Annotated in this window: 57 protein-coding genes (2 of these 57 only partly in view); 32 read left to right on the top strand and 25 right to left on the bottom strand. The window is 42.5% G+C overall.

Going from position 1 to position 57,671, the window contains the following annotated elements; genetic code table 11:
* The 4 genes in view from hisH to hisIE are tightly spaced (each overlapping or abutting the next) and all read left to right on the top strand, a layout consistent with a single transcriptional unit that may run on beyond the window.
* Positions 1–407: the 3' portion of an imidazole glycerol phosphate synthase subunit HisH gene (hisH, locus tag ACY8DT_RS07025; RefSeq protein WP_462422200.1), read on the top strand. 172 nt of this gene lie to the left of the window's left edge; only the last 407 of its 579 coding nucleotides appear in the window; its start codon lies beyond the left edge, outside the window; its stop codon occupies positions 405–407.
* Positions 404–1,105 (top strand): 1-(5-phosphoribosyl)-5-[(5-phosphoribosylamino)methylideneamino]imidazole-4-carboxamide isomerase, encoded by a 702-nt coding sequence (hisA, locus tag ACY8DT_RS07030; protein WP_462422201.1) that lies wholly within the window; start codon positions 404–406, stop codon positions 1,103–1,105. Before hisH ends, hisA begins: the two co-directional genes overlap by 4 nt.
* On the top strand, positions 1,102–1,866 hold the full coding sequence (hisF, locus tag ACY8DT_RS07035) for an imidazole glycerol phosphate synthase subunit HisF (RefSeq protein ID WP_462419623.1): 765 nt from the start codon (positions 1,102–1,104) through the stop codon (positions 1,864–1,866). Before hisA ends, hisF begins: the two co-directional genes overlap by 4 nt.
* A complete protein-coding gene (gene hisIE, locus ACY8DT_RS07040; RefSeq protein ID WP_462419624.1) occupies positions 1,863–2,486 on the top strand; it encodes a bifunctional phosphoribosyl-AMP cyclohydrolase/phosphoribosyl-ATP diphosphatase HisIE in 624 nt (207 codons plus the stop codon). The genes hisF and hisIE overlap by 4 nt, the downstream gene beginning before the upstream one ends.
* A gap of 56 nt (positions 2,487–2,542) precedes the next feature.
* Here hisIE and ACY8DT_RS07045 read toward each other — a convergent pair whose 3' ends face one another.
* Positions 2,543–3,895, bottom strand: a complete 1,353-nt coding sequence (locus tag ACY8DT_RS07045) for an alanine/glycine:cation symporter family protein (protein ID WP_462419625.1) — start codon at positions 3,893–3,895, stop codon at positions 2,543–2,545.
* A gap of 358 nt (positions 3,896–4,253) precedes the next feature.
* Between ACY8DT_RS07045 and ACY8DT_RS07050 the strand changes: the two genes are divergently transcribed.
* From ACY8DT_RS07050 to ACY8DT_RS07080, 7 genes are all read left to right on the top strand, one after another.
* Positions 4,254–5,372: a muconate/chloromuconate family cycloisomerase gene (locus tag ACY8DT_RS07050; RefSeq protein WP_462419626.1), complete on the top strand. Its 1,119-nt coding sequence runs from the start codon at positions 4,254–4,256 to the stop codon at positions 5,370–5,372.
* Positions 5,373–5,429: 57 nt separating this feature from the next.
* Positions 5,430–6,224, top strand: a complete 795-nt coding sequence (locus ACY8DT_RS07055; RefSeq protein WP_462419627.1) for a dioxygenase family protein — start codon at positions 5,430–5,432, stop codon at positions 6,222–6,224.
* A 65-nt stretch (positions 6,225–6,289) separates the two neighbouring features.
* The gene (locus ACY8DT_RS07060) at positions 6,290–6,757 is read left to right on the top strand and encodes a DUF3237 domain-containing protein (RefSeq protein ID WP_462419628.1); all 468 of its coding nucleotides are present in this window, start codon (positions 6,290–6,292) and stop codon (positions 6,755–6,757) included.
* A gap of 11 nt (positions 6,758–6,768) precedes the next feature.
* Entirely contained in the window at positions 6,769–7,602 is an 834-nt protein-coding gene (locus ACY8DT_RS07065) for an alpha/beta fold hydrolase (RefSeq protein ID WP_462419629.1), read from the top strand.
* Between the two features lie 6 nt (positions 7,603–7,608).
* Complete coding sequence (locus ACY8DT_RS07070; protein ID WP_462419630.1) at positions 7,609–8,295, top strand: CoA transferase subunit A; 687 nt, start codon at positions 7,609–7,611, stop codon at positions 8,293–8,295.
* Positions 8,292–8,939 carry a 3-oxoacid CoA-transferase subunit B gene (locus tag ACY8DT_RS07075; protein ID WP_462419631.1) on the top strand — a complete coding sequence of 216 codons (648 nt, stop codon included), beginning with the start codon at positions 8,292–8,294 and terminating at the stop codon, positions 8,937–8,939. The genes ACY8DT_RS07070 and ACY8DT_RS07075 overlap by 4 nt, the downstream gene beginning before the upstream one ends.
* Positions 8,939–10,141 carry an acetyl-CoA C-acyltransferase gene (locus tag ACY8DT_RS07080; protein WP_462419632.1) on the top strand — a complete coding sequence of 401 codons (1,203 nt, stop codon included), beginning with the start codon at positions 8,939–8,941 and terminating at the stop codon, positions 10,139–10,141. Before ACY8DT_RS07075 ends, ACY8DT_RS07080 begins: the two co-directional genes overlap by 1 nt.
* A gap of 43 nt (positions 10,142–10,184) precedes the next feature.
* Here the strand turns inward: ACY8DT_RS07080 and ACY8DT_RS07085 are convergent, their stop codons facing one another.
* From ACY8DT_RS07085 to ACY8DT_RS07140, 12 genes are all read right to left on the bottom strand, one after another.
* Positions 10,185–10,964 (bottom strand): IclR family transcriptional regulator domain-containing protein, encoded by a 780-nt coding sequence (locus tag ACY8DT_RS07085; RefSeq protein ID WP_462419633.1) that lies wholly within the window; start codon positions 10,962–10,964, stop codon positions 10,185–10,187.
* An 84-nt stretch (positions 10,965–11,048) separates the two neighbouring features.
* Positions 11,049–12,476, bottom strand: a complete 1,428-nt coding sequence (locus tag ACY8DT_RS07090; protein ID WP_462419634.1) for an SLC13 family permease — start codon at positions 12,474–12,476, stop codon at positions 11,049–11,051.
* A 74-nt stretch (positions 12,477–12,550) separates the two neighbouring features.
* Positions 12,551–14,608, bottom strand: coding sequence for a TRAP transporter permease (locus ACY8DT_RS07095; protein WP_462419635.1), 2,058 nt, complete (start codon positions 14,606–14,608; stop codon positions 12,551–12,553).
* 80 nt (positions 14,609–14,688) lie between these two features.
* Positions 14,689–15,768 (bottom strand): TAXI family TRAP transporter solute-binding subunit, encoded by a 1,080-nt coding sequence (locus ACY8DT_RS07100; protein ID WP_462419636.1) that lies wholly within the window; start codon positions 15,766–15,768, stop codon positions 14,689–14,691.
* Between the two features lie 28 nt (positions 15,769–15,796).
* Positions 15,797–16,993 (bottom strand): acyl-CoA dehydrogenase family protein, encoded by a 1,197-nt coding sequence (locus ACY8DT_RS07105; protein ID WP_462419637.1) that lies wholly within the window; start codon positions 16,991–16,993, stop codon positions 15,797–15,799.
* Positions 16,994–17,016: 23 nt separating this feature from the next.
* Positions 17,017–17,571, bottom strand: a complete 555-nt coding sequence (locus ACY8DT_RS07110; RefSeq protein WP_462419638.1) for a Fe-S-containing hydro-lyase — start codon at positions 17,569–17,571, stop codon at positions 17,017–17,019.
* A gap of 10 nt (positions 17,572–17,581) precedes the next feature.
* Positions 17,582–18,424: a fumarate hydratase gene (locus tag ACY8DT_RS07115; protein ID WP_462419639.1), complete on the bottom strand. Its 843-nt coding sequence runs from the start codon at positions 18,422–18,424 to the stop codon at positions 17,582–17,584.
* A gap of 18 nt (positions 18,425–18,442) precedes the next feature.
* Positions 18,443–18,964, bottom strand: coding sequence for a MaoC family dehydratase (locus ACY8DT_RS07120; RefSeq protein ID WP_462419640.1), 522 nt, complete (start codon positions 18,962–18,964; stop codon positions 18,443–18,445).
* Positions 18,965–18,983: 19 nt separating this feature from the next.
* Positions 18,984–20,132 (bottom strand): CaiB/BaiF CoA transferase family protein, encoded by a 1,149-nt coding sequence (locus ACY8DT_RS07125; protein WP_462419641.1) that lies wholly within the window; start codon positions 20,130–20,132, stop codon positions 18,984–18,986.
* A 24-nt stretch (positions 20,133–20,156) separates the two neighbouring features.
* Positions 20,157–20,999: an HpcH/HpaI aldolase/citrate lyase family protein gene (locus tag ACY8DT_RS07130; protein WP_462419642.1), complete on the bottom strand. Its 843-nt coding sequence runs from the start codon at positions 20,997–20,999 to the stop codon at positions 20,157–20,159.
* Between the two features lie 117 nt (positions 21,000–21,116).
* On the bottom strand, positions 21,117–21,770 hold the full coding sequence (locus tag ACY8DT_RS07135) for a GntR family transcriptional regulator (RefSeq protein WP_462419643.1): 654 nt from the start codon (positions 21,768–21,770) through the stop codon (positions 21,117–21,119).
* A 42-nt stretch (positions 21,771–21,812) separates the two neighbouring features.
* Positions 21,813–23,165 (bottom strand): MmgE/PrpD family protein, encoded by a 1,353-nt coding sequence (locus ACY8DT_RS07140; protein ID WP_462419644.1) that lies wholly within the window; start codon positions 23,163–23,165, stop codon positions 21,813–21,815.
* Between the two features lie 177 nt (positions 23,166–23,342).
* Here ACY8DT_RS07140 and ACY8DT_RS07145 point away from each other — a divergent pair, with 177 nt between their 5' ends.
* Together ACY8DT_RS07145 and ACY8DT_RS07150 are read left to right on the top strand one after the other, a co-directional pair.
* Entirely contained in the window at positions 23,343–23,819 is a 477-nt protein-coding gene (locus tag ACY8DT_RS07145; protein WP_462419645.1) for a nucleoside deaminase, read from the top strand.
* Positions 23,816–24,736 carry a DMT family transporter gene (locus ACY8DT_RS07150; RefSeq protein WP_462419646.1) on the top strand — a complete coding sequence of 307 codons (921 nt, stop codon included), beginning with the start codon at positions 23,816–23,818 and terminating at the stop codon, positions 24,734–24,736. Before ACY8DT_RS07145 ends, ACY8DT_RS07150 begins: the two co-directional genes overlap by 4 nt.
* Before the next feature lie 17 nt (positions 24,737–24,753).
* Here the strand turns inward: ACY8DT_RS07150 and ACY8DT_RS07155 are convergent, their stop codons facing one another.
* Positions 24,754–25,431 carry an RluA family pseudouridine synthase gene (locus ACY8DT_RS07155; RefSeq protein WP_462419647.1) on the bottom strand — a complete coding sequence of 226 codons (678 nt, stop codon included), beginning with the start codon at positions 25,429–25,431 and terminating at the stop codon, positions 24,754–24,756.
* A gap of 89 nt (positions 25,432–25,520) precedes the next feature.
* Positions 25,521–26,198 (bottom strand): pseudouridine synthase, encoded by a 678-nt coding sequence (locus tag ACY8DT_RS07160; RefSeq protein ID WP_462419648.1) that lies wholly within the window; start codon positions 26,196–26,198, stop codon positions 25,521–25,523.
* A 119-nt stretch (positions 26,199–26,317) separates the two neighbouring features.
* Here ACY8DT_RS07160 and ACY8DT_RS07165 point away from each other — a divergent pair, with 119 nt between their 5' ends.
* The 8 genes from ACY8DT_RS07165 (at position 26,318) to ACY8DT_RS07200 (ending at position 33,640) form a co-directional block, all read left to right on the top strand.
* Positions 26,318–27,229, top strand: coding sequence for an arsenic resistance protein (locus ACY8DT_RS07165; RefSeq protein WP_462419649.1), 912 nt, complete (start codon positions 26,318–26,320; stop codon positions 27,227–27,229).
* Positions 27,230–27,355: 126 nt separating this feature from the next.
* Positions 27,356–28,075 (top strand): 5-oxoprolinase subunit PxpB, encoded by a 720-nt coding sequence (gene pxpB, locus ACY8DT_RS07170; RefSeq protein WP_462419650.1) that lies wholly within the window; start codon positions 27,356–27,358, stop codon positions 28,073–28,075.
* Positions 28,075–29,061 (top strand): 5-oxoprolinase subunit C family protein, encoded by a 987-nt coding sequence (locus ACY8DT_RS07175; RefSeq protein WP_462419651.1) that lies wholly within the window; start codon positions 28,075–28,077, stop codon positions 29,059–29,061. The genes pxpB and ACY8DT_RS07175 overlap by 1 nt, the downstream gene beginning before the upstream one ends.
* A gap of 2 nt (positions 29,062–29,063) precedes the next feature.
* Positions 29,064–29,492: an acetyl-CoA carboxylase biotin carboxyl carrier protein gene (locus tag ACY8DT_RS07180; protein ID WP_462419652.1), complete on the top strand. Its 429-nt coding sequence runs from the start codon at positions 29,064–29,066 to the stop codon at positions 29,490–29,492.
* A gap of 1 nt (position 29,493) precedes the next feature.
* Positions 29,494–30,843 (top strand): acetyl-CoA carboxylase biotin carboxylase subunit, encoded by a 1,350-nt coding sequence (gene accC, locus ACY8DT_RS07185; RefSeq protein ID WP_462419653.1) that lies wholly within the window; start codon positions 29,494–29,496, stop codon positions 30,841–30,843.
* Between the two features lie 10 nt (positions 30,844–30,853).
* Entirely contained in the window at positions 30,854–31,612 is a 759-nt protein-coding gene (locus tag ACY8DT_RS07190) for a LamB/YcsF family protein (RefSeq protein ID WP_462419654.1), read from the top strand.
* Between the two features lie 27 nt (positions 31,613–31,639).
* On the top strand, positions 31,640–32,854 hold the full coding sequence (locus ACY8DT_RS07195) for an NRAMP family divalent metal transporter (RefSeq protein WP_462419655.1): 1,215 nt from the start codon (positions 31,640–31,642) through the stop codon (positions 32,852–32,854).
* An 18-nt stretch (positions 32,855–32,872) separates the two neighbouring features.
* Positions 32,873–33,640, top strand: a complete 768-nt coding sequence (locus tag ACY8DT_RS07200; protein ID WP_462419656.1) for a putative hydro-lyase — start codon at positions 32,873–32,875, stop codon at positions 33,638–33,640.
* Positions 33,641–33,807: 167 nt separating this feature from the next.
* Here ACY8DT_RS07200 and ACY8DT_RS07205 read toward each other — a convergent pair whose 3' ends face one another.
* Positions 33,808–34,929, bottom strand: a complete 1,122-nt coding sequence (locus ACY8DT_RS07205) for a tyramine oxidase subunit B (protein WP_462419657.1) — start codon at positions 34,927–34,929, stop codon at positions 33,808–33,810.
* Between the two features lie 172 nt (positions 34,930–35,101).
* Between ACY8DT_RS07205 and ACY8DT_RS07210 the strand changes: the two genes are divergently transcribed.
* Positions 35,102–35,959 (top strand): MurR/RpiR family transcriptional regulator, encoded by an 858-nt coding sequence (locus tag ACY8DT_RS07210; RefSeq protein WP_462419658.1) that lies wholly within the window; start codon positions 35,102–35,104, stop codon positions 35,957–35,959.
* Positions 35,960–35,996: 37 nt separating this feature from the next.
* Here ACY8DT_RS07210 and ACY8DT_RS07215 read toward each other — a convergent pair whose 3' ends face one another.
* Both ACY8DT_RS07215 and ACY8DT_RS07220 read right to left on the bottom strand, forming a co-directional pair.
* Entirely contained in the window at positions 35,997–37,010 is a 1,014-nt protein-coding gene (locus tag ACY8DT_RS07215; protein WP_462419659.1) for a YeiH family protein, read from the bottom strand.
* A 74-nt stretch (positions 37,011–37,084) separates the two neighbouring features.
* The gene (locus tag ACY8DT_RS07220; protein ID WP_462419660.1) at positions 37,085–37,315 is read right to left on the bottom strand and encodes a hexameric tyrosine-coordinated heme protein; all 231 of its coding nucleotides are present in this window, start codon (positions 37,313–37,315) and stop codon (positions 37,085–37,087) included.
* A gap of 224 nt (positions 37,316–37,539) precedes the next feature.
* Here ACY8DT_RS07220 and ACY8DT_RS07225 point away from each other — a divergent pair, with 224 nt between their 5' ends.
* Together ACY8DT_RS07225 and glnA are read left to right on the top strand one after the other, a co-directional pair.
* Positions 37,540–38,907 (top strand): MBL fold metallo-hydrolase, encoded by a 1,368-nt coding sequence (locus ACY8DT_RS07225; protein ID WP_462419661.1) that lies wholly within the window; start codon positions 37,540–37,542, stop codon positions 38,905–38,907.
* A 140-nt stretch (positions 38,908–39,047) separates the two neighbouring features.
* Positions 39,048–40,382, top strand: coding sequence for a type I glutamate--ammonia ligase (gene glnA / locus ACY8DT_RS07230; protein WP_462419662.1), 1,335 nt, complete (start codon positions 39,048–39,050; stop codon positions 40,380–40,382).
* 51 nt (positions 40,383–40,433) lie between these two features.
* Here glnA and ACY8DT_RS07235 read toward each other — a convergent pair whose 3' ends face one another.
* The 4 genes from ACY8DT_RS07235 to ACY8DT_RS07250 are packed head-to-tail and all read right to left on the bottom strand — an operon-like array spanning position 40,434 to position 45,794.
* A complete protein-coding gene (locus ACY8DT_RS07235; RefSeq protein WP_462419663.1) occupies positions 40,434–41,864 on the bottom strand; it encodes a sodium:solute symporter family protein in 1,431 nt (476 codons plus the stop codon).
* A 19-nt stretch (positions 41,865–41,883) separates the two neighbouring features.
* Positions 41,884–42,030, bottom strand: a complete 147-nt coding sequence (locus tag ACY8DT_RS07240; RefSeq protein ID WP_462419664.1) for a hypothetical protein — start codon at positions 42,028–42,030, stop codon at positions 41,884–41,886.
* A 25-nt stretch (positions 42,031–42,055) separates the two neighbouring features.
* A complete protein-coding gene (locus ACY8DT_RS07245) occupies positions 42,056–43,726 on the bottom strand; it encodes a hydantoinase B/oxoprolinase family protein (RefSeq protein ID WP_462419665.1) in 1,671 nt (556 codons plus the stop codon).
* On the bottom strand, positions 43,719–45,794 hold the full coding sequence (locus ACY8DT_RS07250; protein ID WP_462419666.1) for a hydantoinase/oxoprolinase family protein: 2,076 nt from the start codon (positions 45,792–45,794) through the stop codon (positions 43,719–43,721). Before ACY8DT_RS07250 ends, ACY8DT_RS07245 begins: the two co-directional genes overlap by 8 nt.
* A gap of 197 nt (positions 45,795–45,991) precedes the next feature.
* Between ACY8DT_RS07250 and ACY8DT_RS07255 the strand changes: the two genes are divergently transcribed.
* Positions 45,992–47,338, top strand: a complete 1,347-nt coding sequence (locus tag ACY8DT_RS07255; protein WP_462419667.1) for a M20/M25/M40 family metallo-hydrolase — start codon at positions 45,992–45,994, stop codon at positions 47,336–47,338.
* A gap of 38 nt (positions 47,339–47,376) precedes the next feature.
* Here the strand turns inward: ACY8DT_RS07255 and ACY8DT_RS07260 are convergent, their stop codons facing one another.
* A complete protein-coding gene (locus ACY8DT_RS07260; RefSeq protein ID WP_462419668.1) occupies positions 47,377–48,045 on the bottom strand; it encodes a type 1 glutamine amidotransferase domain-containing protein in 669 nt (222 codons plus the stop codon).
* Between the two features lie 183 nt (positions 48,046–48,228).
* Here ACY8DT_RS07260 and ACY8DT_RS07265 point away from each other — a divergent pair, with 183 nt between their 5' ends.
* The 4 genes from ACY8DT_RS07265 to arsC all read left to right on the top strand — a co-directional run bounded on the left by ACY8DT_RS07265 (position 48,229) and on the right by arsC (position 52,427).
* Positions 48,229–50,295: a heavy metal translocating P-type ATPase gene (locus tag ACY8DT_RS07265; RefSeq protein ID WP_462419669.1), complete on the top strand. Its 2,067-nt coding sequence runs from the start codon at positions 48,229–48,231 to the stop codon at positions 50,293–50,295.
* Between the two features lie 108 nt (positions 50,296–50,403).
* On the top strand, positions 50,404–50,721 hold the full coding sequence (locus ACY8DT_RS07270; RefSeq protein WP_462419670.1) for an ArsR/SmtB family transcription factor: 318 nt from the start codon (positions 50,404–50,406) through the stop codon (positions 50,719–50,721).
* Positions 50,721–52,010: an arsenite efflux transporter membrane subunit ArsB gene (gene arsB / locus ACY8DT_RS07275; protein ID WP_462419671.1), complete on the top strand. Its 1,290-nt coding sequence runs from the start codon at positions 50,721–50,723 to the stop codon at positions 52,008–52,010. The genes ACY8DT_RS07270 and arsB overlap by 1 nt, the downstream gene beginning before the upstream one ends.
* A gap of 15 nt (positions 52,011–52,025) precedes the next feature.
* Positions 52,026–52,427 carry an arsenate reductase (thioredoxin) gene (gene arsC, locus ACY8DT_RS07280; protein ID WP_462419672.1) on the top strand — a complete coding sequence of 134 codons (402 nt, stop codon included), beginning with the start codon at positions 52,026–52,028 and terminating at the stop codon, positions 52,425–52,427.
* A 28-nt stretch (positions 52,428–52,455) separates the two neighbouring features.
* Here the strand turns inward: arsC and ACY8DT_RS07285 are convergent, their stop codons facing one another.
* Complete coding sequence (locus ACY8DT_RS07285; protein WP_462419673.1) at positions 52,456–54,237, bottom strand: SLC13 family permease; 1,782 nt, start codon at positions 54,235–54,237, stop codon at positions 52,456–52,458.
* Between the two features lie 301 nt (positions 54,238–54,538).
* Here ACY8DT_RS07285 and ACY8DT_RS07290 point away from each other — a divergent pair, with 301 nt between their 5' ends.
* The gene (locus tag ACY8DT_RS07290) at positions 54,539–55,258 is read left to right on the top strand and encodes a type 1 glutamine amidotransferase (protein ID WP_462419674.1); all 720 of its coding nucleotides are present in this window, start codon (positions 54,539–54,541) and stop codon (positions 55,256–55,258) included.
* Between the two features lie 46 nt (positions 55,259–55,304).
* Here the strand turns inward: ACY8DT_RS07290 and ACY8DT_RS07295 are convergent, their stop codons facing one another.
* Positions 55,305–55,958 (bottom strand): SDR family oxidoreductase, encoded by a 654-nt coding sequence (locus ACY8DT_RS07295; RefSeq protein WP_462419675.1) that lies wholly within the window; start codon positions 55,956–55,958, stop codon positions 55,305–55,307.
* A 166-nt stretch (positions 55,959–56,124) separates the two neighbouring features.
* On the opposite strand from ACY8DT_RS07295, the gene ACY8DT_RS07300 reads away from it, so the two are divergent.
* A complete protein-coding gene (locus ACY8DT_RS07300; protein ID WP_462419676.1) occupies positions 56,125–57,171 on the top strand; it encodes an FUSC family protein in 1,047 nt (348 codons plus the stop codon).
* 92 nt (positions 57,172–57,263) lie between these two features.
* Positions 57,264–57,671: the 5' portion of a pyridoxal phosphate-dependent decarboxylase family protein gene (locus tag ACY8DT_RS07305; protein ID WP_462422239.1), read on the top strand. It continues 1,008 nt past the right edge of the window; the window shows 408 of its 1,416 coding nt (coding positions 1–408); its start codon is at positions 57,264–57,266; its stop codon lies off the right edge, out of view.

The following is a 57,671-nucleotide window of genomic DNA, read 5'->3' on the forward strand; positions in this document are numbered from 1 at the left end:
CTTTAGGTATAAAAGAAGACTTGATCGAACTTGCTGAAAATAAACGGATTATCGGCATCTGCCTAGGTATGCAGCTTTTGTTCGATTACAGCACAGAAGGCGACGCCCCTGGGCTGGGTCTTATCAAAGGCACAGTGAGCAGGATAGACACTAAATATCCTGTGCCCCACCTCGGGTGGAATACATTGAACAGCGAGTATGGAGCGCTTGATCAAAAAGATGTGTATTTTATTCACAGCTTTATGGTCACCGGGTCCCCAAATATCATTGCAACAGCTGACTACGGCGTGGACGTCCCTGCTGTTGCACAAAATAAAAATATTATCGGCATCCAGTTTCATCCCGAGAAATCGGGTGACGCCGGAATGGCAATACTGAGTAAAGCAATCGAAGGAGGATTTCAATGAATATCATACCGGCTGTAGATATTATAGATGGTCAAAATGTTCGTCTGACACAAGGCGATTATGATAAAAAAACATCGATGAAACGAACGCCTGAAGAAGCGGTGAAGTTCTATTCGACTTTTGAACAGGTTGCAAGAATCCATATTGTGGATTTGATGGGTGCATTAAAACAAGATGCACTGGAAACGACAATTATTACCAAATTGAAGTCTCTGACTGACCGTCCCCTTCAGATTGGCGGGGGTTTACGAACTTTGGAAACGATAGAGACTTATGACAAGATCGGTATCGATTATTTCATTCTGGGCACGAGGGCGATCATGGATGTCGAGTGGTTGGAAGAAGTGGTCGAACGCTATCCAAACAGAGTGTTTGTGGGTGTGGATGCAAGACAGGATGATATATATGTCAATGGCTGGATAGAAAACAGCAATATTACGATTGATGATTACCTTGCTCAAGTTGAAGGCTTGAAACTTGCGGGCATCATCTATACAGACATCAATAAGGATGGAATGAATCAAGGGCCGAATTTTGAAAATACGAAGCGTATCAATGACCTGACAAAACATACGGTCATCGCAAGCGGCGGTGTCAGAAGCAAAGAAGACTTGGAAAAGCTTGAGTCCATGGGCATTGAAAATGCAATCGTCGGAAAAGCGAGTCATAACGACGAATTTTGGGAGGGCATAAAATGATTAAAAAAAGAATCATCCCCTGCCTAGATGTCAAAGACGGACGCGTAGTCAAAGGTGTAAACTTTGTCGGTCTGAGAGATGTCGGAAACCCGGTAGAGCTTGCCAAACGATATAATGCCGAAAATGCAGATGAACTGGTATTTCTTGATATATCGAAAACGCAGGATGGTCATGAGCTGATGCTTGACGTCATACGTGAGACGGCAAAAGGACTGTTCATTCCACTCACTATCGGCGGCGGCATCAAGAGTGTGGATGATATCAGACAACTGCTGAATGCAGGTGCGGATAAAGTCAGTATTAATTCGGCAGCGATTAAAAATCCCGAACTGATCAAAGAAGCGGCAGATACTTTCGGCAGCCAGTGCGTCTGTGTAGCGATTGATGTCAAATATGACAGTGAGCGGAAAGATTACTACGTTCATACACACGGCGGCAGTAAAAGTACAGACATCAAAGCGTTCGACTGGGTAAAAAAGGTTGCTGGACTCGGCGCGGGAGAACTGCTGATTACAAGCATTGATCATGACGGTGTCAAAGAAGGCTTTGATATAGAATTCTTAAAAGAAGCCGTCAAACTTGTAGATATACCGATCATTGCGAGCGGCGGTGCCGGTAATATCGAACATTTCGTGGAACTGTTCGATGAAACAGATATCTCTGCCGGTCTTGCAGCATCGATATTCCACAATCAGGAAGTGGAAATTAAAGACTTGAAAGAAACACTGGACAAAGAAGGATTTGAGGTGAGACTTTCATGACACCTGATTTTGATAAAGGTAACGGACTGCTGTCAGTCATCCTGCAGGATCATCGGACAAAACAGGTATTGATGAACGGTTTCATGAACGAGGAAGCCTATCAGAAAACCATTGAAGATAACGTCGTATGGTTCTACTCAAGAAGCAAAGAACGATTGTGGAAAAAAGGAGAATCCAGCGGTCACATTCAGAGAGTTAAAGAAATGACTCTGGACTGCGATCAGGACGCACTGCTGATCCAGGTGGAGCCCCACGGGCCGACATGCCATCTGGGCACACAAAGCTGTTTTGGCGATGATTACTTCAGTCTGCAGAGTCTTGAGAAAATCGTTGAAAGTAAAATAGAAAACCCGGAAGAAGGTTCATATACCAAATATCTTACGGATGAAGGCATGGATAAGATACTGAAAAAATGCGGTGAGGAAATGACAGAGATTGTCATCGCTGCAAAAAATGAAGATAAAAAAGAAGTCATTGATGAAACAAGCGATCTGTTCTATCACCTGCTTGTGATGATGCAGCAGCAAGGAGTATCTTTAAAAGAAGTTGAAAAGAACCTGGAAGAACGCCACGGTGAAACACTGACCTATAAAGTGCGGGACGATATAGAAGAATGGTAATGGAAAATGAAAAAGCAGCCTGCAAAATTTTACAGGCTGCTTTTTCATTTATAAATTTAACTTATTCCCTGTTCTTTCTCTTTCTTTCTTATATCTATGAAGATCTTGGTCTCAGCAACTACGACACCGGATAACAATATCAGTCCGATCAAGTTCGGCACGGCCATCAATGCGTTAAAGATGTCTCCCAAGTTCCAAACCGTCTCAAGTGACATTGTTGCTCCAGGCACGATTGCAAGTACAAAAATCACTCTGTATAACATCGTAAACTTAGAACCGACCAAGTAAGTGAAACATTTCTCTCCGAAGTAACCCCAGCCTAAAATTGTTGAGAAGATGAATGTCAGCAGTGTTATTGCTACAACATAGTTACCTAGACCCGGCAGCATCATTTCAAATGACTGTGCTGTCAGTGCAGCACCTTCGGTACCTGACCCGTACATATCCGCCATTACTAAAGTGATACCTGTAATCGAACAGACAATGATAGTATCGATAAATACTTGAGTCATTGAAATCAGAGCCTGACGTGCAGGTACATCCGTTCTCGCAGCAGCTGCAGCGATACCGCCTGTACCAAGTCCTGCTTCGTTTGAGAATAAACCACGGGCGACCCCCATACGGATTACCGTACCAAGAGCACCACCGGCAACTGCATTTCCTGTAAAGGCATCAGTAAATATCAAGCCGATAGCTGAAGGAACAAGATCGAAATTTAAAACCAAAATTGCAATACCGGCAATCAAGTAGAACACAACCATAAATGGTACGAGAACACCGGCAGTACGGCCGATACTCTTGACGCCTCCCAATAATACGGCGCCAACCAGAACAGCCATAATTACACCAGTCACCCATGTAGGGACGCTGAATACATCAAGCGCAACACCTGATGCTGCGTTGGCCTGAATCATATTTCCAATACCAAAAATTGCTGCGAAAACTGCAAATATGGCAAACAGTACACCTAACCATTTTTGACCGAGCCCGTGTTCCAAGTAATACATCGGTCCACCGGACATTTCTCCTTTAGAGTTTTTCTGACGGTATTTAACCCCGAGAATACCTTCTGAATACTTGGTAGCCATACCGACCAGCGCGGTCATCCACATCCAGAATACTGCGCCGGGACCACCAATTACGACAGCTGTAGCCACACCGACGACGTTTCCGGTACCGACAGTGGCTGCAAGAGCCGTCATCAATGCTTGGAAATGTGAAATGTCCCCTTCACTTTTGTCGTCTTGTTTACTAAAAGCTTTCTTCAAAGAATAAGGCAGCATTCGAAAAGAGAAAAATGAAATTCTAATCGTTAAAAATACCCCTGTGCCCACTAAAAATATAATCAACGGCAGTCCCCAGACAAAACCGCTGAGCTGGGCTGTAATATCAGCAAACCATTCACCCATTGTTAAACATCCCCTTTATTATGTATTCTCAACAAACATATATTGTTTCTCAAAAAATGTCAATATTGTGAATAAGGAGATATATTCTTTTAAAGTGTATTTATTTCACGCCATGCAATTAAATTACATATATTATGTAATGTTTATTTCATGTGCATTGATTTAGAGTGTGAATCAGCATGTTATATATGAAATTACTGACAAAAATTTCATTTTCGAGATACATCAAATAATATTGTAATTTTCTAATTTAAAATTTTCAAATTATTTATTGACAACGCTTTCACCTACCCATATAATGAATCTGTGTTCGAATAACATATTTAAGTACTATTTTCGTACAAATGGAGGTGTGAAAATGGATAATATTTTTATCGACAGTGTAGATACTTACATTTGCGATCTGCCTGTAAAACGGCCCCATCAGCTTGCGATGACAACCATTACTACGCAGGCAATTGTAATCGCAATCATTAAAGATAAGTCCGGAAGAACCGGTGTTTCTGAAGTTGCGACCATCGGTGGTGCCTCATACGGTGACAGTACTGTAGAAGCAATCAAAGCCAATGTTGATAAGTATATCGTTCCGCATCTGATAGATCAGGACCCGATGAAGTTCAATAGGATAATGACTACAGTTGCCAAACACGTCAGAGGCAATTACTTTGCCAAAGCTGTCATAGAAACGGCTTTGATTGATCTAGCTGCAAAACAACGTGAAATTCCAGCTTACGAACTGTTCGGCGGAAAAATCCACGATTCCCTTCCATTGGCATGGACGCTTGCGAGTGGAGATACCGGGAAAGATATTGAAGAAGCAAAAGAGATGCTGGACACCAAAAGACATAATATTTTCAAGTTGAAAATTGGACATGGTGATCCTGAAGCCAATGTCAATCATGTAGGAGAAATCATCAAAGCTGTTGGTAACCAGTCCAGAATAACTGTGGACATCAACCAGGCGTGGGATGAATACACTGCATCCAAGCAAATCAGAGCTTTGGAAGAAATGGGCGTATCCATGATAGAACAGCCGCTTCCAACATGGAACTACGAAGGCATGAAGAGATTGACCGAGAAGTTCGACGTCTCAATCTTGGCTGATGAATCGACCACGTCACTGCATGATACATACCGCATCATCAAAGAAAGAGCAGGAGATGCTGTCGCACTGAAGCCTGCAAAGCATGGCGGTATTATGGAAACGAAAAAAATTGCAGGTATTGCTGAAGCTGCAGGTTTCGGAATATACGGCGGGACGATGATCGAGTCCACAGTAGGTAATGCCATCGCAGCGAGTGTCTATTCGACGATACCAGAATTTAAATTCGGAACAGAAATATTCGGTCCGCTGCTTTACCAGGATAAATTGACTCTGGAAGATATCAAAGTTGAAAACTTCGAGATTCAGATATCCGACGAAATCGGGTTTGGAAACACTTTGGATTACGACAAACTTAAGCACTATATGAGATAAACAAACCGTTTTGTGGTTGTTATATAAAATATAATTATATTAATAGGAGTGTTAATTATGACAGTAAACAATCAGCTGCCAACGACTAAAAACGAACGTGTTGAAGAGGTGTTTGATATATTCATCAAACACATGCAGGAGTTTTTCGATGAAGCGAAACTGAACCATGAAGAATATACGAACTTTGTAAACTGGGCAGACCGTTTAGGTAAATCGGGCGAACTTCCATTATATGCAGACGTATTCCTGGAAACGCACGTATTACAGTCGATGTATACCGTATTACCGGGTACTCAGCCTTCCCTGCTTGGACCGTACTATGTTGAAAATGCACCATTTGTAGAGCCGGACGAGAACGGTGTTGTCGAGTTGCCGCAGCGTGAAGATGAAGAAGGAGACCTATTCTACTTCAGTGGCACAGTTAAAAACGTTGACGGCGAAGTACTTAAAAATGCAGAAGTTGATTTCTGGCAGAATGATTCATCAGCCAAATATTCAAACTTTGATTCAGATGCACCTGACTTCAACTTACGCGGACGTTTCGTAACAGATGATGAAGGTAAGTTTACAGTGAAAACATTCCTGCCGCTGCCATACTCGATTCCGGATCAGGGCCCTACGGGTGAGTTCCTGGGTTATATGGATCAGCACCCGATGAGACCGGCGCACTTACACATCATGTTCAAGGCAGAAGGCCACGAAACGTTGATCACTCAAGTATTCTTTGAAGGTGATGAGTGGATGGAGACGGACGTTGCGCAAGGTGTACGTGAAGAACTTATTACAGATCCTGTAGACAAAGGCGGACACAAAGAATCACATCTGGAATTCGTACTTCGTAAAGATAACTAATGAAAAATTCTGGGCATGGAAACATGCCCTTTTCGTATTCATATCAATAATTGGAGGAATGAATTGTGAGAGAGTTACCAGAACCGAAACTATCACTTTTAGGACATATGGAATTATCAGTGGCAAAGCCGCATCTGCCGAAGAAAACACCAATAGGAAACCGCAGAATCATCCAGGTGACCGGTGGTAAATTCGAGGGTGAATATTTTAATGCACAAGTACTTCCGGGAGGAGATGACTGGATTACAGTACGCGAAGACGGAACGATCATCCAGGACGTCCGAATTACTCTGGAAACGGATGACGAAGAAATCATTCTAATGACTTACAGAGGTATCAGAACCGGAGAACGGTCGGTTTTAAACAGTTTGGACCGGGGAGAAGAAGTGGACCCGAATGAATATTATTTCAGAACGAACCCTGTATTTGAAACCGGAAGCGAAAAATATCACTGGCTGAATAACAGAATATTCATCTCCAACGGCATCCGTATGCCGGAAGGCGTCAGTTATTCAATCTATACAGTCGAATAGGCGGTAAAATAATGAAATTAATCAATACTGAAGATAAACAAATCAATGTCAATATCACTACACACCCGGAAAGTAATGTCTTATTAATTTTTATACATGGGTTAACAGGCAATTATTTGCAGATGCATTATTTCCAAAATTACTTTAAAAGTAAATATAATACGCTGAGCTATGACTTGAGCGGCCGGGGCGACAGTACATTGCAAAGTGACCCGACTGATATTCATCAGCACAGTAAAGATTTACTCGAAATCATAGAGTCATTGGAACATGACAATATTGTTTTGACCGGGTATTCCATGGGCGGCTATATTGCAGTGGATGTTGCAGGTCAGACTTCAAAAGTGAAGAAGGTCGTACTTTTGGATGGCGGCGGTGAAGCGGATGAGAACACAAGAAGCCTCGTTCTGCCATCGCTTGGCAGACTTGAAAAAACTTTTGATTCAAGAGACGAGTATCTTGAAATGATGAAGAAGTCCTACGGTGCGATGGGAATTGAATGGAGCGAAGTCATGAATCAGGTCATTGATCATGAAATCACTCATATAGAAGATAAGGTTCATCACAAATCGGATTATGAACTGACCAAACAGGATTTTGAGAGCTTTTATAAGTTCCCATTCGATGAAGCATACAGCAGTATTGAAGTACCAGTATTCCTGATCATTTGTACCGGTGCCATAAAGGATGATACAGCACTTTTCAGTAAAGAAGGATACGACAAAATGCTTAATACTGTTAAAGATATAAATTCTACAGTGATAGATATCAATCATTATGAAATTGTATTCAATGAACAGAAATATTTAAATGAACAAATAGAAAATTTTTTAGACGAGGAGTAATTTAAAATGGAATCAAAAATAACTGATTTAAAATCTGCTCTTCAACCGGTTAAAGATGGAGATACACTGATGGTCGGCGGTTTTGGTCTGATTGGTGCACCGCTTTCTTTAATAGATGAGTTGACAAAGCTTGAAGTTAAAGAACTGACGGTAGTGAGCAATAACGTCGGAGAAGCAGGGAAAGGACTTGGAATCCTACTGGACCAGGGCAAACTGAAAAAGGCGATCGGTTCATATTTCACAAGTAACAGAGAAGTGGCCAAATGGTATAACGCAGGTAAACTGGAGCTTGAACTCCTGCCGCAGGGTACTTTAGGCGAAACTATACGTGCAGGCGGTGCTGGAATCGGCGGTTTCTATACCAAAACGAGTGTAGGTACAGACCTCGCAAAAGGTAAGGAAACAAAGGAGATTGACGGTGAGGAATACGTATTTGAAAAGGCGTTGAAGTCGGATGTATCTCTTGTACGTGCGCATAAGGCTGACAAACTAGGCAATCTTGTTTATTACAAAACAGCCCGTAACTTCAACCCGATGATGGCGACGGCAGGAAAATACGTTGTTGCGGAAGTCGATGAAATTGTTGAAGTGGGAGAACTGAACCCCGAGGAAATTGCCACTCAGCATATATATGTAGATAAACTTGTTTTAGCGGAACAAATTTTAACTAAAGAAGGAGTGGTTCAGAAATGAGTGTAAAAGATATGATTGCTGAACGTGCTGCCCAGGCTTTAGAAGAGTATTCAGTAATAAATCTTGGTATCGGCATCCCTACTCTTGTAGCAAACTATTTGGATAAGGAAAAATTCTATCTGCATACAGAGAACGGCTTGTTGGGCGTGACTTCTGTTGCCGAAGAAGACATCGATCCGAACATTGTCAATGCTGGGAAGCAGCCGGTCGGTGAAGCGACAGGCGCAAGCTATTTTCACAGTGCTGACTCATTTGCGATGATCCGCGGTTCACATGTTGATGTTGCGATACTTGGTGTACTGCAGGTGGATGAAAGCGGCCAGGTTGCAAACTGGGCGATTCCGGGCAAAGATATCATCGGGGTCGGCGGTGCCATGGATCTGCTTGTCGGTGCAAAAAAAGTGATTATCACAACCAATCACACTGCTAAAGACGGCTCGCCGAAATTCCTGAAAGAATGTACTTTTCCGATTACATCCACAAGACCGATAGATATGATAATTACAGACCTTGCTGTCTTTGAAAGGAAAGACGATACGTTCGAATTGATAGAATTAATGGGCGAAACGACACTGGAAGAAGTTGCAGAAAAAACAGAAGCATATTATACAGTGTCAGAATCACTTAAAAGGAGTGCTGAATAATGACTGAGGTTGTCATAATAGATGCAGTAAGAACACCGATCGGAAGATATAAGGGTGCGTTGAAATCAGTAAGGCCGGATGATCTGGGTGCCATTGTCATCAAAGCGCTTGTCGAAAGAAATCCAAATCTTGATGTCAATCAGATAGATGAAGTCATCTTTGGCAACGCCAACGGTGCCGGTGAAGAAAACAGAAACGTGGCACGGATGTCTGCACTGATTGCCGACCTGCCTGAAAGTGTCGCAGGGACAACTGTAAACAGATTGTGCGGCTCAAGTCTAGACTCTGTTTCAATGGCTGCCCGTTCAATCATGACAGGTGAAATTGATATCGCAATCGCAGGCGGAACAGAGAGTATGTCGAGAGCGCCTTTTGTCATGCTGAAGCCTGAAAAAGAATTCCCGAGAGGCAATATGGAAATGGTGGATACGACGATCGGATGGAGGTTCCCGAACCCGAAAATCGAGTCCGAACATGGTATTGATTCCATGCCGCAGACGGCTGAAAATGTTGCACAGAGATATAATATCACTAGGGAAGAACAGGATCAGTTCGCTTTTGAAAGCCAACAGCGCGCTAAAGCGGCAGTGGAAGCTGACCGGTTTAAAGAACAGATGGTGCCTGTAACGATCACTGACCGTAAAGGTAACGAAACAATTGTTGATAAAGATGAGCACCCGAGACCTGATACTTCACTTGAGAAATTGTCACAGTTACGCTCCATTTTCCCTGAGGGTACAGTGACAGCAGGGAACGCATCAGGTGTAAATGACGGCGCGAGTGCGCTTTTGGTGATGAGCAAAGAAAAGGCTGAAGAAATGGGATTGACGCCGCTTGTCAAATACACATTCTCTGCAACCGCAGGAGTGGAACCGGCTGTAATGGGACTTGGCCCGATAGATTCTACAAAGAAACTGCTTGAGAAAACAGGACGGACGATTTCAGATATCGGTCTTATGGAACTCAACGAAGCTTTCGCTTCCCAGTCTATAGAATGTATCAACCAGCTTGGCATTGACAGAGAGATTGTCAACGTAAATGGCGGTGCCATAAGCTACGGTCACCCACTGGGTGCAAGCGGTGCGCGTATATTGACAGATTTAATCTATGAAATGAAACGCCGTAATACTAAAACAGGACTTGCGACGATGTGCATCGGCGTCGGTCAGGGTATATCATTGATGGTAGATAATATAGAATAAATAAAAAAAACAGCTGACCGGATTTTTTCCGATCAGCTGTTTTTTAAAATGGCAGCTCTATTTCCGTATTACGGCTGATTAAATCTGCAGTTTCAAGAAGAGGGGTTAAATAATTATCTTCTACCTCTTTTCTTGTCGTCTGTGACGAGTTGGTCGAACAGTTGATTGCTGCAATCACTTCTCCCCGCATATTGCGGATAGGCGCAGCGATGGACATCAGACCGATTTCAAGTTGATCTTCGCTGATTGCCCAGCCGTTTTTACGTATTTCTTTGAACTCTTTTCTCAAATCCTCTTCTTTGTATGTCGTGTTCGGTGTGAGTGCCTCAAGTTTTGCGGTTGCAAAAAACTCCTTCAGTTCTTCTTCATTTTTTTGTGCAAGCAGTAATTTGCCCATTGAAGTTGCGTAGGCAGGCAGATGTGTACCGATATTGAGTGAAATATTCATGATTTTATTGGCAGGCACACGTCCGATATAGACAATCTCTTCGCCGACTAATTTAGCGATGGAGCTTGATTCATTGGTCTGTTTTGATAATTCCCGGAGGAGTGTCGATGTAATTTCCCAGCTGTCTCTTGCAGTCATGTACGAATAGCCAAGAGATAGAACTTTGGGTGTTAAATAAAATCGATTATCGAGCGCCTGAGCATAACCCAAGTTGACCAGAGTAATCAAAACACGTCTGGCGGTCGGTCTTGATATATCAGTTAATTTTGCAGCTGAAGATATGGTCAAGTGATCGTTGCCGTCAAAAGCTTCAATTACTTTCAATCCTTTTGCAAGTGTTTGGAGATGATCTGCATTATTAAATTCCTGTGTCATAGTAACCCCTCTATTGTACGATAATAAGAATTTTGTACTATTATTATAACATTTTTATGATGATAATTCCTTCGAAATTCTACATTACGGCCAGAAACCAATCCACTGCCAATAAGTATATGCCACCAGTGTAATAATAAAAACACTCGCAATTGTCGAGAGTATACCTGGCAGCAGAAAATCCTGCTGTTCCACCCTTCCTGTACTGTGGGCCACGACATTGGGCATCGTTTCCACCACCAATATGAAACCAAGCAATAAAGTGACAGCAGAAAGGACGGACATGACCACGGGATCCAACCCTGACTGAGCGGACAGACTGATGAGCACCGGCAGTAGAGTGATTACAGCAGTTGAAACGTTTGTCACTCCCAGGTGATACAGATGTGAAATCAGTACTGTAATGGGTATTGCAAGCCAGGGATTGCTGAATATCTCCACTATGACCGGAGGTGACACCAGAACCTCAAGTAAATCTATCGCTCCGGATTCAATCAGAGAATAACCTAGCGATAATGTTGCGCCAATCAACAGGACGATTCCGAAATTAATGTTAAGCAGTTTTCTCCATTCTACAAAACCGACACTGGGAAGAGCCATCATGATGACTGCAAACAATGCACCAAACGTAGGGTGATATCCGTGCCATGACTCTGTCAGCCATATAAGAATCGTAATGACCAGGATCACTATGCATTTTATTTCATCAATGGCTATTTTTCCAATTGCCGCATTCTTTTTCTTCATCTCTTTTTGTAACGTCTTAAATGATTCATCTTCTTCAGGCGGATAGACTTTCCATATGATATACATGACAACAATGACAAGAAGTATCCATATCGGTGCAGTATATATGAACCATTCCAAATAAGAAATGGAGACGCCGACATATAACCGCAGAAGTTCAATGGTCAGTATATTACCTATGGCAGCGGTAAGTACTGCCACACCGCTTATACTGATGCCGAAAGCAGTGCCAATGTACAACAGTTTATTGAAGTTTGAATTTTTCCCGACATCGGTTTCTTTAATGATGCTGTCCAGAACAGGCACCATCAAGGAAGCGCGTACAGCAGTCGCAGGAATGAAAAATGCCTGAATCTGATTGATTATACCGACCCCGATGTAAATACCCTTAGCTGAAGATCCCGTCGTAGCCAGCAGAGAGTATGTCATCCGTCTGATGAGCGGTGTGTGATTGACGCCGATTGCCATCATCATTCCGCCGATGATCAGAAAAACTGCAGGAGAACTGAAGCCGCTTAATGCAGTTTCTATGTCCACAGGTCTCAGCAATATCAACAAACCTAAAACCACCATGGAAGTCAGGCCGATCGGAATCGGTGCAAACGCCCATAAGACCAGGCCGTAAACCATGATGGAGATTGTGGCCCTTTCAGACCACGCGATATTTTCAGGAAGAAAATATAAAACAGCTAAAAATAAGACTGTCGCTGCAATTAAAATAATAATCTGACTGAGGCTTATTTTTGATTTTTCATTGTTTGCCATATGGAGCCACTCCATTTAATTATATGTAAAGAAATACAGCATAATTAAATGCTGTATTTCTCAAGGTTTATTATTCAGGTCGTGTCCAGGTTGTCCCCGTTTTCAGCTGAAAGCTCTTTTTGATGCGGTTCTCTTTTATTTATAAATTTCTGAATAAGGAAAACAACAACGACTAGCCCGATAGCAATACTGTCTGTGACGATTCCTGAAAGCATCAATAGTAAAGCAACTGCAATCAGTAATATTCTTGTGTACCATGATGCCGTTTTTTTGAAAATCCAGCCTTGAACAGCTGCTGCCAGGAAATAAACACCCAAAAGTGCTGTTATAACAGCTAATATGATAGCTACGGTATCATCACTTAACAGAAGCAGTTCCGGACTGTAGAAGAGCATGAACGGTACAATAAATGCTGCCAATCCAATCTTGAAAGCTTCTCCGGCGGTTCTCATCGGATCGGTTCCGGTGATTCCGGCGGCTGCAAATGCTGCCAGTGCAACCGGCGGTGTAATTGCCGAGATTACTGCATAATAGAACACGAACATATGTGCAAGGATCGGCTCCATGCCCAGATTGACCAGGCCGGGAGCTACAACGGAAGCGGCAACTGCGTATGCAGCTGTTGTCGGCATGCCCATCCCAAGAATGATGGATAACAGCATTGCAAATATCAGAGCAAACAGAATGTTGTTGTCGGCAATTGTCAAAAGCATTGTACTGAATCTCTGGCCGACACCGGTCAATGCGATTACACCAACGATAATGCCGGCGCTCGCGACGATTGCAATCAGCTGCAGTGAATTTTTCATACCGAGTTCCAATGCTTCAAGTACTTTCATGATGCCCATACGCGTCTCTTTCTGAACCAGGCTGAGCACGAAACATGAAACGATACCGACTGTACCTGCAAATATTACACTGTACCCGCTGACGAGCAGGAAAATCAGTAAAATGACAGGGATGAACAAGTATGCTTTTTTAACCAGGTCCGGAATGTTAGGCAGAAGTTTGCGCGGGACCCCTCTCAAATCATCTTTTAAAGCCTGAAAGTCGACCATAAAGTATACAGAGACGAAGTATAGTACTGCCGGGATAATGGCATAAATAATGATTTCAGAATAAGGTATGCCTGTAATCTCTGCCATCAGAAACGCACCGGCGCCCATGATCGGCGGCAATATCTGCCCGCCGGCCGAAGCTGTTGCTTCTGTTGCAGCGGCAAATTGTGGTCTGTATCCCGTCCGTTTCATCAAAGGAATTGTCAATGAACCTGTCGCAACCACGTTCCCCGCTGAAGTACCATTAATCATACCCATTAAAGCAGAAGCGATAACTGCTACCTTGGCAGGTCCGCCGCGCATCCAGCCGGCCAGTCTGAAGGCCACATCGATGAAGTACTGGCCGACACCTGACATCTGCAGGAAGGCCCCGAATATGATGAACAGTATGATATACCTGGATGATACATCGGTAGTCACTCCGAATACACCGTCAAGGCCATATATATAAGTGACGAACCTTTCAAATGAATAGCCGTTATGATTCAGGATTCCCGGTAAGTACGGTCCGAGAAACGAGTAGGCAATAAATACCCCGGCAAGAATCGGCAGTGTCCAGCCGCTTGTTCTTCTTGTTATTTCCAAAACAAGCAGGATTCCGACTGTAGAAACGATGACATCCATTGTTGTAGGTGTAACACCAAAGCGGAATACGATTGTAGTCAGATTTTCAGCTATGTAATATCCAATGAATATTGCAGCTGCAATGAGTATCCAGTCAACTATTGGGATACTATTGGATTTCGATTTCCAGCCTTTATAGAACATGAGAGTCAATACTGTGCCAAACACAATATGAGTACTTCTGAAGACCCAGGGATCGATAGGGTTAAAGTTAAGAATATAAAGATGGTATAAGGCGCCAAATACGGCGATAGCCATAAACAAATATCTCTTCCATCCCGAGAAGCTTCTTGTGGATTCAGAGTCTTCCAGAGCGTCTTCGACAACTTCAGTATCAATCTTTTTGTCTTCGTCAAAACCAGTCTCTTTCTCTCGCGTATCTTCATGGTGTTCACTGTTTAGCTGTTGCTTTTCTTTTTCATCATTAATATCTTGATTCTTATTGTTCAAAGTTATCCCCCCCTTATGCTTACATAACTTCAGCCGACAAATATCGGCTGAAGTTGTAAGCAAAGTCATCCAATGACACTTTACTCGCTGTCTTCTTCGTCTGAATCTTCACCTGTATCGGCACTGCCATCCCACTCATCAGGGTAGACTTCCTCAGGAAGTTCTACACCAATCTCTTCATAGTACTGAATTGCGCCGGGATGCATCGGATAATCGGTGTTATTCGTAATCACTTCAGGATCTTCTGCTTCAGAAGCAGAGTTGTGAGTGTTGATCATCTGATCAATATTTTCGTGATAGGCTTTTACAAGATCATATACGAATTCAGAATTTGCTTCTTTCTGCACTACACCGTAGTTGAACTGAGCAACTGTTTCGATGTCGGCATCCTGAGAATCATAAGTGTCTTCAGGGATGGTGAATTCCTTAAAGTAAGGCAGCTCTTCCATCACCTCTTCACGGTTCTCCCCGTCGATACCATAAATGTTAATATCAGCCTGCGTTTCTGCTTCTACAACTGCTGAAATCGGAAGACCTGCTGAGAAACCGATGTGTTCAAGCTGGCCGTCGAGCATCTGTGAAACCATGTCACTCGCACCTGCTGCAACCTGGTCGCCAGTTTCAATGCCAAGTACATCATAGATGATCGGGTTGTAAGTGCCCGGTGTGCCGCCTGATGGGCCGACACCTACACGCTGACCTTCATGGTCTTCAATGCTCTCTACACCTGTTGATGATAGAGAGAACCAGTTGAACGGTGTATCATACATCGGGAATATTACACGGATATCTGTAAATTCCTGTTCTGCCCACTCACCTTCGCCTGTATATCCTTCATAAAGCGGTCCTTCTGTCACCATGCCGAGCTGTACATCATCAACATCCAGCAGTTGAATGTTATGTACAGGGCCCCCGGTCACTTCGACGTTTGAAGTAACATCAAGGTGTTCTTCAAGCAGTGATGCAAGTCCGCCGCCCCAAATGTAGTAAGTACCGCCCTGGGATGCCGTCCCGATCGTCACTGTTGAAGGATAGTCATTTTCCTCAAACTCTGCATCCGCTTCTGCTTCTCCTCCACCATCATCTGTCCCTTCATCTCCACACGCTGCAAGAACCACTGCGATAATCATTGTGCTGAACAATAACCAAAATTTCTTCATTTTAAAAACCCCTTTATATTTTAGTTGCTCAGTATGATCTTGGCATACCAAGCACATGTTGCCCAATGTAAGAAAGAATCATATTGTTATTAACCGGTGCCACCTGGTACATTCTTGTTTCTCTGAATTTGCGTTCAATATCATACTGATCGACAAAACCATTTCCCCCGTAAGTATTAATTGCTACGTTGGCCGCTTCCCAGCTTGCCTCACTGGAAATCAATTTAGCAGTGTTGGCCTCCTCTCCGCAATTTTCGCCTGTATCAAATTTTTCTGCCGCCTTATATCTCAGAGCATCGGCCGCCATGATTGATGCATAAGCTTTGGCAATTGGAAACTGGACTCCCTGGTTCTGTCCTATTTTCCGGTTGAACACTTCTCTTTCGCTGGCATATTCAACCGAACGGTCAATGAAAAAGTAACCATCCCCGATGCTTTCCGAAGCGAGCAGAATTCTTTCGGCATTCATTCCATCCAGGACATATTTAAAACCACTTCCTTCCTCGCCGATGACACTGTCAAAGGGTATTTTCATATCTTTGTACCAGATTTTATTTGTTGCGTAGTTGAACATTGTCCTGACCGGTTCAACTTCCAGGGAGCCGGGCTGGTTCTGCCTGATTTCCCTTAAATCAACGAGGAATAAAGTCATCCCTCGTGATTTCTTCTCGACTTTATCAAGAGGGGTGGTTCTGGCTAGTAGAAGCAGCAGGTCGGATTGCTCAATACGGCTGGTCCAGTTCTTATGTCCGTTGATTACATAGCCGTCATCAACCTTCTCTGCGAATGTTTCAATCGCTGTAGTATTTGAACCGGCTTCCGGCTCTGTGATAGAGAACGCCTGCATACGGATTTCACCGCTTGCTATGCCCGGCAGATACTTCTCTTTCTGTTCTTTATTACCGTGTCTGAGAAGCGACCCCATCGTGTACATCTGAGCGTGACATGCAGCTGCATGACCGCCTGCTCTATGTATTTCTTCTAAAATGATCGTCGCTTCTGTCAATCCGTAGCCTTTACCGCCATATTCTTCCGGAATAAGTACTGATAGGTAGCCCGCCTGGGTTAAAGCATCGACAAACTCCTGAGGGTACTTCCGTTCCGGATCCAGCTCTCTCCAATATTCATTTCCAAATTTTTCACACAGTTCCCTCACTTCTTTGCGCAGCTTAAGTCTTTCTTCTTCACTTAATGTGATCGTCTCTGATGGCAATAGATCGCTCATTTATATCCCCCTAATATATTTTTTCAGTTGTTACTGAATGATTGTTGTGAACTTTTGTAGAAGTCATTGCCCTCACTGTCATGAATGACAATGCATGGAAAATCTTTAACTTCGAGTCTGCGGATGGCTTCTGTACCTAAATCTTCATATGCAACGAGTTCTGAATTGATGATTTTTTGGGCGAGCAATGCGCCTGTACCGCCGATTGCAACCATATAAACCGCTTTATTATCTCTGATGGAGTCTATGACCTCTTCGCTCCGGTAGCCTTTTCCTATCATCCCCTTCAGCCCATGTTCCAGAAGTGCCGGCGTGTATGCATCCATGCGGCTTGAAGTTGTGGGTCCTGCCGAACCTATGGCCTGTCCGGGTTTTGCCGGTGTAGGACCGACGTAGTATATGACCTGTCCGTTGAGATCGACAGGCAGTTCTTCGCCGTTTTCAAGCTGTTCGGTCATGCGCTTATGCGCGGCGTCTCTCGCTGTGTATAAAGTGCCGGATAACATTACTGTGTCCCCGCTCTTCAGTTTTTCAATATCATCGTCTTCAAATGGAACTGTTAAATGTATCTCAGCCATACTGTCCTCCTCAAATGACGAAATGTTTGTGTCTGCTTGCGTGGCAGTTCAAGTTGACAGCAACAGGAAGCGCTGCAATATGACACGGTGCGGTTTCAATCTTGATGTCAAGAGCCGTCGTATCTCCCCCGAGACCTTGTGGCCCGATTCCCAGTTTGTTAACTTCTTTATGAATTTCTTTCTCGAGGTCTGCAATATTTTCATCCGGATTTCTTTCCCCGACAGGGCGAAACAAAGATTTCTTGGCCAAATAAGGTGCCACTTCAAAGTTGCCGCCGATGCCTATACCGACGACTAACGGCGGGCAGGCATTGGGTCCCGCTTCTTTCACCGTCTGTATAATAAAATCCTTGACGCCGTTTAATCCGGCAGATGGTGTGAGCATCTTCATCGCACTCATATTTTCAGCTCCGCCGCCTTTTGCGGACATCTGGACTTCAAGAGCATCTCCTTCGACCAATTCGATATGAATGACTGAAGGTGTGTTATCCCCTGTATTTTTACGGCTGATCGGATCATCGACGATGGAGTATCTTAAGTAGCCTTCGTCATAACCTGTTCTGACGCCTTCGTTTATCGCATCTTCAAGGCTCCCGCCTGTAATGTGGCAGTCCTGCCCGAGCTTGACCAGAAACACTGAAACACCCGTATCCTGACACATCGGCACACGGTTTGATGTAGCGATGCCGGCATTTTCAATCAGCTGGTTCAATATGCTTTTGCCGGCTTCCGAGGATTCGGTTTTGACAGATTCCCTGAATGCATTGACGACATCTTCACCGAGGTCGAAATTTGCTTCCTGGCAGATTCTTGAAACTTCATCGACGATGTCCTGATACTGGATTTCTTTCATCTGTCTGCCTCCATTCAATTATTCGCTTTGACTTTTAAGTACTTTTTCGAGCAGTTCATTTTCCTGGTTTGGTGCATGTGCTTTTTTATAGACCATCATTGTTCTGTCAAAGGAAATGATCACTTCTGCACGCTGGTTATAGCCGTATGTTTTGACGTTGACGATACCGACATTCGGACGGGATTTTGATTCGCGCAGTCCGGTCACTTCAGAATATGAATAGATCGTGTCGCCTTCAAATACCGGCTTAGGGAGCTTGATGTTATCCCAGCCGAGATTGGCCATGGCATTTTGTGAAATGTCGGTCACCGACTGTCCGGTTACAAGTGCCAGAGTGAAAGTCGAGTCCACCAAAGGTTTACCAAAATCTGTTTTCTCAGAATAATAATCATCAAAATGAATCGGGTTTGTATTCTGGGTTAATAATGTCATATAGATATTGTCTGTTTTTGTAACAGTCCTGCCCAGTGGATGGGGATATATATCCCCTTCTGTAAAATCTTCGAAGTAACGTCCGGTCCAGCCTTCTTGTACACTCATTCAAATACCTCCTGTTGTTTTATGATTGAGATGAAATCCCCAGTTCTTCCAATATTTTTTCTGTATGTTCGCCAAGCCCGGGCACATTCTTCATTACCGGATCATAATCTTTTGAAGTGACCGGTGGCAGAAGTGAAGCGATACTTCCTTCCGGCGTTTCTATTTCCCTCCAGCGGTTTCTCGCTTTCAGCTGTGGATGATTAAAGAAATCTTTCATGTTATTTAACCTGGCATTGGCAATCTTCGCATTTTCCACCCTGTCGATGACGACATCGGAAGTCAGTTCCGAGAATGCTTCTTCAATGATGTCTTTCAGTTCCTCCCTGTTTTCAGAGCGTAAGTAATTTGCATTAAAACGCTCGTCCTGAGACAAAGCTTCATCATTTAAAACTTCTTTACAGAACTGGGCCCATTCCCTCTCATTCTGCAAACCGATAAATACTGTTTTATCGTCTCCGCATTTGAACGGTCCGTATGGGTAGATGGTGGAATGGCTGGCACCTGCCCGGCTGGGTTCTTTACCGCCGTATTGGGCGTAATAGGCAGGGTATCCCATCCACTCACCCAAAGCTTCGAGCATTGACACTTCAAGGACGGTGCCCCTGCCTGTTTTCATGCGGTTCATCAATGCCGTCAGTACGCCGGTATATGCATACATTCCGGCTGCGATATCAGCGATGGATATACCGGCTTTGGAGGGCTCATCTTCAGTACCTGTGACAGAGACTAGACCGGCCTCACACTGGACCAATAAGTCATATGCTTTTTTCTGTTCATACGGCCCGCCTTTGCCGTAGCCGGACAGGCTGCAAACGATAAGTTCAGGGTGTTCTTCGACCATTTCATCAGGAACGAGTCCCATTCGTTCAATGGCACCCGGAGCCAGGTTCTGTATAAAGACATCGGCTTTTTCAAGCAGTTTTGAAAGTACTTCTTTATCATTTTTATCTTTTAAATTTAAGGTTATTGATTCCTTGGACCGGTTGGTCCAGACAAAATGGCTCGACATACCATTTACCGTCGTATCGTAGCCTCTGGCAAAATCTCCGACTCCAGGCCTTTCGACTTTGATGACTCTGGCCCCTAAATCAGCCAGCTGCCTTGTGGCAAAAGGCACTGCAATGGCCTGCTCCAAAGAAACAACAGTAACACCTTCAAGTGGTAACATTAAATTCCTCCTATATAAAATCGCTTACATTTCCAATAATTTTTTTGCCCGCTCATAAACGGGCGGGTCTATCATTTTGCCGTCAACCTCGATTGCACCATCGCCATCATCGATTGATGCCTTGAATGCGTCAACTATTTTTTCAGCCTCTTCGATTTCTGAAGAGGTAGGTGCATACACCTTATTGACGGTTTCTATCTGTTTTGGATGGATGACCAGCCGGCCCTGAAAACCGAAGCCTCTGCTCAGTTCTGATGCTTCTTTAAGACCCTCCTCATCGTTGAAGTCGGTGTATACCGAATCTACCGGCTGGTTGATTTCTGCTGCACTGGACGCTGCAACGAGAGTGGATCTGGCATGCATCAAAGATTGATTGCTGTCGCCTGGTATTCCCAGATCCAGCATATAGTCCTCTGCACCAAATGCCATCGCCTCGATACGTTTACATGCTGAAGCGATATCGAGAGCATTTAATAGTCCTGAACTTGTTTCTATAAGCGGTACAATTTTAATATGATTTAATTTCAGATTGTTCTGCTTTTCAAAAGTAGTAATCAGATAATCGAGTATTTTTATATCATCTGTATTATTAGTCTTGGGCAAAATGATTCCATCAAGATTTTCATTGACAAGTGCTCTTATATCATCGATAAAAAATGTACTGTTCACTTCATTTACTCTTACATATTTTTTTGATGAAATATCTTTATTATTCAACCATGGTTTTATTTTTTCCCTGGCTTGATCTTTTTCTTCGATAACGACACTGTCTTCCAAATCGAAGATGATTGTGTCAGCTTTCAGTTCTGGTGCTTTAGCCAGAAATTTTTCTTTACTGCCGGGTATGAAGAACCAGCTCTTATCCATTTACCATCACCTAAACTTCTCCTTTTTCAGGATATTGTTGATTGGATACAATTCTAGTGTAAAAGAACTCTGTTTATTTGTAAACAGAATTTTTAGAATTTATAAACTTATTTAATATTATTTTAAATGCAGCAGTGGTATCAAGTCTGTGTGCGTGCGGCTGATGTGATCAGCATATTCTTTACATGCTGCTTTGATATCCTGTTCTTTTACAGCATCCAGAATTTTTGAATGTTCAACATTTGATTTTTCAATCTGGTCGGGAATCACATATGGCGTATCTTTTGCTATGCCGTGGGAAACCCTTGCCATCAAGCCGTGGAGACGTTTGCTTTTCGCCCCTGACAACGAAAGGTTATGGAATTGGTTGTTCAAGTCCACGTATGTTTCGATATCAGTTGTCTGCAGCATTTTCTTATGAAGATTTTCAAGCTGCATTATGTCTTCCAAAGTCAAATTTGGAATGCTTCTCTCCAGAGTGAAAGGCTCTAATATTGTGCGCAGTTCATATATTTCATTGATATCATCCATTGTCAGAGAGTTGACGACCGCGCCTTTATGAGGTTCAAGAGTGACGAGCCCTTCCATTTCAAGTGTTTTTAATGCTTCACGCACAGGCATCCTGCTGACGCCGAGCTGGTCTGCAATATCAGCCTGGACAAGCCTTTCATCAGGTTTTAATTCTCCCTTTAAAATTGCCTGTCTCAAAATTGTTGTTACTGAATTCGGGAGTACTTCCCTTGCAACAGCTTTGAATTTCATACCTATCATCCTTTTTCTCCATATATAAGTGAAAAATATATAGAGACTATACTATTTTACTGTGACATTATAGGGGAAAAGCGTGCCTAAGTCATCAATATCTTCCAAAGAGAGAATATTGTTTGCAACTTCTTTTGCCTGCTCTTTATCAATGTCTTTTGAAAGGACCATGAATTTATTATAAAGATCTTCTTTAGTTACATTATTTTCAGGGTCTCCTTTAGGATATTCAGTAGCGAGTTCTATCGTTTCACCGTTTTTTAAATGAACTTTGACATTGGAGCCCCATTTTTCAGGATACGCCTGGTTCACTTCATCGTCTGTAAAAATATTGACCCTGTCCATCAGGTTTCTGACTTCTTCATCCCATAAGTTTTCTTCAGTGAATGTATCCAGATTGCCGTTCTTTTTAACGAGTGCAAGTGCTGTACAGTACTGTAAACTGAATTTACCCTGGTAGACCGTCTGCGGATTATCATTGTCAGTAATGTTGATCGCAACATCGTAAGTGCCGACTTCGATCTTTTCGACATCATCAACGTCTATATTCTGCTGCTTCGCCAAATCTGATACGAGATCCATCGCATGGTGGGTGTGTCTGCATGAAGCATGAATTTTAAATGAGTTTTCCATGATTTTAAATTCCTTGCCAAGACCGCCGGTAATTTTATTGGCGTCATACTCATCACTCATCGCTTCAAAGAAACCGCGTCTGCCTTCCAAAATTTTAGAAGCGGCAGTAAAGTCTTTTTCTGAAAGCATGCTCGAAATCACACCATTCATTGCAGCTTTTCCAGGGTGGAGCTGCTTGGACATTGCGCCGTCTTCGATAAATTCCCACAAGCCTGCAGCCTGTGTGCCTGCACTGCCAAGTGAGTATACTGTCTGTTCGACTGAAAGATTTAACAGTTTGGCAACCGCTGCTGCAGAACCGAAAGTTCCGCAGGTTGCCGTATTATGCCAGTAATAATAATGTGAAGGTGACACAGCTTCACCAATTCTGAAGCAGATTTCATAACCGACGACGACTGCTGTAATCAAATCTTTTCCGTCTAATTCCTTCCATTCACCGACAGCGAGTGCTGCAGGAATGACGACTGTTGCAGCATGAACGATGGAACTCTTGTGAATGTCATCCTGTTCAACGATATGGCTCGCTGCGCCATTCAGCAAAGCGGCATTTGTAACAGAAGATTTACCGCCATTGATCAATGATGCCTGCTCGTTGCCTCCGAGCATATCAACTAAATCTTCTACTTTCTTAATCGGTTCCGTGTCTTTGCCTGCGATCGCAGAACTGAAATAATCCAAAATGCACAGTTTAGTAAACTCAATGACATCTTCAGGGATGTCATCATATGTTGTTTCAACAACATATTCTGCTAACTCTTTACTTAAAGACAATACATCCGACCTCCTTAGTCATGTTAAAGCCATTATATTGGATACAATAGCCAAAATCAATTCATTTCAGAAAAATCTGTTAATTAATTTGTAAAGATTACAGTTTAATGGATGACGTTACGGTAAGCGCAAGTGATAATTTGTTATAGTATTCTTAAATGAGTGAGGAGGATGATCATGATAACAATTCAAGATAGAAAATACTTGCAGAGATGTGTTGAACTTGCGGCTGATGCTTTTGAGAAAGGGAACTCCCCTTTTGGTTCAATTCTGGTTTCCAAAGACGGTGACGTTTTATTTGAAGACCACAACAGAGATGCTGAAGGGGATAACACTCGCCACCCGGAATTTGAAATTGCAAAATGGGCAGTCAATAATTTAACTGAAGATGAAAGGAAAGAGGCTGTTGTATATACTTCCGGAGAGCATTGTTCAATGTGTGCTTCCGCCCATGGGTTGGTCGGTCTCGGCAGAATCGTGTATGCAAGTTCCAGTAAACAGTTGAAAGAGTGGCAAAAGGATCTCGGTGTAGAGTCAGGTTTATTAAAAGGATTGGCCATCCCTGAAGTTTTAAACGGGATTCAGGTGGACGGGCCGGATGAAGAGCTGGCAGAAGAAGTGAAGGAACTTCAATATAAATATCATGAAAGATGAGGAATAATATGAATGTGATGACGAACAGGCAAAAAGGAATTGTTCTGGCAATTGTCGGGGCATTTTTCTGGGGCGTCGGCGGTGCAGCTTCCGATTACCTGTTTACATTTAAAAATATATCGGTGGATTGGTTTGTCACTGCCAGGCTGCTGATCAGTGGTGTATTTCTACTGATTGTCCACCGTTTCATGTCCAGGGAGATCCCTGTTTTCAGTATTTTCAAAGAAAAGTTTGTCGTTACACGTCTCGTTATTTTCAGCATACTCGGGATGCTGCTTGTCCAGTATTCATACATGGCTTCAATAGATTACGGTAATGCTGCAATCGCTACTCTGCTTCAGTATATCGCTCCTGTCTATATCATCATCTGGTATGTATCGAAAGGTCAGGACCGGATAAAACCATTCGATATTCTGGCGATAACATTAACGTTGACGGGTACATTTCTGCTGCTCACAAATGGCTCCTTTGCCAGCTTGTCCGTACCGATGCCAAGCGTTATCTGGGGTATCATCTCTGGACTGTCACTTGCCTTTTATACTATATACGCAAGACAGCTGCTCATGCGTTTTCCTTCTATATTGGTTGTTGGCTGGGCGATGATAATTGCAGGAGTTGTAATGAATTTCATCCATCCGCTGTGGGATGTGGATCTCGGTGCGATGGATGTGATGACAGTACTCGTACTTTTGTTCGGAATTTTTGCAGGCACAGCAATAGCGTTCTGGTTTTTTATAAAGAGCCTGGAATATATTACAGCAAAAGAGACAACATTGTTCGGTACCGTCGAACCGCTTGCCGCCATTGTTGCGAGTGTGCTCTGGCTGAATGTTTCTTTCCAGGGCTGGCAGCTTATCGGCATGTTTTTAATACTGGTGCTGATTACAATGCTGTCTCTTAAAAAGCAAAGTGAATAGTTGAATGAAAAACTTATTTAAAAGAATCTGTCCCACGGCATTTTATCCGGCGGCGGGCATTCTACTGAGACCATCTCATCCTTGGTAGGATGTTTGACTTCCAGGGTATGTGCCCAGAGCGCGATCTGCTGGCCGACTTTGTTGGAGTGCCGGCCGTATTTCTGATCGCCGTACAAAACATTGCCGGCGTTGGCGAGCTGAACCCGGATTTGATGGGAACGGCCGGTCTCAAGTTGTATTTCGAGAAGGGACAGGTTATTCTTTTTATCCGTGTCCAGCACTTTATAGTGCAGGATTGCTTTTTTAGCCTCTTTTTTATTTTTATCAACAACATTTACCGTATTATTTTTACGGTTTTTATGCAGATGATCTGTCAGTGTTTTTTCGGCTGCAGACATACGGCCCCGTACTACTGCTTTATATTTTCTTACAATCTTATTCTGTCTCAGCTGATCGGATAATCTGGAAGCAGCTTTGGAAGTTTTGGCGAATACGATTGCCCCGCCCACGGGGCGGTCTAGGCGGTGAACGAGGCCGAGATAGACATTTCCGGGTTTATTTTCATTTTCTTTAATATAGCCCTTCAGTATATTTAGCAGGTCCGGATCTCCTGAAGCATCTTCCTGGACCGGTATATTGACAGGTTTTTCCACGATCAACAGATGATTATCCTCATACAAAATATTAATGTTCATGGTGAATTCTCCTTTTTTACATCTTCATAACATAATACTATACTATCAAGTGATTTATATGAAAATGTAATGAGAAAACGGCTCTCTGATCAATAGAAAGTGTTCCATGGAATCTCATCAGGTGGTGTAGATTCTACAGTAACAGTCTCATCTTTATCAGGATGTTCTACATTGACCTCATATGACCAGAGCGCAATCGGCTGGCCGACTTTGTTATAGTGCTGTCCATAGTTCGTATCACCGTGCAGAACATTGCCGACATTGGCAAGCTGCACTCTGATGTGGTATGAATAGCCCTTTTCCATTTCGATTTCCATGAGCGTCAGATCGTTCGTTTCATCCCGGTCGATGACTTTATAGTGGAGCACTCCTTTTATCGCTTTTTCATTATCTTCCCCTGTGATACTGAACAAATTATTTTCTGTATTTTTAAGAAGGTGGTCGGTTAAAGTATCCTCCGCCCTCGGCATCTTTCCGCGCACGATTGCTCTGTACATTCTCTTCACTCTGCTGTTTTCAAGCTCTTGTGATAAGTGAGAAGCAGTCTCGGCAGTTTTGGCAAATACAGCTGCGCCGCCTATCGGGCTTTCCAGCACCTCATCAGCCTCAGGATGTAAATCGTCACTCTCTGCGTCACTTTTTTTAATATGTTCTTTCAGCGCCTTCAGCAGCTCTTCACCTTCTGTGCCTTCCATATATGAGGGAATAATTGCGGATTTTTCAACAACCAGCATATGGTCATCCTCATATAAAATATTTGTCTCCATGGGAGCACTCTCCTTTACTCTTTTTTACTTTTATATCAGTATTAAATAAGTTCCCTGTTTCATGATTTTATAACATGACAGTAATATTTTAAGTCATTATATACGAAGGATGATTAAAAGTGTTAGATCGATTGTCTCCTGTTTTAATATTAATTATGATGGTCACTGCACTTTTCATAGGACAGTATGAAATGATATCCGATGTACTCGGCTCATTGGTCGTCCCATTATTAATGGTGTTATTATTTTTAATATTTCTTGATGTTCCGTTCAGAGATATTCCAGTATCCATAAAAAACTATAAATTTAATTTTATATCACTGGCTATAAATTTCATATGGACACCCATTTTGGCATATTTATTAGGGTACATATTTTTAGCAGATCAGCCTGTACTCTGGCTGGGGCTTGTCATGCTGCTTGTGACGCCATGTACAGACTGGTATATAATATTTACGAATATTGCCAAAGGCAATACGGCTTTATCCACAACGATTCTGCCAATAAACTTCATCCTGCAGATTATTCTACTGCCTGTTTATATATATTTGTTTTTCGGTGTTTTTGAATGGGTGTCTTTCAATGTTGTGTTCCAGATGATGTTGACGCTGATGATACCGCTTGGCCTTGCAATACTTGTAAAGCTGATATTTCCAGGGGAATATTTAAGCCGGCTGTCATCCCTGAGCCCTATTATCCTGAGTATGGCAGTACTCTCCATATTTGCATCTGAAAGAGATACCCTTTTTAATAATTTAAATTTGCTTCAAATAATACTGATACCGATACTACTCTTTTTTGTCATCACTTTTTTTATCAGCAATTTTGCAGCCAGAATACTCGAATTCAACTATCGTGATACAGTCAGCCTGGTCATGACGACTATGGCCAGGAACTCGCCACTCGCACTGGCAATTGCGGTGGTGGTTTTTGATGATATGCCGATTATCACACTGGCGCTGATCATCGGTCCGTTGATTGAAATACCGATACTCGCAGTTACGAGTAAGGTGATGCAGTTGAAAATTTAAAGGGACTGTTCTCACAGAACAAGTCCCTTTAAATTTGCCCTGAATTTTCAACGCATATTTATAATATACAGAATAGTGTGATAGAATTAGGACGCTATAAAAAGGTCTTCAAAAAGGAGGAAACCAGTGGATATAAAAAGGTACTCCGAGAATTCTGTAACCGTTTATCTTGGGGATGAAATCAGTGAAGCTACAAATAAAAAGCTGGTACATTTGAAAAATGAATTGGAGAAAATGAAGATTGCCGGAGTAACGGAAATAGTCATATCCTATACCAGTTTAATTATTTACTATGACATCTTTAAAACAACCGGTAAAGATGTTGAAAGTACTTTAGAGGGAATCAATCTGGACAGATTGGAAGCGCAGTCTTTTGAATATAAACTGGTCGAAATTCCAGTCTGTTACGGCGGGGAATATGGTCCGGATCTGGAGCGGTTTGATGACAATGGATTATCTCCGGAAGAAGTCATTGAACTTCACAGCGATACGGAATATTTAGTCTATATGCTTGGATTCATGCCGGGTTTTCCGTATCTGGGCGGTCTGGATGAGAAGTTATTCAAGGCACGTCTCGATAACCCAAGAACAAGCATACCTGCTGGTTCAGTCGGGATAGGCGGAAAGCAGACAGGCATGTATCCGTTTACGTCACCGGGCGGCTGGAATCTTCTCGGCCGCACCCCGATACCTTTATTTGATGAAAAAAGGGAACCGCAAATTTTATATGAAGCAGGCGACAGAATCATCTATAAGTCCATTGATGAAGAAGAGTATGAACAGCTCAAAAAGCAAGTGGACAATAATGACTATGAAGTGAAAATTACGACCAGGGAGGCGGAATAATGACTTTTAAAGTGTTAGATCCAGGGCTGTTTTCGACAATCCAGGATGCGGGCCGTTTTTCTTATCAGGCCTTTGGATTCTCCCCTTCAGGAGTGTTGGATTACAGAGCCCATAAATTGGCCAACCGTCTTCTTGGAAATGAAGATAATGCAGCGGTGCTCGAGATGACATTGCAGGGTGTTGCACTGGAAGCCGGGAAAGATACTGTCATTTCAACATCGGGTGCCAAAGCAGCGATAACAATCGGCGGTAATACTTATGATCACGGCACTGCAATTAAAGTGATGAAAGGTGAAACCTTAAAGATAGGCAAGTGTGAAGATGGATCAAGAACATATCTGGCGGTTTCAGGCGGGTTTGATGTCCCGGAGATACTGGGCAGCAGATCGACTCATACGAGAAGCGGCATCGGCGGTTTTAAAGGCCGCACTTTAAAAAGTGGAGATGTTTTAAAATCGGCCGGCGGTGATTTTACAAATAAGCTCAAAAAAATCAAATCATTTGAAAGCGATGATGATATTCATATTATACCGGGACAGCAATACGACCGCTTTGAGGAAGAGGTGCAGGAGAAACTATTCAACTCAGAATATACAATTACAAAAGACAGTGACCGCATGGGAATCCGTTTAAACGGAGCTGAGCTGCAAACTGATGCAGGGCATGATGTGCTCAGCGAACCCACCCAGCTTGGCAGTATCCAGGTGCCTAAAAATGGACAGCCCATCATTTTACTTAATGACAGACAGACTGCCGGCGGCTACGTGCGTATCGCGACTGTAGCTCTTGCCGACATTCCCAAACTCGTACAAAAATCACACGGCGAAAAACTCAGGTTTAAAAAGATTGATGTAGATGATGCAACAGAGCTCTATAAAGAAGAGCTACGAAGGATTGACGCTGATGAGTATTTTGAGCCAGTGACCGGCTTCACTTCAATCAGGCGTCAAACTTCATTAAAAATATCAAAACTGATGGGGGTATAGCGATGGATATTAATAAAGTGAAAGAGCTTATAAAATTATTCAAAGATGAAGAGCTCACAAAACTGAAGATTGAAGAAGAAAGCATGAAGATTCACATTGAAAAAGAAAGTGTGGTCCAAACATCTGCGCCGAGTACCGAAGGCGGCCAAAGAGAAAATGAAGCTGACTCAGAAGACTCCGGTCTGCTGGAAATCAAAGCACCTCAGGTCGGTACATTCTATCTTCAAAAAGAAGAAGGTTCAGAGGAGAATTTTGTGAACACAGGTGACAGTGTTAAAAAAGGTGATCAAGTCGGTATCATTGAAGCAATGAAAGTATTCAACGATGTCAATTCCGACTATTCAGGTGTCATCGAAGAGATTTTTGCAGCAAATGGTGACTCGGTTGAGTATGACCAGGTGCTGATGACCGTCCGCAAAGAGGGTGAATGATATGAAGAAGGTTCTGATTGCAAACCGCGGCGAAATAGCCGTAAGGATCATACGGACGTTAAGGGAAATGAACATAAGAAGTGTCGCTGTTTATTCCACTGCGGATAAAGACAGTCTTCACGTCTCACTCGCTGATGAAGCTTATTGTATCGGGCCGGCTAAAAGTAATGAGAGTTACTTGAACATCAACCGTATACTCGCCGCCGCAAAAATCAGCAGTGCAGATGCCATCCACCCCGGGTATGGATTTTTATCGGAAACGCCCGATTTTGCGAAGCGCTGTGAGGATAACGATATTATTTTCATCGGCCCCACTTCAGAGATCATGAAAAAGATGGGAGACAAGGCTGAAGCCCGCAGTACGATGAAAGAAGCCGGCGTGCCGGTAATTCCAGGAAGTGAGGGCGTAATCGACAGCCTGGATGAAATGAAAGAAGTGATTGAAGCCATCGGTTATCCTATAGTGATCAAAGCCGTCTCCGGCGGCGGCGGTAAAGGGATGCGCTTTGTCCATGACGAAGAATCTCTCGAAAAAAGTTACAAGGAAGCAAAAAAAGAAGCGAAGAACGCATTTGATGATGACCGGATTTATGTCGAGAAGTACATTCCCAGAGCGAGACATATTGAAGTGCAGGTCGTCGGCGACGGTAAGGGTGGCGCAGTTCACCTATATGAAAGAGACTGCTCAATCCAGAGGAATAACCAGAAGCTGATTGAAGAAGCACCGGCCCATATATTATCTTCCGATTCCAGGGCATTTATCACTGAAACGACACGGGATGCCATTGCAGAGCTTAATTACGGCGGAGCCGGCACAGTTGAATATCTGTATATCGAAGAGGAAGATAAGTTTTATTTCATCGAGATGAACACCCGGGTGCAGGTTGAACATACGGTCACTGAGGAAATCACAGGAGTGGACATCGTCCGGCTGCAGGTGGAAGTGGCACTGTTCAATGAATTGAATATTACTCAGGAAGATATCAACATTGACGGTTTTGCAATTGAAACCCGGATTAATGCAGAAGACCCTGAAAAGAATTTCCAGCCTGCGCCCGGCCAGATTGAACTGCTGCATTTTTCCCTGGGGCGCAATGTCCGTGTAGATACTGCGGTATATCCGGGTTATAAAATCCCGCCAAACTATGATTCAATGATTGCCAAAGTGATTGTCAGCGGCACAGACAGGCAGGAAGCGATCATTAAGATGACGCAGGTGTTGGATGAAACGGTCATCGGTCCGCTTAAAACAAACCTCGATTTTCAGTATTATCTTATGCAGCATCCGAATTACATTAATAATATAGTGGATATCAAGTTTTTAGCGCGCAATAAAATCATTGAGGACTAGGAGGATAATGATGCATACAGTAGATTTGAATGCAGATTTAGGAGAGAGCTTCGGCAATTATACGATTGGAAACGATGATGAAATCATTCCTTTAATATCATCAGCGAATGTGGCCTGCGGTTTTCACGCCAGTGACCCGAGCGTCATGATAAAAACAGTTGAAATGATTAAAGAAAGCGGCAGCACAGGCCTTGGCGCCCACCCGGGATTCCCGGATATGATGGGTTTCGGCAGACGTTTTATGGACTTGACCATGAAAGAAGTCAGGGCGATCATGCTGTATCAGCTCGGGGCTTTGGACGGCATCGCCAAGACATACGGTGCGGAACTTAACCATGTCAAACCGCACGGAGCATTGTATAACGCGACATTCACGGATTATGAATTGTCACTGGCAATCGCAAACGCCGTGAAAGAGTACAATCCAAAGTTGAAATTAATGGGACTGAGCAATCAAAACCTGGTCAAAGCAGGCAAGGAGGCAGGGCTTGAAGTACGGCATGAGGTCTTTGCCGACCGGGCTTATGAAGATGACGGCACACTGGTTTCCAGAAGAAAAGAAGGTGCGATGATTACAGACACGGCTCAGGCAGTGAAAAGAGTCGTTAAAATGATCAAAGAAAACAAGGTGGAAAGCATTGACGGCAATTTGATAGATATTCAGGCTGACAGCATCTGCGTTCACGGAGACGGGGAAAAAGCGCTGGATTTTATTAAAGAAATACGTAAAGCGTTTGAAGAAAATGATATTAAAATAGAAACGATGTAAATATCACTTCATATGGGGGGGAAAACAATGGATAAAGAAAAACCGAAAATCACACCGGCGCAGCGGCGATTGCTCTTTGGCTCAGTCTTTCTAATGGCGACTTCCGCAATCGGCCCTGCGTTTCTTACCCAGACAACAGTGTTTACAGAACAGTTTTTGGCAAGTTTCGCATTTGCGATTGTCGTATCGATCATCATTGATATCGGTGCACAGCTGAATATATGGAGAGTGCTCAGTGTTTCGGGCAAGCGGGGTCAGGAAGTGGCGAATGAAGTGGCACCGGGCTTAGGTTACGTCGTTGCATTCTTCATCGTTTTAGGCGGGCTGGCATTCAATATCGGTAACGTTGCCGGTGCCGGGCTCGGTTTTAATGCAATATTCGGCCTGGATGTCCGAATCGGTGCAGCGATTGCCGGTGCATTTGCGATATTTATATTCCTTGTGAAGAACGGCCGTGCTGTGATGGACGTAGTGACACAAGTTTTAGGTATCCTCATGATCGGAATTACTGCATTTGTCATGATCCAGTCTAATCCCCCATACGGGGAAGCGGCGTTCAGAACTTTTGTACCGGAAGACCCGATTGGAATGTTTGTACCGATTGTAACCATAGTCGGAGGTACCGTCGGTGGTTATATTACATTTGCAGGCGCACACAGATTGATTGAAGCGGGTATGACAGGCAAAGAAAATATACGCTTTGTGAGTCATGCAGCGAACTATGGTATTTTAACGACCGGTATTATGAGAGTGCTTTTATTCCTTGCAGTCCTTGGTGTACTTGCTCAGGGTGCGGTATTAAGTGAAGAGAACCCCCCTGCCTCAGTGTTCCAGTTTGCATTAGGCGACATCGGAATGCAGGTATTCGGTGTGGTGCTGCTAGCAGCTGCACTGTCATCAGTAATCGGTGCAGCTTATACAAGTGCATCATTCTTAAGATCGTTCCACAATATTTTTGAAAAATATAATAACGTGGTCATTGTTGTGTTTATTGTGTTTTCAACATTAGTATTCACATTTGTCGGACAGCCGGTGACGCTGTTGATCCTTGCCGGTGCATTCAACGGGCTGATTCTTCCATTGACACTCGGCGCGGTGTTACTTGCCTCAAGGAAGAAAAAACTCGTCGGCGACTACCGCCACCCTGCATGGATGATCATCTGGGGCGTCATCGCGGTAATTGCAACCGCAATCATCGGTATTCTGTCACTTGGCGGACTGGCTGATTTATGGACAGGTTAATTGAAAGAGGTGGATAGAATGGATGCAGTCACTATTAGAAAACGTATAAGAAGCGGAGAGCATCAAGGGACGACATCAGGCCTAGCCGGAGATAAAGTGCAGACGAACCTAGTGATATTACCCAGGAAATACGCATTTGATTTTCTGTTGTTTGCACTTAGAAATAAAAAAGCGATTCCTATTATAGAAGTGCTCGAAGACGGACAGTATGAAAGCCATTATGCGAAGGACTCTGATATCAGAACCGACATTCCAAAATATAATATTTACAGATCTGGAGAACTGATAGAGACGGTGGATGAAGTGGCGTCCTACTGGCAGGATGATTTTGTTACATTTCTGATCGGATGCAGCTTTACTTTCGAGCAGGCCATTATGGATGGCGGTATCGATATCAAGCACATTAAAGAAAAAAAGAATGTGGCGATGTATAAGACCAATATTGATGCCGAGTCCGCCGGTGACTTTCACGGACAGTCTGTGGTCTCGATGAGACCGTTTAAAAAGGACGAAGTGGATAAAGTAAAAGAGATTACCGAACAGTTCCCGGATATGCACGGCGGACCCGTTCATGTCGGAAGCCCTGCAGACATCGGTATTGCCAATATGGAACAGCCCGACTACGGAGAGGCAATCGATATTGATGAAGACGAAGTTCCCGTCTTTTGGGCATGTGGTGTAACACCGCAGAACGTTGCATTAAATGCAAAACCGGATGTCATGATCACCCATCTGCCGGGGCATATGTTCATTACAGATATTAATAATGATAAGTTTAAATTGTGAATTATTTTTCTGAAATCGATTTGAAGGTGCCGGAATCCAGGTTGTAATCGAAATTTGATCTCGAAATCAATGTGAGTGCATCAGAATCATGGTACAAATCGAAAAAGTATTTACAATACAAAAAAGCGGCTGAAAACCTCAAGGTTTTCAGCCGCTTTTTCCTTTAATTACACCAAATGTGACTGTTCCCACAAAGGCAGTTTGATGCCTAAATCTTTCTTCATGGCATTTTCGTAAACCTGCCAGCCCCAAGCGATATCTGCAGTAGGCAGACCGCCCATGACAGTGATGATGATTTCCTCCTCGGATTGTCTGCCTGGACTCTTGCCCGTGACGATATCTCCGATATCATCGACTTTAGCCGGGTCATATTCACCTTGCTGGACTAAATCCAGCAGCTGACCTGACATCGCCCATGAGCGGATGCTGTCGATACCATCGGGATGTTCGATGCCGTCAGTCATCCATGACTTATGCATGCTCCATAAGTCTGCGACGATACGATTGTCATTATAAGCCTCTTCACTTAAATCTGCAGCGCCTGTCAGTAACACTAATGCGCCGGGCTTCAATAATTTATCATCGATGACCGGTTTTACTGCACCGGAAGTTGCGACTGTTAAAATATCAGCCTCGCTGATACAGCTCTCAATGTCTGTAACGACTTCGACAGGCCTGCCTGTTTTTTCTTTTATTTTTTCAGCGATCACTTTACCTTTTTCTTCATTTATATCAAATAAAATAATCTTTTCCACTGAATTGATTGTCGTATTGATCGCATCGATGCAGGACTGGTTAATTGCCCCGCCGCCGACAGCGCCGATAACTTTTGAATCTTTTTTAGCCAGATATTTTGCGACCACACCCGGGATGGCACCTGTTCTCATTGAACTGACCAGGTTGCCGGCCATAATTGATAATGGCGCACCGGTCTCTTTATCGTTTAAAGTGAAAGTGTGAATGGATCTTGGAAGACTTCTTTTCTGATTTTCAATATTTGAACCGTACCATTTGTTACCCATCACATTGAAACGGCCGCCCAAATAAGAAATCAGCGACATGAACCGCCTGTCCGGACCGGCGACCGGCATATTCTTATGCGGTTCCTGTTCATTGAACCACAGCATCAAACCATGCTCGTTGCGATTCGGTCCGCCGAGAATGTAATCCTCCCTGCCCATCAGTTCAAACATTTCCTCCATCACGTTCACGCAGGATGCCATATCGAGTACACCAGCTTCAATCATGTCCTCTTCCTTTAAAAAAAGAAGTTCGACTTTCTCTGTCATTTTTCTGCCTCCATATAATATAAATGTTAAAATAATTAAAACCGCTTACACAATTGCGACGATTGGCCCCTTAATCAGGTTTCAATCAATATAACACCATCTTAGGAATAAAACAACCGATTAAATTTATAAAAGGAATATTAATTCCTTTTTAATATTCAGGAGTGATTGAGTGACTAATACAGATTTACTGCAAAAGATTATTAATAAAAAAGATGATCTGCCTAAAAAGCAGAAAGAATTCAGTGACTACATACTGGAGAACTACCGTCAAATCGGAATAAAGCCCATTGGAAAGATGTCTCAGGATTCAGGCGTTGGTACAACAACGATACTCAGAACTATAAAGCAGTTCGGGTACGATAATTTAAATGATTTTAAAAAGGATATACATCTGGTGGTCATCGACAGCCAGACGCCAAAGTGGTGGAATTTTGAGGACAACGATAAAGAAACCGACCGGCATACGGACAATAATATAAAAAGGACTTGGGACAAGATTAATCAACTGCAGCACTACACGATGACTAAAGATTTGGAAACAAATATTGAAGCAGCCGTTAAACGGATGACAGAAGCTGAAAGAATCAACGTGTTCGGTCTCAGAACCTCTAGATCTGTCGCATTGTATCTTGAGAACTCGATTAATGAATTCAACCCCGTGTGTCAGCAATTGAGCTATGAACCGCATTTCATATTCGACCGTCTGTATCATATATCTGATCAGGAAGTTATCATTCTCATTGCTCTGTCCCCTTTTACCAAAATGACATATGAAGTCGCAAAATATTGTGCCGAAAAGAATATTGATGTGATTCTGATAACCGACAGTGCCGACAATTCAATGATTCCATATGCTAAACATGTTTTAAAACTCGCACGTTCTGAAGATCATTATTCACTTGTTCCTGCCATTTCACTTGTTGAAACTCTGACTGTCATATTCGGTTCCAACGTCGATCGGAAAAATGCTGAAAACTTAAAAGAAGTCGGCAGACTGATTGTTGATAAAGATATTACGATGACATAAAAAGAGCTGAAAATCCTCAAAGGATTTCAGCTTTTTTCTAAATCATTAAGAAAGTAAGGATGGATAATCCGACAGAAACGATGATCATAGCCATCAATGGCCTGAATGCTTTAGTACGCACATCCTTCAGGCTGACGTTCAGTCCAAGTCCTACCATGGCCATGGTCAGTAAGAACGTTGACAAATCATATATTCGCTCAATCACTGTTTCAGGTATGAAAATCACGGGGCCGATTATATATGTATTTATCAAACTCATAAAGACGAAGCCCAGCAGGAACCACGGGAACTGTACTTTGATTTCACCGGCAGCCGACTTTTTCTGATGCCGCCTGACAAAATATACAATGATAAAACATAATGGAATCAACAATAGGACACGTCCGAGCTTTGCAAGAAGAGCAATGGCCAGAGCATTGTTCCCTGCAGGCTCGGCAGCAAGTGCAACATGGGCAAGTTCGTGCAGACTCATTCCCGTCCATGCACCGTAGTCATTATTGGAAATGTCCAGTACCGGACGTATCAATATATATCCGATTGAAAATATTGTACCGATGAGTGCAATGATGCCGACACTGATTCCGGTATCTTCATCTTTCGCTTTTATGATGGGTGCCACAGCGGCAATGGCAGCAGCACCACAGACGCCCGTCCCCACCCCGAGGAGCAGTGAAAGTTTGAATTCAGCCTTGAATAATTTAGCGAGACCGATTATTGACAGGACAGCAAAAGCGATGACTATCGTATCTTTGATCAGAAATTCGAGTCCTTCACCCAGTATGATATTTATGTTTAAACGGAGGCCGTATAAAATGATGGCGGCACGCAACAGCTTTTTTGATGAAAAAGTTATACCGCTGTTATATGTATATGGAAAACCAAAAATCTGCCGGTATACGATTGCGACAATAATCGCACTGCCTAGAGGTCCGATGAGATAGAACCCGGGAAATAGAGCAACGATGTATCCCACAATCGCCATGATAAATGTAATGCCCACACCAATCAGCCATTTAAGCCGGGGATTTAATCCACTGTCTGAATCAGTCATTCTTTTCACCTCCATATGAAATTTCCGCATAATTTAAAGACAAACCATATTTTAATGATCTGTCTCAGCTTACACTATTTATCTTTCCAAAAGTCATTTGCCTGGGAAATTGTTTGGAAATGTATCGCTATCACTTCGGATGCATGTGTTAAATTTGTTGCATCTCCTATATAATCCGGGTACATTTTTTTACGGGTTTCCAAATCAGGTAAAATCGTGGATATCGCTTTTCTGGAGAGCTGTACAGCGAGCTGATACCCCTCTTCCGGAGTTTCAGTAATTAGAGAAGATATTTCATTAGACATATAAATCCTCCTATAAAACAATTCAGGTTAAATATCATTATATCTGAATTACAGTGGGCATGAAACGTTTAATGGTAAACATAAAGGAGAAACTGTGAAATTTATATTAATAAAGTACATTTCACAGAGTGCGGGTCAGGATATTCCTTTCAATCTTATTTTATAAATAAAGTAAGGATAATGATCTGTTTGCATGAAAATAATAATTACAGAGGTGGATAAATATGTTCTTTAAACAATTTTATGATGAAAAGTTATCACAAACATCGTATATGGTAGCCTGTCAGAAAACTAAAGATGCAATTATCATCGACCCGAGCCGTATTCTGGATGAGTATGAAGCAGCAGCCGACAAGCAGGGTTATAATATTACCTCTGCAACAGAGACGCATATACATGCAGATTTTGCATCTGGTTTAAGAGATGCTAATAGGAAGTTTGGTTCTCAATTATTTGTCTCCGATGAAGGTGATGAAAACTGGAAGTACGAAAACATGCCGGAAGATACGGTCTTCCTTAAAGATGGTGATACGATCAATGTGGGAAATGTTGAACTTAGAGTGATGCATACGCCGGGGCACACGCCGGAAAGTATCACATTTATCCTTACAGACCACGGTGGCGGAAGTACTGAACCCATGGGAATGTTCACCGGCGATTTCTTATTTGTCGGTGATATCGGACGTCCAGATCTGCTGGAAGAAGCGGCTAAGATGGAAGGTACGACTGGGCTTGGGGCAAAGGAGATGTTTCAATCATTAAAGAAACTGAAAGATTATCCGGATTTTCTTCAAATTTGGCCGGGTCACGGTGCCGGCAGCCCATGCGGGAAAGCTTTAGGTGCTGTACCATTATCCACGTTAGGTTATGAACGCCAGAATAACTGGGCTTTAAAAACAGATCACGAAGAAGAATTTATCAAGGAATTGGTAAGCGACCAGACTGAACCGCCGACACACTTTGCCCACATGAAAAAAGTGAACAAAGAAGGATTACCTGAGTTTAAGTTGAAAGAAGTGAGGGTCGGTACCCCTGAGGAGCTGGCCGGCCAAATATTTGACTTAAGAAGCAAGGAAGCATTTGCTGAGGGATTTAAAAAAGGATCGATCAATATCCCTTTGAATGATAAATTTCTGCAGTTTGCCGGATGGTATGTGGATTACAAACGACCAATGACTTTGATTGCAGATCCGGAAAAAAGCGAGATGCTGCAAAAAGATTCTGCTTCCATAGGATTTGATGATATAGAACTGATTGTGCCCGAGGATAAGGTAGGTCAATATGCAGATGCATCTTATGAAAACATCTCACCTGCTGAAATGACAGTTGATTACGAAAATAAAAATATACTTGATGTCCGTTCAAAGTCAGAATATCAAGAAAGTAATTTAAACAATGCGAAACATTTACATTTCGGACAGTTGACATCCGACGGTAAAGAAGTACCGTTCGATAAAAATGAGGAGATTTATGTACACTGCCAGTCAGGTGTGCGCTCAGCGATAGCCGCCAGCGTATTAAAAGGTCATGGCTATGACAACGTAATCAATGTCGAAAAAGGATATAACGGAATAAAAAATGAGATGAAATGACGAAATTCCTCTAAATGAAAAAGATTTTGTAATATACGTTTAACTGTCTGCTGAGAGGCTATACTAGTATACAGGGATAAATATTACAGAAACAAGTATGTCTAAAATATTAAAGAATCATAAGGAGCGTGTGTTATTAAATGGCTGAATATTCAAAAGAGGATATTCTTACAAGTGTTAAAGAAAGTGGCGTGCAGTATATCAGACTTCAGTTTACAGATGTGCTGGGTGCAATTAAAAATTTGGAAATACCAGTGAGTCAATTGGAAAAAGCAATAGAGGGGGAAATGATGTTCGACGGTTCCTCTATTGAAGGATTTGTACGGGTTGAAGAATCTGATATGTATTTAAAACCTGATTTGAATACTTGGGTGGTGCTGCCTTGGACAGAAGGCGAGGACAAAACTGCACGTTTAATCTGCGACATTTATGATATTAACGGTGAGCCATTTATCGGGGATCCAAGAACCAACTTGAAAAGAATTATCAAAGAGATGCGTGAACTTGGGTATGAGGAGATGAATCTGGGACCCGAACCTGAATTTTTCTTATTTAAATTGGATAAAGACCGTAACTATACAACCGAACCAAATGACTACAGCGGATACTTCGATTTAGACATCACCGACACAAGCGGTCAATGCCGTCGTGAGATAGCAAGAACATTGGATAAGATGAATTTTGAGGTGGAAATGTTCCATCATGAAATCGGTCCGGGACAGCATGAAATCAGTTTTAAGTATATGGATGCATTGACAGCGAGTGATGCGATTCAAACTTTCAAACTTGTCGCTAAAACTATTGCAAGAAAATATGGGCTTCACGTAACATTTATGCCAAAACCATTATATAAGCAGCCGGGAAGCGGTATGCATTATAATGTTTCTTTATTCAGAGAAGGGAAAAATGTTTTCTTTGATGGTAATGATGACTTTGGTTTAAGTGAAGAGATGAGATATTTCATGGCAGGGTTATTAGACCATGCGAGAGCTTATACAGCAGTCTGCAATCCTTTGGTCAACTCCTATAAAAGACTGGCATCAGGATTTGAAGCACCGAGATATATTGCATGGAGCGGCCGTAACAGAACACCGCTCCTTAGAATTCCATCAAGCCGTGGTGCAGGCACCCGTGCTGAAGTCAGATCACTGGATCCTTCTGCGAATCCCTACATGGCAACAGCAGTCATTTTAGCAGCAGGGCTCGACGGTATTAAAAACAAAACAGACTTGACAACACCTGTTAATGAAAATATTTATGAGATGACTCAAAAAGAGCGTAAAGCTGAAGATGTGGAAGATTTGCCAACTACCCTTTACACTGCACTGAAAGCGATGAGAGAAGATGATGTAGTAAAGGATGCCCTCGGTGAGCATATTTATGAGCATTTTGTTGAAAACAAGATGCTTGAATGGAGAGATTACAGTGCACAGATCACACCTTGGGAAATAGAAGAGTATTTGGGAGATTATTAATAGAAATCAAAAAAGCAAACCTGCTGTCAAAGCAGGTTTGCTTTTTTAATGTTATTCATTTACAGTTGCTTTTTTTGAATCTTTCCAACCCCTGGTTTCAATGAAAGTGCCGATTATGAGCGTAAGTACAGTAACGGGGATGCCGACAAGTACCGGGTCGACCGCCCAGACGAAAACAACAGCACCGTCATCCGTCCCCAGCTGCTCTCCTATAACGACCAGTGTTATCGTTGTCAGAGCGCCGAGTATCATTGCTGATATAGTACTGTAATAAGCCCTTCTGGCACGTTTCCAGAAAACAATCGCGAGCAGAACCGGTGATAATGATGAAGCCATTATACGTCCGCCTGTAAGTAAAAGCTCTAAAATATAAGGTAACGATCTTGCAATTAACGCCCCTGTTATGGCAACCACTACAACAGAAATTCGGGATACCAGTACGACACTCTTTTCTGAAGCATCTCTGTGAATCCACTGTTTGTATATATCATTTGAAATATTCGATGCTGTAGTCAACACTGTTGAAGATAATGTCGAGATGCATGACGATACAATAATTACTGCAAACAATAAACTTCCCAGCGTACCAAATAATCTTGTAACACTTAAGTAAGCATCATCAGGAGTAATATCAGGAAAAATGACGAGTGCAATGACCCCGATGAAGAACGGCACCATATACCAGATGATGGTAATAATTCCTGCGTAAAGGAAACCATCTTTAGCAGCTTTATCTGATTCAGCTGACAAGCCGCGTTGAATTAACGTTTGATAAGCGATGGTGGTCAGTGCACCTAATAATACCCATCCAACTATTTGCGGCCCGCCTGCAAACCACATATCGCTATGTGTTTCAGGAATGGCGTTCAACAAAGTATCCCAACCGCCGACGTAAGCGATAGCAAGAGGTATCAAAATTGTCGTCCCGACTAATAAAATCACCGATTGTATCGCATCTGTGATCATAACTGCCCACATGCCGCCGGTTACAGTGAAGAACAGGGTGACAAATACAGTGATCACCAGTGCCAAATCAATTGAAATATCAAAAACAGAGCCTAAAACAACTGCCATTCCAATCGCTGCACCGGCAGTTACCCCCATGTCCCTCGCCATGACCAGAAGGACAGAGGTGACTTTATGCTGCCAGCCGAACATTCTTGAGAATAGTTCAGGTATAGTGACAATACCTGTTCTCCGCAGTTTCGGTATGAAATAGTAGCCAATCCAGATCAGTATAGCCACAAATCCCATAGAGGAAAAATATGCTGTAATACCAAGTGAATAACCGCTGCCGCCATACCCGAGCAATGTTGCCGAGTTGATCAAAGTGGCGACAATACCACCCGTCACGAGCCATGTCGGCACTTGACGGCCAGCAAGGATATAATCACTGGAATCTTTCTTTTTCATCAGTCTTGCTGCTAAAGGACCAGCAATCAACAGCCCACCGAAGTAAATAACAAATATAGTTAAAGCCATAATTTCCTCCTTTGTTTACCTAAATTGTTAAAATGACCTGCCATAAATAAACATATACCAGTGCAACCACATGAACTAATATTGCGAGTCCGATCACTTTTCCCATCGGGGACTTTATTTCATCCATTTCATCAAAATATTCACGTTTATGTTTATATTTTTCCATAATTCAGCACCCCTTCAAATTGGAATTATTTACTGTGATTATAGTCTTTCTCAGCCTGTTCTTTTGAGATGAAACCAAGCTCGATATCTTTCTTAATATCTTCAGCATCTCTTTCTTCAGGTTTGCCGTAACCGCCGCCGCCGGCAGTCTGCAGCCTGATGGAATCTCCTTTTTGAACAGTTCTTGTTTCTTTGGATTTGATTTTTATTTCTTCGCCGTCATTTGTGAAAATAGTGCATTTTGAAGTCTGCCCGCCTTCACCGCCAAACAACCCCCATGGTTGATTTTTCGCACGGTCGGCTGTCAGTGTAATTGTAAAACCATCGTCCAGCAATTGTATTTCACGCTGCAGCCCGGTACCGCCGCGATGTTTGCCTGCACCGCCGCTGTCATCGATATAACCGTAATTTTTAACACTGAAAGGGAAACTCTGCTCCATGACTTCGACAGGCGTATTCAAAGTGTTAGTCATATTCGTATGAACGCCGTCCATTCCGTCCATATCATCCAGTGCACCCTGGCCACCGCCGTAAGTTTCAACATATGAGAAGTATTTCCCTTCTTCCTGGTTATAGCCTCCGATTGAAAAGCCTGTCATCGTACCGGAACATGCGGCCATTGACCTTTCAGGCAATACATCTGCCATGGCGCCGAAAATTGTATCGGCAATCCTTTGCGATGTGTTCAGGTTGGCGTTGGACACCGGTGCCGGAAAATTAGGATTCACGACCGTCCCTTTTGGTGCAACGATATTTAAGCATTTGTAAGTCCCTGCATTTGGAGGCACATCCGGTTCCAGCAATGACTTGATCGAGTAGTAGACACACGCGCTTGTCACGCCAAGAGTAGAATTCATCGGGCCAGCCGTCTGTGGATTGGAACCGGTGAAGTCTACAGTGATTTCATCATCGTGGACAATGACTTTGGCTTTGACGACAATCTCATCCTCAGTGATGCCATCTCCTTCCAAGACATCTTCGAAACTGTATTCACCGTCAGGGACTTCTTTTACTGCAGCACGCATACGTCTGTCAGAGTAATTTATAATTTCTTCCATGCTGTTGAAAATATGATCTGATGAGTATTTATCAATCAAATCAGCCAGACGCTGCTCTGCTACCGAGTTTGCTGCCAGCTGTGCATAAATATCACCCAGGACTTCATCTCCCGTACGCACGTTTGATTTCAACAGACGGATGATTTCATTGTCCAACTCGCCATTTTTACGTACTCTGACACCTGTTAGACGCAAACCTTCATGGAAAATTTCCGTTGCTTTAACGGACATGCTTCCCGGAGCAAGTCCGCCGACATCGACATGGTGTGCCACGTTGGATGCGATGGCGACAAGTTCACCCTCATGAAATATCGGACTGACCATAAAGATGTCAGGCAGGTGGGAGCCGCTGACGTAAGGGTCATTGATTAAAATGGCATCACCAGGATTCAAATCCTCTTCAGGGAACATTTTAAGCACTTCTTTGACCACAGAAGGCATCAAACCCAGATGAAGCGGCACATGTTCTGCCTGTGCAACCAGCTCGCCGTCTTTAGTATATAAAGCTGTTGAACAGTCTACACGGTCTTTTATATTCGTTGATAAAGCGGTTTTTATCAAGGTGACACCCATCTCTTCAGCGATGGTGTAAAATGAGTTTTTCATAACTTCCAATGTAATTCCATCTATTTTAGCCATTGAACTTCTCCTCCTTGGTGGCAGAGCTGATATTTTCTATAATCAAGTTGCCGTAAGTATCCACTCTTGTCGGCTGATCCGGATATATTACTGTAGTCGAATCCAGCTGTTCAATAATTGCCGGGCCTTCAAAGGAATAATCCAAGTATAGATCAGACCGTTGAAATATTTTTGTTTCATGGAATTCTCCGTCAAAATAAACATCACGGGTTGTATATGGTACATCAGCACCGGATCCAGCCTCCAGCTTCTTACTTTCAAGTTTTTCGATTAAACCAAACGAAGAGAGCCGGACATTGACGGTTTCCAGTTTTTCTTCGGTACGGCTGAAGCCGTAGATTCTCTCATGTATTTCATGGAAATTCCGGACTGCCTTGTCAAGAGCAGATTCGTCTGCATCAGCATCCTCCAACTCGACGTTTATGTCATACGCCTGACCAGCATAACGCAAATCGATACTGTAGATGATCTCTGTGTGTTCATCATCAAAACCTTGGGCTCCCAATGTTTCACGTGCAACATTTTCTAAAGCTTTAAGAGATTGATTTAATCGGTCATAGTCAATGGATGATGTTGTAGAGATGAATGAATTGACATAGTCATGGCGGACGTCAGCAATTAACATGCCCGTTGCACAGTTAATGCCGGGACTGAACGGCACAATGACATTTTTACTTTCCAGCTCATGTGCGATATCTACGGCATGAAGCGGCCCTGCTCCACCAAAGGCAAGCAATGAGAAATCACGGGTATCATGTCCTTTTTCTACAGATACTACACGGATTCCCCTGACCATATTTGCGTTGACGACTTTCAATATTCCTTCGGCCGCCTCCTCGACAGATAAGCCGAGCGGTTTTGCAATTTTTTCTTCAACTGCTTTTTTTGCACCTTCAAGGTTCATCTTCATTTTGCCGCCGAGAATCGAATCCGGATTCAATCTGCCTAAAATAGCATTGGCATCGGAGACTGTCGGTTCTGTACCGCCTTTGTTATAACATACAGGTCCGGGATCTGCTCCGGCACTGTGCGGTCCGACTCTGAGAGCACCACCGGAATCAATCCATGCGATACTGCCGCCCCCGGAGCCGATTGTATGCATTTCCACCATCGGCACATTAATGGGGAAGTCATTAATCCGGCTGTTTGTAGTGTATTGCGGTTCCCCGTCATTTATTAATGCAGCATCCAGGCTTGTCCCGCCCATATCGATCGTAATCAAGTTGCCTATACCAGTCTGTCTGGCAACATCCGTTCCGGAAATGACCCCGCCGGCCGGGCCCGAGAGGACTGTTCTCACAGGTTGTTCCACCGCTGTATCCGTCGTGATGATGCCGCCGTTACTCTGCATGATGTAAAGTTCGCTGGAGATACCATACTCTTTGATGGATTTTTCCAGATCACGGAGATAAAAGTGCATTTTCGGCATCACATAGCCATTGACTGCAACTGTACTGGTGCGTTCGTATTCTTTTATTTCCGGCAGGATATCTGCAGAAATGGTAATGGACAAGGCCGGGAATTCCTCGGTCAGCATATCTCTGAGTTTAACTTCATTTTCATCGTTTAAAAATGAGTTGATAAGACAAATGACCAGTGACTCTATATTGTCCCTCCGGATCATCTCCATAAGCTCATTGATATCTTCTCTTTGAAAATCTTTGGTGACTTCACCTTGAGCGTTGATGCGTTCATCGATTTCCCATCTGAGATTTCTGGGAATCAGAGGTTTTGAGCGGCGGACTCTGAAATTGTATAAATCAGGACGGGTCTGACGGCCGATTTCTAAAATATCTTTGAAGCCCTTAGTTGTAATCAGCGCTGTTTTAGCGCCCTTCCGTTCCAATAGTGTGTTGGTGGCAACGGTTGAACCGTGTGTGAAAAAAGAGATTTTATCTGTAGGGATATTATTTTTCGATAAAATCTGTTTTACTCCGTCCATTACTCCAATCGCACTATTTTCTGGAGTGGAAGGCACCTTTGTCACTAGAATATCACCTGTCGCTTCAGCAATTAAAGCCACATCTGTAAAGGTACCGCCTGTGTCTACTCCAATTCTGTATTTCATGAAGTTCCTCCTTTTTAATATAACTAAATTTTCTTAATTCATAAAAAATACTATCATCATTGTTACTTTAAGTAAAATGGCTTGTCTGTTTTTTTCAGATATGTGTACATATATAATATTTATAGAGAAATATCATTTTGGATAAAATGATAGAATATATACAAGGAAAATAATATCCAGATCAGGGGAGGGTTTTAATGAGTTATAGAAATATTATTGAAGAAAATAAAAATCAATATTTAGAAGAATTGTTTGAAGTGATACGGCAAAAAAGTATCAGCGCTCAAAATGTGGGGATAGAAGAATGTGCACAACTGGTTTCAGAGAAGATGCGTGAAGCTGGTGTAGCGCATGTAGAAATCATTGAAGGAGACCACAACCCGGTTGTTTACGGTGAACATATTGTTTCTCCTGATGCCATGACTTTACTTATATACGGCCATTATGATGTACAGCCGCCGGATCCGATAGAAAAATGGGATTCCGAGCCTTTTGAACCGACCATACGAAACGGTAAGATTTTTGCCCGTGGTGCGGGTGATAATAAAGGGCAGTTTATGGCGCAGATCCTCGCTTTTAAAACTTATATTGAAGCACATGGAAATGTGCCGATCAATATCAAGTTTTTAATCGAAGGTGAAGAAGAGATAGGCAGCATCAATTTAGAGCCCTTTATTGAAAAATATAAAGGGAAGCTCAACGCTGACCTGGTGTACACATCCGACGGACCGATGCTCTCAGATGGCAGCCCTTATTTACTGTTAGGCGTAAGGGGTTTGCTGTATGTTGAACTGAACGTGCAGGCGTCAGATTTTGATAACCACTCCGGCAATAAAGGCAATATCGCAAATAATCCTGCATGGGAACTTGTAGAGCTGCTTAATACGATGAGAGATAAAGACGGCCGGGTATTATTGGAAGGATTTTATGATGATGTGAAGGCACCGACAGATTTAGAAAAAGAATTGCTGAGACAGTTGCCCTTTGAAATTGAAGATATCCGTAAGGATGCCGGGGATGACTCCATCGATATGACAAAAGAAGAATATTATCATAAATTGTGTTTTGAACCCACTTTTAACATCGCAGGGTTTACCAGCGGCTATGGCGGCGAGGGTGCAAAAACCATTATCCCTTCCAGCGCAAAATTGAAAATGGATATACGGCTGGTGATGGATCAGAATCCTGAGAGAATATTTAAATTATTAAAAGCGCATGTAAATGAACATGCACCAAATGTAGATATTAAAACATTAGGCATGGTCTCCCCTTCAAGAACCTCTGCCGACTCATCGTTCATCGAACCGATACGTCAGGCAGTCGAAAGCGGATTTGAACGCCGCGCCTATATCCAGCCCAGTATGGGAGGCAGCATCCCTGATGCGTTATGGTCGAAAATTTTGGGAACGCCATCTGTTGTAGTGCCATATGCAAATGCGGATGAAGCCAATCACTCACCGAATGAAAACATGGACGTGGATAATTTCTATAATGGTATCAACAGCACCTGTTTAGTGATTGATGCGCTTGCCGGGTTAAAATAATCAGAGAAAATCCCGGGTGATTTTCACCCGGGATAAAATTATTTAAGTCTGTTGATTACAGCTTCTGCGACACCTTCTGCTGAAGCGGGGTTTTGACCGGTAACAAAATTACCGCTTGAGACGACATTCTCTTCCATTTCACGGCCTTCAACAAAACCTGCGCCGTTCTCTTCCAGTTTTGACTGAAGAAGGAAAGGCATATCCTCTGTAAGATTCATAGATTTTTCTTCAACATTTGTAAACCCTGTGAGCTTGATACCATCAACGAGATATTTACCGTCCTTCGTTTTGGCATCAGCAAAAGCAGCAGGGCCGTGACATACTGCACTGATGATTCTTCCATCATCCTTGAAATAAGCCATAATGTTCTGAAGGTCTGGATTTCCAGGGAAATCATACATTGCGCCATGGCCGCCGGCTAAGAATATTGCATCATAACCTTCATATACCAGGTCCCCGAGACGTTCAGTCTCTTGGAGAAGTTTAGTCACTTTGGTAAATTTCTCATCATCATTTCCATTTTCCACTGAATTTGGATCTATGGGTACATTGCCACCTTTAGGTGACGCAATATCAACTTTGAATCCGGCGCTTTGAAAAGCGATATAAGGCTCTGCTGCTTCAGATAACCATACCCCTGTCGGTCTGTCTTTATTACCCGCTATTCTATCATGATTTGTAACCACTATAAGTACAGATTTACTCATATTGATATCCACTCTCCTTTCCTTTGTTTTACCCTAAAGCACGCTTGAATAATCTTTATTTATGTATTAAAAAGAGATTAAAAAATCAATATTGAAAGGCGACTTTTATTAAAATTGACTTATACCCCTAAGGGGTATATAATGAGTGTGAAGATAAATATATATGGAGGGAGAAGGGTTAAGATGCCACACAGCCGGCATGAAGAAAATAATCACTCGCATCATCACAGCCATGATGTTAAGAATCATGGGCACCATCACCATGATCACGACGACCATAGCGGACATGACCACCATCATGGTGACTTCAAACAGAAGTTTTTCGTCTCGTTAATTTTCGGTATTCCTATACTGTTTTTAGCACCCATGATGGGTATTACACTTCCATTTCAATTTACTTTTCCCGGTTCAGACTGGGTAGTGTTGATATTTGCGACAATATTATTCATCTACGGCGGACAACCGTTTTTATCAGGTGCAGTCGCTGAACTGAAAGATCGTAAGCCGGGTATGATGACGCTAGTGGCGATGGGTATATCCGTCGCTTATGTATATAGTCTGTTTGCATTCTATATGAACCACTTCGGAGCTACTGATGCTCATACGATGGATTTCTTTTTTGAGCTGGCTTCATTGATACTGATCATGTTGTTCGGTCACTGGGTCGAAATGAAAGCAGTGGGCAATGCAGGTGATGCATTGAAAAAGATGGCTGAACTGCTGCCGAATACGGCGGTGTTGATAGATGATGCTGGTAATACTAGAGAGGTAGAATTATCTGAAGTTAATGAAGGAGATACGGTTCAGATAAAGGCAGGAGATAATATACCTACTGACGGTAAGATTATATCAGGAAAAAGTTCAGTGGATGAATCTCTTGTGACAGGCGAATCGAAGAAAGTTGAAAAAGCACTTGATGATGAAGTGATTGGCGGAACTGTGAATGGTTCGGGTACCATCATAATTGAAGTGACAGGCACCGGTAAGAGCAGTTATTTATCACAGGTGATGGGTCTTGTAAGTAAAGCACAAAGTGATAAATCGAGAGCAGAGCTGATGTCGGATAAAGTTGCGGGGTATTTATTCTACTTTGCGTTAAGTGTCGGTATAGTAGCATTCGTTGTCTGGTTGATGATTCAGGGAGATGTGGATTTTGCCTTACAGAGATTGGTTACGGTTCTCGTAATCGCTTGTCCGCATGCGCTTGGTCTTGCCATTCCATTAGTGACAGCACGTTCAACGTCGCTTGGAGCTAAAAACGGTTTGATTGTGAAAAATCGCGAATCACTCGAGACAGCAAAACACTTAGACTATATCATGATGGATAAAACAGGTACATTAACAGAAGGAAACTTTGCTGTTAACCATGTTGAAAGTTTTAATGATAAGTATTCTGATGATGAAGTGCTGGCTCTGATGGCAGCGATTGAACAGAGTTCATCACATCCGCTTGCTGAAGGTATATTGGATGAAGCTGGCTTTAGAAAAGTGGATATCCCAAGAGCGGAAAATGTGAATAATATACCCGGGGTCGGTTTAGAAGCTCTTATTGATGATAAAGATATGAAAATCACAAGTGTTTCTTACCTGAAAGGTAAGAACATACCATATAATAAAACACAGTTTGCAGAATTAGCCGGTCAGGGCAACTCAGTGAGTTTTCTTGTTGTTGACGGTGAGAATTATGGAATCGTGGCCCAAGGTGACAAGATTAAAGAAAGTGCCAGAGGTATGATAAATGAAATTATTGAACGGGGCATTCGTCCTGTCATGTTAACAGGTGATAACAGGCAAGTGGCAGAAGCGGTTGCAGAGGAACTTGGTATTGAAGAAGTCAGTGCAGAATTGATGCCTGAGGATAAAGAAGAAATCATCCAGGACTATCAATCTCAAGGTAAAAAAGTCATGATGGTTGGAGATGGAATTAATGACGCACCGAGCTTAGTACGTGCTGACATTGGTGTGGCAATCGGTGCCGGTACCGATGTCGCGGTTGAATCGGGAGATATCATCTTAGTGAAAAGTGATCCGGCAGACATTATTCACTTCCTTTCTTTAGCGGAAAATACTGTGAAGAAGACAGTGCAAAACCTATGGTGGGGTGCGGGTTATAATATTTTAGCAGTTCCACTTGCAGCAGGTATACTGGCATTTATGGGATTGATCCTCTCCCCGGCAGTCGGAGCAATATTGATGTCGCTGAGTACAATAATAGTTGCCATAAATGCGATGACTTTGAAAATGGAATAATAATTGATTAAAAAGCAGGGCTGAAAAGTCCTGCTTTTAATTTGATTAAATCTACATTGACCACAATCTATATAGAGGGTAATATATATAGTGAAAGGTGGAGATGACATGACGTATGAAAACTTATCAAATACATTAAAAATAATTGCAAATCCAAACCGTTTGGAAATACTGGATCTATTATCGTGCGGTGAGCTATGTGCGTGTGAACTCTTAGAGTATTTCGATTTTTCGCAGCCGACTTTGAGTCATCATATGAAAGCTTTGGCTGATAACAATCTGATATCGTCCCGCAGAGACGGCAATAAGAGGATGTACAAATTGAATGACGAAGTGCTGAAGGAAGTCAGCACTTATATCAATTTAATTGCACAGGACAACGATGAATGTGTTTGCAAATCTATAGACAAAGGCGAATGTGTCTGATGACAACTTTGGCGATAATTATATTTTTACTCACATTGATATTTATCATCTGGCAGCCCAGGGGACTGGATATTGGCATCACAGCGACGTTAGGAGCAGTTCTGGCAATAATAACCGGTGTCGTCTCTTTCAGTGATGTCATAGAAGTTGCAGATATTGTCTGGAACGCCACATTGACCTTTGTGGCTGTGATTATCATCTCTTTGATATTGGATGAAATCGGCTTCTTCGAATGGTCGGCAAGGCACATGGTTAAAGCGAGTAAAGGCAATGGTATTAAAATGTTCGTCTACATAATATTACTCGGTGCAATCGTTGCGGCATTTTTTGCAAATGACGGAGCGGCACTTATACTGACGCCTATTGTCCTGGCAATGGTACGCAATCTGAAATTTGAGGAAAAGGTCGTATTTCCATTTGTACTGGCAAGCGGATTTATCGCAGACACTGCTTCATTGCCGCTTATTGTGAGTAACCTTGTGAACATCGTCTCCGCTGATTATTTTGGGATAGGATTTTTGGAATACTTAAGCCGTATGCTGATACCCAACTTATTTTCGATTGCTGCGAGTATTGTGGTTCTGTTAATTTACTTCAGAAACTCTATACCGCGTAAATTTGAAGAGCAAAATCTGGCTGAACCCAGAGCGGCCATTAAAGATATAAAGCTTTTCAAAATTTCCTGGGTAATACTCGGTATTTTGCTTGCAGGATATATGGCAAGTGAATTTGTTGCCGTGCCTGTATCATTTATCGCAGGAATTACCGCAGTCATATTTTTAATGATGGCAGGCAGATCGCAGGCTGTGAATACCGGAGAAGTCATTAAAGGTGCCCCGTGGAATATCGTCATCTTTTCTCTAGGGATGTATATCGTTGTATTTGGTTTAAGAAACGCGGGTATTACAGATTTACTGGCAGATGTTCTGACAATGATTGCCGGACAGGGTCTGCTTGCAGCAGTTATGGGCATGGGCTTCATCGCTGCATTCTTATCATCTGCGATGAATAATATGCCTACAGTGATGATTGATGCGATAGCTATCGATCAGTCCGGTGTGCAGGGCATATTAAAAGAAGGTCTGGTTTATGCGAATGTCATCGGTTCTGATCTTGGACCTAAAATCACGCCGATCGGATCGCTTGCCACTCTGCTCTGGCTCCATGTTCTGACGCAAAAAGGAATGAAGATATCATGGGGCATTTATTTTAAAGTGGGCATAGTCATTACGATACCAGTGCTGGTATTTACACTTATCGGCCTTTATTTAACACTGCTCTTATTTTAAAAAGGAGATGGTTTAATGGATAAAAAGGTTATATATTTCATATGTACAGGCAATTCGTGCCGTTCGCAAATAGCTGAAGGCTGGGGTAAAGATATACTTGGCAGGGAATGGGAAGTATATTCAGCCGGTATAGAAACCCATGGAGTGAACCCGAAGGCCGTCCGGGCCATGGACGAAGCGGGGATTGATATATCATCACAGACTTCCGACTTAATTGATAATGATATTTTGAATCGTTCAGACCTGGTAGTGACATTATGCAGTGATGCAGATGAAAACTGTCCGGTCATACCTCATGGTGTGAAAAAGGAGCACTGGCCGTTTGATGACCCGGCTGGTAAAGACTGGCCGGAATTCCAGCGGGTGCGGGATGAAATTGGAGAAAAGATAAGGAATTTTAAAAGGACTTTCGAGTGAAAGTCCTTTTTTATATGAAAATCAAGCTCTAATACCATACAAAGTAGACTATTGTCGAGGTCATAATCATCGTAATGAATACTAATGGTGCGCCAATTTTTATATAGTCGCTGAATTTATAACCGCCGGGGCCGTAAACAATCAAGTTGGTCTGATAGCCGATAGGCGTGATGAAGCTGCATGAAGCGGCGATTGCAATGGTAACAATAAGTCCCATGTAAGGGACATCCAGCTGACTGGCAATCTCAAATGCGATCGGGAACATTAAAACTGCTGCTGCGCTGTTGGTAATCAGTTCAGTAAATATGTTAGTAACGATATATACGATAAATATAACACCGAGAATTCCAAGAGGGCGTGCAAAAGCCAGCATATTCTCTGCTATAAATTGAGCAAGGCCGGACTGGGTCATGGCTGCACCGATTCCAAACGCACTCGCTATCAATAAAATCACATCGAACTGGATGTATGTCAAAATCTCTGTCCAATTGATCAACCTGGTGATAATCAATAGAACGACTGCGATCAACATGGCTTCAAACATTGTCAGCAAGCCCAATGTAACAGAGAGGATCATTACCAATAATAATCCCAGGGCAAGGAAACCTTTTATGTTACTTTGTTTCAGACGCTCAGGAGGATTGACTGTTGAAACGACATAAAAGTTATGGGAATGCTGATGTTCCTGCACAAAGCTGTCTTCAGCGAGCAGCAGCAGAGTATCTCCGGGTTTTAACACGATGTCCCCCACCCGGCTCGTAATACGCTGGTTATTTCTGTGGACTGCAATTACACCAGCATTATACGTTGATCTAAACATTGAGCTTCTGATTGTTTTACCCAGCAGCCCCGAATTATGGGAGACGACTGCTTCGACAAGATGATGTTTATCATTTTGAAGAACTTCCAGACTCTCGTCAGTGCCTGTATCCAACGAAACCCCTTTTAATTTTTCGACTTCGGCTATTCTGTTGAGGGTGGCCGAAAAAATTATATTATCTCCCTTTCGTATAATGGTATTGGCGTTTACAGGAAAAATACGTTCCCCATCATATCTGATAATTTCTATAATATAAATCCCTTTCAGGGAATTTTTTGAAGCGGTGATGATTTTATCGTTGATATGTTCAAACTTCTCGCCTATTGTTGCTTCGGCTAAAAATTCCTTGGCTTCTTTACGAATCGTATCTTCGGCACCCAAATTGTTTGGCAGGATTTTATAACCGACGGTTAAAATATAAATCAGTCCGACTATGGCAATCGGCAGCCCGACAATCGTCAGAGTGAAAAAAGAAAATCCTTCGACACCTGCATTTATAAGCAACCCATTAACGATAAGGTTGGTAGATGTACCAATCATCGTAATTGTGCCGCCCAGAATGGTCGCATAGGATAGAGGGATTAAAAGTTTGGAAGGTGAAAAATTATTTTCTCTAGCCCAGTCCCTTAATATCGGGGTCAGTGTAATGACAATCGGTGTGTTGTTTAAAAACCCGGAAGCGAGAGAGATGGGTGCGAGCAGCTTCACCATGGATAAACGTAATGATTTTGATTTTCCCAGTATTCCGTAGATGAAATTTTCTATAATGCCATGTTTTTGTATGGCACCCGCAACTATAAACAGAAGCAGAACAGTAAGCATACCCTCATTGGAAAAACCGCTCAAGGCCTGCTCGGTGGTTATTGTGCCGGAAAGTAAAAAGATCACTAAGAAGAAAAATATGACAAAGTCAGCGCGGGCAACTTCGAATAGTAATAAACCAAGCATTATAATGATCATCAAAGCTACAAAAATCATTTCTACAGTCATGAAGGCACCCCTTTGTTCTATGAATAAAACATTAAGAATATTTTAGCATATAATCTAATAATCTTGAATTTTTATTCTCAATATTCAAAATACTGAAGCGATATTGATGCATGTCATGATTTGAAATGTTTAAGTTATAGTCATTTAGTTTATTTGATATATGTAAAGGTTAAAAAATAAATATTGAAATTAACAGACTGTTAGTTTGACCACAAAATACTTTTGTATTATAGTGTGTCGTATCGAGTTAAAATCGACTTAATTTCAAGGAGGAGTTTTATTAGAAAAGGAGGCAATTAATATGATCATACAAGTGATCCAACATGACCCGCTTTTACCATTAGGCTATATAAAAGACTGGGCAAATGAAAATAATTATCAAATCAATACTGCCAAAATTTATGAAGGTGATCCATTACCTGTGGACGAGACATTTGATCTGCTGGTTATATTAGGTGGACGCCAGACGGCATATGAAACTGAAAACTACCCTTTTGTGGTCGAAGAAACAGAGTGGTTAAAAAAGCTTGTTGATGAAAATCAAAGTATGCTGGCAATCTGCTTAGGCGCACAAATTTTATCAACCGCACTTGGCGGTGAAGTTCAGAGAATGGCACACATGGAAATCGGTTGGCATTATTTATATGAAGTGGAAGGAGCGACACAGCATCCGCTTCTGCAGGGGCTCCCTAGCGAAATTCGATTATTCCAGCACCATCAGGATTTCTTCACAATTCCGGAACGTGCTGAAAAAGTATATTATAATCAAAACTGTAATAACCAGGGATTCGTTGTGAATGACAATATTCTGGCATTGCAGTTCCATCCGGAAATCACACCGGACGGCATTGAGGACTTTTTAGCAAAAGACCAGATTTATGAGCCGGATGAAGAAGTGCTTGTCCAGACTGAAAAACAAATCATCAATGATGAAAAGTTCGAAGCAGGACGCAGGTATCTGTATAACCTGATGGACAACTACAAAGCTGTGATCAATCAACCACGGCCACATGAAGTTTAATATATAAGAGAAAAATCCAGGTCAGTATGACCTGGATTTTTTGGTTTTAGTATTTATATGACTGACCGCCGTCTATGTTGATGACTGCACCATTGATGAAGCCCGATACTGACAACAGGAATACTACCAGAGATCCGACTTCTTCGGTAGTACCAAAACGTTTTATCGGATTGACCGAGACGAATTCTTTTCCTGTTTCCTCCCAATTTTCCGGATCCATTCGTTTTAATGAGCCTTCCACCATTGCAGTCATAATGGCGCCAGGAGCAATAGCGTTAATATTAATGCCGAATTGTCCATACTCTACCACAGAGTTGCGTGTAAGTCCGAACACACCATGTTTTGTTGCTGAGTAGCCAGACTGGTCTCCGACACCTCGGATGCCTCCGACAGAAGCGGTATTGACGATTGAACCTTCACCCTGATCTTTCATGACTTTGAGCACATTTTTCATGCCAAAGAAAACACCATTCAAGTTGATGCGCACAACTTTTTCAAACTCTTCAGATGTATAATCTTCTGTTAAGTTCTGCTGACCTTCGATTCCTGCATTGTTAAAGAAACCATCGATTCTGCCGAATTTTTCAACTGTCTGTTTTACATAATTCTCTACATCTTCTTCTTTGGAAACATCAGTGGTGATTAAAAGAATGTCAGCTTCTGGTGTCTCACTGTTAATAAGTTTTTCAGTTTCTTTCAAACCATCTGCGTTCAAATCTACTGGAGAAAGCTTTGCACACTCTTTTGTAAATAGAATGTATAATACACTTATTTTATCATTTACAGCTGCTATCTTTAATTAATTTGCTCTGCCTTTATTTTTCACGTGAAACAATTTTTTCGGAAATTCATTAAGAGTGGAATGTTTGGTATCATTACATGTAGAGATTATTCAGAAAGAAGTCGATAGAATGTTTCAAATAAGAAAGATATTTGGTGAAAGGATTATAAAGACAGGAATTTCAACATTCATCACAGCTTTGATATGCATATGGCTGAATCTTCCGCCTATATTTGCTGTCATTACCGCAATCGTTACGATTGAGCCGACTGCGAAAGCATCTCTTAAAAAAGCTTATGTGCGTTTTCCGGCATCGATCATTGGTGCATTTATCGCCGTCGCATCTTTATTCATCTTCGGTGAAACAGCAATTACATATGCGATAGCTGCGACTCTTACGATATTTGTCACATACCGCCTGAAACTTTATGACGGCGTTCTGGTTGCTGCTATCACAGCAGTGGCAATGATTCCTTCTGTGCAGGATGCCTACCTTTATAATTTTACATCAAGGCTGGCAACGACGATGATCGGGCTGACTACGAGTACGGTGATCAACTACTTGATTTTGCCGCCACAATATATAGACCGGATAAAAGTGCTCGCCACGACATCCAAAAAAGACATTCAGCAACTGTTCCACAGACGTGTGGAAGAGCTGACCCGCGGGAAGCTCCAATCCGCCAAATCCGATAAAAAATATAAAGAAGTCCAGAAAATCATCGCAGAGGCCGAACAGCTGCTCCAATACCAGCATGATGAGTACAGCTATCACCGTTCTAACGAGGAGGGGCTGCGGCACTTGAATGATATCCGGAAAGAACTGCAGTTCATCAAAATCTATCTGACATATGTCGGCAATCTGATATACATCCCCCGCACTCTGAAATTGGAATTCTCTCCAAAAGAACTGGAAGTGCTGGAGAAAGTACTGCCGCTGATCAACGAAGATATGTCAGTTCTTGATATCGAACATCCCGTACTTGAAGAATTGCACGGATGCATTCTGGAACTCGACGGGGATGAGGTGTTCAAGGCCCATCTGCTCAATGAAATCATCATATTATTCAGAACGTTGATCAACCATGACAGGACGACTGAAATGACGAATGAAAAAGAGGATGCTGTGTGACTGCCCTGCCATTGTGGCCCGGCAGTTTTTTATTCTTAAATTGCTCTCAATGTGATAAATTTAAATTATATTAAGGAGTGAAAACTATGGTGATGGAGTTTAGGGAAAAAGATTTGGATTTACAAAATATTATTGCCGATGAGGTCAATAAGTATTTAAAAAGGGATTTGGGTACTATGGCAGCGACTAAGCGGGCACCGCAGGAACTGATTGATAAGTATGAAACCATGGAAGTGCCTGAAAAAGGTCGTGATATTTATGAGATCATGAATGAGCTTGATAATGAAATACTGGAATATATTCATCGCGGTAATCATCCCCGGTCGTTCTCGTTCATCCCGGGGCCGGGGTCCAGATTATCATGGCTGGGTGATATTTTAACAACGGCTAATAACATTCATGCATCCAACTTTAAAAATGCGACTTTACCGATCAGTATCGAGCGGAATCTGATCAATTATTTTGCTGAAAAACTTGGTTTTAAAATAAAACCGGCCGGC

The sequence above is a fragment of the Salinicoccus sp. Marseille-QA3875 genome (assembly GCF_054950095.1).

Excerpts from the sequence above, each read along its gene's own strand:
- hisA (WP_462422201.1), top strand. The coding sequence starts at position 404 with ATGAATATCATACCGGCTGTAGATATTATAGATGGTCAAAATGTTCGT.
- hisF (WP_462419623.1), top strand. The coding sequence starts at position 1,102 with ATGATTAAAAAAAGAATCATCCCCTGCCTAGATGTCAAAGACGGACGC.
- hisIE (WP_462419624.1), top strand. The coding sequence starts at position 1,863 with ATGACACCTGATTTTGATAAAGGTAACGGACTGCTGTCAGTCATCCTG.
- ACY8DT_RS07045 (WP_462419625.1), bottom strand. The coding sequence starts at position 3,895 with ATGGGTGAATGGTTTGCTGATATTACAGCCCAGCTCAGCGGTTTTGTC.
- ACY8DT_RS07050 (WP_462419626.1), top strand. The coding sequence starts at position 4,254 with ATGGATAATATTTTTATCGACAGTGTAGATACTTACATTTGCGATCTG.
- ACY8DT_RS07055 (WP_462419627.1), top strand. The coding sequence starts at position 5,430 with ATGACAGTAAACAATCAGCTGCCAACGACTAAAAACGAACGTGTTGAA.
- ACY8DT_RS07065 (WP_462419629.1), top strand. The coding sequence starts at position 6,769 with ATGAAATTAATCAATACTGAAGATAAACAAATCAATGTCAATATCACT.
- ACY8DT_RS07070 (WP_462419630.1), top strand. The coding sequence starts at position 7,609 with ATGGAATCAAAAATAACTGATTTAAAATCTGCTCTTCAACCGGTTAAA.
- ACY8DT_RS07075 (WP_462419631.1), top strand. The coding sequence starts at position 8,292 with ATGAGTGTAAAAGATATGATTGCTGAACGTGCTGCCCAGGCTTTAGAA.
- ACY8DT_RS07080 (WP_462419632.1), top strand. The coding sequence starts at position 8,939 with ATGACTGAGGTTGTCATAATAGATGCAGTAAGAACACCGATCGGAAGA.
- ACY8DT_RS07085 (WP_462419633.1), bottom strand. The coding sequence starts at position 10,964 with ATGACACAGGAATTTAATAATGCAGATCATCTCCAAACACTTGCAAAA.
- ACY8DT_RS07090 (WP_462419634.1), bottom strand. The coding sequence starts at position 12,476 with ATGGCAAACAATGAAAAATCAAAAATAAGCCTCAGTCAGATTATTATT.
- ACY8DT_RS07100 (WP_462419636.1), bottom strand. The coding sequence starts at position 15,768 with ATGAAGAAATTTTGGTTATTGTTCAGCACAATGATTATCGCAGTGGTT.
- ACY8DT_RS07105 (WP_462419637.1), bottom strand. The coding sequence starts at position 16,993 with ATGAGCGATCTATTGCCATCAGAGACGATCACATTAAGTGAAGAAGAA.
- ACY8DT_RS07110 (WP_462419638.1), bottom strand. The coding sequence starts at position 17,571 with ATGGCTGAGATACATTTAACAGTTCCATTTGAAGACGATGATATTGAA.
- ACY8DT_RS07115 (WP_462419639.1), bottom strand. The coding sequence starts at position 18,424 with ATGAAAGAAATCCAGTATCAGGACATCGTCGATGAAGTTTCAAGAATC.
- ACY8DT_RS07120 (WP_462419640.1), bottom strand. The coding sequence starts at position 18,964 with ATGAGTGTACAAGAAGGCTGGACCGGACGTTACTTCGAAGATTTTACA.
- ACY8DT_RS07125 (WP_462419641.1), bottom strand. The coding sequence starts at position 20,132 with ATGTTACCACTTGAAGGTGTTACTGTTGTTTCTTTGGAGCAGGCCATT.
- ACY8DT_RS07130 (WP_462419642.1), bottom strand. The coding sequence starts at position 20,999 with ATGGATAAGAGCTGGTTCTTCATACCCGGCAGTAAAGAAAAATTTCTG.
- ACY8DT_RS07135 (WP_462419643.1), bottom strand. The coding sequence starts at position 21,770 with ATGATAGGTATGAAATTCAAAGCTGTTGCAAGGGAAGTACTCCCGAAT.
- ACY8DT_RS07145 (WP_462419645.1), top strand. The coding sequence starts at position 23,343 with ATGATAACAATTCAAGATAGAAAATACTTGCAGAGATGTGTTGAACTT.
- ACY8DT_RS07150 (WP_462419646.1), top strand. The coding sequence starts at position 23,816 with ATGAGGAATAATATGAATGTGATGACGAACAGGCAAAAAGGAATTGTT.
- ACY8DT_RS07155 (WP_462419647.1), bottom strand. The coding sequence starts at position 25,431 with ATGAACATTAATATTTTGTATGAGGATAATCATCTGTTGATCGTGGAA.
- ACY8DT_RS07160 (WP_462419648.1), bottom strand. The coding sequence starts at position 26,198 with ATGGAGACAAATATTTTATATGAGGATGACCATATGCTGGTTGTTGAA.
- ACY8DT_RS07175 (WP_462419651.1), top strand. The coding sequence starts at position 28,075 with ATGACTTTTAAAGTGTTAGATCCAGGGCTGTTTTCGACAATCCAGGAT.
- ACY8DT_RS07180 (WP_462419652.1), top strand. The coding sequence starts at position 29,064 with ATGGATATTAATAAAGTGAAAGAGCTTATAAAATTATTCAAAGATGAA.
- accC (WP_462419653.1), top strand. The coding sequence starts at position 29,494 with ATGAAGAAGGTTCTGATTGCAAACCGCGGCGAAATAGCCGTAAGGATC.
- ACY8DT_RS07190 (WP_462419654.1), top strand. The coding sequence starts at position 30,854 with ATGCATACAGTAGATTTGAATGCAGATTTAGGAGAGAGCTTCGGCAAT.
- ACY8DT_RS07195 (WP_462419655.1), top strand. The coding sequence starts at position 31,640 with ATGGATAAAGAAAAACCGAAAATCACACCGGCGCAGCGGCGATTGCTC.
- ACY8DT_RS07200 (WP_462419656.1), top strand. The coding sequence starts at position 32,873 with ATGGATGCAGTCACTATTAGAAAACGTATAAGAAGCGGAGAGCATCAA.
- ACY8DT_RS07205 (WP_462419657.1), bottom strand. The coding sequence starts at position 34,929 with ATGACAGAGAAAGTCGAACTTCTTTTTTTAAAGGAAGAGGACATGATT.
- ACY8DT_RS07215 (WP_462419659.1), bottom strand. The coding sequence starts at position 37,010 with ATGACTGATTCAGACAGTGGATTAAATCCCCGGCTTAAATGGCTGATT.
- ACY8DT_RS07220 (WP_462419660.1), bottom strand. The coding sequence starts at position 37,315 with ATGTCTAATGAAATATCTTCTCTAATTACTGAAACTCCGGAAGAGGGG.
- ACY8DT_RS07225 (WP_462419661.1), top strand. The coding sequence starts at position 37,540 with ATGTTCTTTAAACAATTTTATGATGAAAAGTTATCACAAACATCGTAT.
- glnA (WP_462419662.1), top strand. The coding sequence starts at position 39,048 with ATGGCTGAATATTCAAAAGAGGATATTCTTACAAGTGTTAAAGAAAGT.
- ACY8DT_RS07235 (WP_462419663.1), bottom strand. The coding sequence starts at position 41,864 with ATGGCTTTAACTATATTTGTTATTTACTTCGGTGGGCTGTTGATTGCT.
- ACY8DT_RS07240 (WP_462419664.1), bottom strand. The coding sequence starts at position 42,030 with ATGGAAAAATATAAACATAAACGTGAATATTTTGATGAAATGGATGAA.
- ACY8DT_RS07245 (WP_462419665.1), bottom strand. The coding sequence starts at position 43,726 with ATGGCTAAAATAGATGGAATTACATTGGAAGTTATGAAAAACTCATTT.
- ACY8DT_RS07250 (WP_462419666.1), bottom strand. The coding sequence starts at position 45,794 with ATGAAATACAGAATTGGAGTAGACACAGGCGGTACCTTTACAGATGTG.
- ACY8DT_RS07255 (WP_462419667.1), top strand. The coding sequence starts at position 45,992 with ATGAGTTATAGAAATATTATTGAAGAAAATAAAAATCAATATTTAGAA.
- ACY8DT_RS07260 (WP_462419668.1), bottom strand. The coding sequence starts at position 48,045 with ATGAGTAAATCTGTACTTATAGTGGTTACAAATCATGATAGAATAGCG.
- ACY8DT_RS07265 (WP_462419669.1), top strand. The coding sequence starts at position 48,229 with ATGCCACACAGCCGGCATGAAGAAAATAATCACTCGCATCATCACAGC.
- ACY8DT_RS07270 (WP_462419670.1), top strand. The coding sequence starts at position 50,404 with ATGACGTATGAAAACTTATCAAATACATTAAAAATAATTGCAAATCCA.
- arsB (WP_462419671.1), top strand. The coding sequence starts at position 50,721 with ATGACAACTTTGGCGATAATTATATTTTTACTCACATTGATATTTATC.
- arsC (WP_462419672.1), top strand. The coding sequence starts at position 52,026 with ATGGATAAAAAGGTTATATATTTCATATGTACAGGCAATTCGTGCCGT.
- ACY8DT_RS07285 (WP_462419673.1), bottom strand. The coding sequence starts at position 54,237 with ATGACTGTAGAAATGATTTTTGTAGCTTTGATGATCATTATAATGCTT.
- ACY8DT_RS07290 (WP_462419674.1), top strand. The coding sequence starts at position 54,539 with ATGATCATACAAGTGATCCAACATGACCCGCTTTTACCATTAGGCTAT.